We start from the raw sequence: 57671 nt of genomic DNA, 5'->3' as shown, positions 1-57671 counted from the left end.
CACACCGCCGGCGCCGTACTGCTGGTCCAAAAGCGTCACCAACGCCCGCACACCGGCCTTGCCGAGTGAGAGGCTGAGGTACTGCGGCTTCGGCTCCGGCATCCCGCCGGTGATGAGGAACGAACCGCTGCCGCGCTCCGCCATGGCCGGGACGGTGTGCGCGGCGGCGTTGACCGCACCGACCACGTTGACGGCCCAGGCGTCCAGGTGCGCGGACACGGACAGCTCACCGAGCGAGTCCGACTGGATGATGGCCGCGTTGTACACCACGACGTCCGGCAGCCCGAATTCCTCGATCGCGCTGTCCAGGGCGGTGCGCAGGGCGTGTTCGTCGGCGCTGTCGGCGGCCACGGAGCGTACCGGCACCCCGGTGGGGGAAAGGGCCTCAGCCGCGGCCGTCAGAGTCTTCTCGGACCGCGCCACGAGGGTGATCGGCAGATCCTCGCGTGCGAAGCGGCGGGCGACCGACTGGCCGATCCCCGGCCCCGCTCCGATGATCACTGCTCCCGGCATCATTGCTCCTTCGTCGTGGGAGATCCCCGGGAGATCCCGGCGGAGGAAGGCTAAAGCCTCGCATCAGTGTCAGGGTCAAGCGCTGAGCCCCGCCGGGGTGGACCAAGGGCCGAGCCGGGGTGATCCCTGATGGCGGCGCGGTGAATCGCCCGTAACGTCGCAAACATGACTCGCCAACACCTCCGACGACCCCGCACGCTCACCGGACTTGCCGTGGCAGCCGTCGTCGCGACGGCCCTTGCGCCCATGTCCACCGCAACCGCCCAGCAGCACCGGCCGCCGCGCCCCGCCGGCCTGGAGCGCCCGGCCACCCAGGCCGCGCTGGAGGACCTGGTCGCCAGCGGCACCCCCGGCGCCATCGCCGGAGTCGACCTCGGCCGGCGGTCCTGGCGCGGCACGGCCGGCACCGCCGATCTGGATCGGCCCCGTCCCCGCACGCCGGCGGATCACTTCCGTATCGGCAGCATCACCAAGACCTTCACCGCGGTCACGTTGTTGAAGCTCGAGGCAGAAGGGGCCCTGAGCCTGGACGACAGCGTCGAGAAGTGGCTTCCCGGAGTGTTCGTCCACAAGGACTACGACGGCCGGAGCATCACCCTTCGCCAACTCCTCAACCACACCAGCGGTGTCTCCGACATCCTCAAGGACCGGGACTTCGCCTCCCGCTACACCGGCGCGGCGTTCCTGGAGCACCGCTACGACAGCTGGACGCCGGACCGACTCGTCAAGATCGCGACCTCCCACCCGCCCGTGTTCAAGCCGGGGGAACAACAGCCGGGGGGACAACAGCCGGGGGAACAACAGTGGAGCTACTCCAGCACCAACTATCTCCTGGCGGGGATGGTCATCGAGGCCGCCACCGGGCAGAGCTACGCGGACGTGGTGGAGAGCCGGCTGCTCCGCCCGCTGCACCTCCACGAGACCGTCGTACCGGGGCACTCCCCGGCCCTGCCGGAGCCCCATGCGCGGGCTTACTCCCGTCTGTTCGTCGACTCGCCGGGGGCGAAGGTCTACGACGTCACCGAGTTCGACCCCTCCATGGCCGGGGCGGCCGGGGAGATCATCTCCACCACCCATGATCTGAACCGTTTCTTCGGCGCGCTCTTCCGCGGGCGCGTCCTCCCTCCGCGTCAGCAGGGCGAGTTGCTGACCGGCGTCGACACCGGGCGCGGATACGCGTACGGGCTGGGCGTACGGACCTACCCCCTGCCCTGCGGGACGGTGTGGGGGCAAGACGGGGACATCTTCGGATCGGTCACCTACGCCGTTTCGACGGAGGACGGCAGCCATGTGCTGTCGCTGAACACGAACGACAACTGGAACGACGACGAACCCGCCAGGAACGTGATCAAGGCGGAGTTCTGCCCCTCGTCAGCGAGTCAGGGGATGCTCTAGGGTCCTCGCCCGTGACCGAACTCTCCTCCCACCTCACCACGACAGCGCAGGCCTACGACGACATGGCCGTCCTCTACACCGAATTCGCCCGCAACTCGCTCGACTCTCGTCCGCTGGATCGCGCGCTGCTCACCGCGTTCGCCGAGATCGCGCGGACCACCGCCGCTGCCGGGCCCGTCGCCGAGCTGGGCTGCGGCCCCGGTTATCTGACCGCGCACCTGCGCGACCTGGGGCTGGATGTATTCGGCGTCGACCTGTCGCCGGTGATGATCGATATCGCCCGCGAGGCATATCCGGACCTGAGGTTCGAGGTCGGCTCCATGGACGCCCTGGACCTGGCCGACGGCGAGCTGAACGGCATCGTGTCCTGGTATTCGCTCATTCATACCCCGCCGCAGAACGTGCCCTCGTTCTTCGCCGAGTTCCGGCGGGTGCTCGCGCCCGAGGGCCACCTCCTGCTCGCGTTCTTCGAGTCGGAGGGGGACCCGGTCACGGAGTTCGACCACAAAGTGACTCCGGCCTACCGCTGGCCGGTCGACGAGCTGGCGGGGCTGGCCGGCGAGGCCGGGTTCGTCGAGGTCAGCCGGATGCTGCGGGAGCCGTGCGAGGGGGAGCGGTTCGGCCACGGGCGTCTGCTGATGCGCAAGGGCAAGTAACCGCCGGCCGTACGCGAGCCGGGCGGGCTACCAGTTGCCCGTCGCCAGATCCGCCACGACCGCCGCGTGATCGGAGGGCCAGACACCGTCGACGGGGCCGTCGCCCGCGCGGCGTACGGAGCGGACGTGGCCGAGGCCGTCGGGTCCCGGCGGGCCGACGTGGATGTAGTCGATGCGCGCGCTCGGCTCGAAGGTCCGGGCGACGTACGGGTTCGCGGCGTCCCAGGTGGCGCACGGCGCCGCCGGGTCGGCGTACTCCCAGACGTCCAGGAGGACCTGCCCGGGGACGGCCGGGGCGGTGCGGTATCCGCCGAGCAGCCGCATCTCGTCGGAGTCCGGCCAGGCGTTGTAGTCCCCGGTGACCACCGGGGGGAAGGGACCGGTGCCGCGGTGCTCGGCGATGAACCGGGCCAGGGCGGTGACCTGGGCGCAGCGGACCGCGGACTCGTGCGCGTCGGCTTTGAGGTGGGTGGTGAAGAACGGCGCGGGGTGGCCGGGGGCGTCCACCAGGGCGTACAGCGCCAGCCGCCCGTCGTCCGCGCCGCCCGCGGCCGGCAGCCGCGCCACGTCCCGCTCGACGATGGGCCAGCGGCTGAGCACCGCGTTTCCGAAGTCGATGGTCGGGTCGCCGATGCGGCGCTGCCACTTCTGGGGGGACTCGAAGGCGGCCCAGGTCCAGTGCATGCCGAGCTCCTGCGCGAGCAGGCCCGCGAGATTGACGTCGCCGTCCGCCCACACCTCCTGCAGCCCGAGCACATCGGGCCGCACCGAGCGCAGGACGGCGAGGATGGCCTCGCGGCGCCGCTCCCACGGGCCGAAACGCCACCACACGTTCCACGTCATCACGCGCATACCGCCGCTCCCGCCTTCCGGTCCCGCGTGTGATCACCTTCCCGGTGTGATCACCCCCATCTCGACCATATGCGTCGCGGGGCGTCGATCAAACGGCTGAGGGCCACGACCGGCAGCGGCGGCTGGGCCGCCCGGTCGGGGGTGAGCGTGAGCGCGTAGTAGATCTGCTCCAGGGAGGGCGGGCCGACGGCCAGATTGCGGCGCGCGGCCCCGGGGCCGGTCTCCTCGCCCGTACGGACCAGATACGCGGCGGCCATCGTGCCCGTACGGCCCACCCCCGCGCCGCAGTGGACGAACACCGGCCCCGGCGCGTGGCGGACGACGTCCAGGAAGCGGTCCACCTTGGCGGGCTCGGGCGTCTGGCCGTCCCGGACGGGGAGCCGGACCACCCGCAGCCCGGCCCGCTCCGGCAGGGCCAGCTGCCGGGCCGTCAGATCCTCGGCGCGCAGGTCGACGACGGTGGTGAAGCGCAGCCGCGCCAGCCGGCGGTAGCCCTCGGGGGAGGGGGCCGAGCCGCGCCATAATCGCCCGGCCCGGTCCACCGGCTGGAAGTGGTGGATACCGCGGACGGCGACGGTGCCCGGCGGCTCGGGGGTGCGGTCGCGTACGAGCTGGGACAGGAGCAGGATGCCGAGGGCGCCGGTGGCCCACAGCAGCAGATAGCCGGTGGCGCAGCCCGCGAGGATCCGCACGGCGGTGCGGCGCGGGCCGCGGCGGGGGGTGGTCTTGGCGGACGGGGGCGTGACCTGGGGGAGGGTCGGCGCTGCCATGGGCGGGCCCGGGGGAGGTCGGGGACGGGAGGGGGAGCGGCGGCGGAGGCCGGTGGCGGAAGCCGGTGGGCGTCGGACCGGAACCGCGACCGCGACGGGAAGCGGAGGCGGAGCCGGCGGCGATGACCGGACCGACGCGCATCGTAACCCGGGGCGGCCTCCTGGCTCAGCCATCGTCACTCGGTCATCTTCCGTCACTCGCTCAGTCGTCGTCCGGATCCGTCTGCCCGATGCCGACCACCGTGAAGTGGCTGCGCTCGATCACCACGTCCTCCAGACAGCCGCGCAGCCGCAGCTGGTCGTGGGGCGTGAGCGCGGGATGCACCATGCCCGCGTACAGATGCTCGCCGAGCTCGCCCAGCGTGGCGTGGCGCAGCGGCACCGAGGTCGAGTCCCGGCAGCGCTCCCACATCTGTCGCGCCGCCAGATCCGCGCGGGCGGCCGTCGACGCGTTGCGCACCTCCAGCCGGACCAGCACCGCCGTCGCCGAGGCGCGGCTCTCGGCACGCTCCTCGCGGGTCTGGGTGAGGTCCGCCAAGACGTGGATCAGTACGGCGAGCAGCGCCGTCCCGGCCACCACCACGCCGAGCACCAGCCACGGCCGGCGGGCGGAGCGGCGGTCCAGGACGGGCAGGTCCTCCAGGTCGGGGAGCGGCGCGCCGGTCTCGGTGGTGAGGGGCGGGGCGGTGAGCGGGGCCAGCCGGCCGGCCAACCGCCGCTCGGCGCCCGGCCGGACCGTGGCCTCGGCGATCCGCTGCACCACCCATGCGAGGCCGGACAGCACGACGCCGGTGACCATGAGGACGGGGACGAACACATGGGTGCGGCCGGTGCGCGGGTCCCCCGGCTCGTCCAGCCAGGGGAAGCGCGGGCGGCGGCCCCCGGTCGCGGGGCCGTACGCCGGTCCGTCCGGTTCCCCGTACGGCCCGGCGTCCGGTTTCCCGTACGGCCCGGCGTCAGGCCCCCTGTACGGCCCGGCGTCCGGGGAACCGGACGGCGGCCGGCCGTACCCGCCGGACTGCCGCACCCGGGCCAGCACCTCGGCCTCCCGCCCGCCCGTGCCGGCCGGGGCGCGGCCGACCCGCGACTCCAGCCGGGAGAGCCGGTCGAGCACGGCGACCCCGACCAGCAGCACCTCCACGACGAGCAGCAGGACGCCGCACAGGATCGCCCGCTGCCACTGCCAGCGGTACAGGTAGACCACCAGGTAGTAACCCGCGCCGAGGGCGGCCGCGCCGCCGAAGAGATACGCGAGACGCTTCACGGCGCCACCTCCGCGCATACCTCGCCCGTCGTGCCGTCGAGGACGAGCCGTGTGCCGGGCGGGAAGCGGCGCACGGCGTCGGCGGCCCCGACGACGGTGGGCAGCCCGAACTCCCGGGCCAGCACCGCCAGATGGGACAGCGGGCTGCCGGTCTGGGCGACGAGGCCGGTGAGGGGCGGCAGCAGCGGGGCGAGCGCGGGGTCGAGGGTCCGTACGACCAGCACGGCGTCCGGCGGCCGGGGCCCGTTCCCGTCCCACGCGGTGCCCGACGCCCGGCCCCCGGAGACGCCAAGGCCCGCGCCGTCCGCGCCTCGTCGCGCGCGGGGGCCCACCGCGCGCTCGGGGACGACCGTCCCGTCGGCCGCCAGCCGGAAGGCGTCGGGCAGCGGCCCGGCGGGCGGGCGCGGCAGCCGCTCGGCCAGGTCGACGGGGAGCGGCCCGCACACGGCGGCGGCCATGAACTCCGGCCAGCGCAGCAGCGCGACGCGCCCCGGCTCGGCGAGCGCCCCTCGGGCCGCCATCCGCACCGCCGCCTCCCGCACCAGCCGCACCTGTAACTCGTGCACCCACCGGATCCGCAGCCGCAGCCCCTCCCGCACGGGCAACGCGGCCACGCCCCGCGCGGGCGCGGGCTGTGCGGCGGCCGCTGCGGCGACGCCCTGCGCGGGGACGGCGGGCGCCGCGCTGAGCGCCGCCCGGGGCGGTGCGTTGTGCGGCGCGGTGTCCGTGCGGTGTGGTGCCGGGGCGGGCGGCGGCCCGAGCGCAGGCTCGTACGGCGCGGCCTCCGCTGCCAGGCGGGGCCCGGAGCCGAGCGCCGGTGTGGCACCTCGCGCCGGTGGCACCGCGGGGCCAGGCGGCGCGTCGGTGGTGTCGCGCGGGGGCGGCGCGCCGCCGCCGGAGTCGGCTTCCGCGCCGCCCAGGGGTGTCGGCGCGGGCAGCCGCAGCGGGCGGACGAGGCTCGGCGGGACGAGGGCGAGGACCACGGGGGCGGTGGCGACGATGCCGGGGTCGGACAGGCCGCGGGCGCGGCCGTCGGTCAGGGCGGCGAGGGCTTCGGACGCGGCGGTGCCGGGGCGGTCCGTGGGGAGCAGGGCGCCCGCGAGGGCTTCCTGGGCGTGGAGGGCGACCAGGGCGGCGCGGGCCCAGCGCAGCAGATCGGTCAGCTCGGCGCGGTCGAGTTCGTGGGGCGGCGGGGTTTCGGCGAGGCGGCGGTCGACGTCGGCGAGGAGGTCGAGGGCGAGGTGCGGCAGCGTGGCCCGTAGCCGTCCGACCCGCCAGGCCGCGGAGAGTCTGCGGGCGCCGGGCAGCGGATTGAGGACGGAGCGTAAGCGGCGGCGGGGCCGCGTCGGGGCGGCGCCGAGGAGTTCCAGGTCGGCGACGGCCCGGCCGCCGACCGTGGTGACCACCGGCGCGGCGCGCAGCCGGCGGCGGGGCGCGGCGGCGCCGATGTCGAGGGCGGCGGTCAGGCCGCGCGCCATCGGCACCACCCACAGGTCCTCCTCCAGCGGCTGCAGCGCCTCGGGCAGCGTCTCGGCGACCGGGCCGGGCCCGAGGAGGCGGGCGCCGGGCGCCGGGCGGGCGGCCAGCGCGGTGACGGGGCGGCTCTGGAACAGCCACAGGCCGCCGTCCTCGTCGAAGCCGAACTCGATGTCCTGCGGGCCGCCGATCGCCTGTTCCGCACGGTGCCCCAGGCGCGCCAGCCGGTGCAGCTCGGTTCTGGTGAGCGGCCGCGCCGCCGCGGGGCCGTCCGGGCTGTCCGGGCCGTCCGGCGGTTCCGTACGCAGCAGTCTGCCGCGCCGCGTGAGGTGGTAGTCGGTGCCGGACCGCGCGCCGCCGACCAGGGCGTCGGGCCCGCCTGGTACGGCGCTGACCAGCATCCGGTCCAGCCGCGCGGTCAGTGGGTCCGCGGTGAAGAGCACGCCGCCGGCGCGGACCGCGAGCATGGGCTGGACGAGCACCGCCATGGGCGCCGCCGGGCCGGAGCGGGTACGGCGCGCGGAGTCCAGGACGGTCCGTACGGCCGCGTGGAAGGCGTCCCAGCCGCGTACGGCGAGGACGGACGCGAACTGCCCGGCCATGGAGGACTCATGGGTGTCCTCCTGCGGCGAGGAGGACCGTACGACCAGGGGGCGGGCCCCGTCGGCGGACAGCTCGCGCCACGCCTGGCGGGTGGTCAGCCCGTCGTGAGCGGGGGGTTCGTGGGCCTCGGCCCCGGGGCCGTGAAGGATCACGAAACCGGGCAGGACGGGGAGTCCCGCACGGGCCGCGCGGGCCAGATGCGCGGCCTTGGAGCCCGCGGCGGCGGGCTGCCGGGCAAGGGGGTGATCCAGTGGAACAACAGGGCCAACATGGCTCGTGTGCGTGTCGATCGTCGTCATCGGACACCCTCCCGTTCCGGCCGCCAACAGGGGGGACGCGCGGGGTGGGCCCGTTGCCTGACAGCGGGACGAAGGGCGGGGCCGCGCCCGGCCCGGTTCGCGGCCCGGAACATAAATCCCCACCTGGTGAAATATTCGCATCGGGTTGTCCTGCGGGCCAGGTCATGGACGGTTTCCGGTCACTAGAGGGGGTCGTTCCGGTCAGTGTGTGGACCCCGGCCGCGCATCACGTGACTGACGAGACGTCACGGATTGATAACTCCAGAAAATCGTGCAACCCTTCCGGCCCCATGGGGGTCGTATGTGGCGTCAGGCTTCCTGGGGAGGGTTCCGGGGGGGAATCCGGGGAATAAGAGGAAGCCTTGCGGAGGGGGAAGCGAGGGGCCCGGTCCATGGACCGGGCCCCTCGAAACATGTCCGCCCGCGCGCACCGCGCCCGCCCCCGCGTCTGTCCGTCCGTCCGCCCGCCCGCGCGCGCCCGCCCGCCCGGGTGTCGGGCAGGCCGCCGATCAGAACGGCACGCCGCAGCGCAGCAGCACGTTCGCGTACGGCCGCGCCTCCCCCGTCCGCACCACCAGCCGCGCCGTCGCCGTCCGCGCCTTCAGTTCCTCGTGCTCCACCAGTTCCAGCACCGACCCGGGGAAGAGGCCGTCCAGCAGCGCGGTCGCCGACTGGTTGTGCTCCCGCACCTCCAGGGCCGCCGTGGCCCCCTCGATCACCAGCTCGTCGAGCAGCGCTCTCAACACCTGCTCGAAGGACGGCACCCCCGCCACGAGGGCGAGGTCGACCACGGCCGGGCCGCCCGGGCCGGCGGGGATGGGCAGTCCGGCGTCGCAGACCATCACCGTGTCGGTGTGGCCCAGCTCGGCTATCGCCCCGCTCAGCTGACGGTTGAAGATCCCGGATCGCTTCATCGCGCCGCGACCTCCTCGGCCGTGGGGAAGGACTCCTGCGCGCCGTCGCGGGTCACCGCGGCCGCGCCGACCCGTACGGCGAACCGCACCGCCGTCTCGAGGTCGTCGCCGACGCCCAGGCGCCAGGCCAGCGCGCCGGTGAAGGCGTCCCCGGCGCCGGTGGTGTCCACCGCCTTGACCGGGAGGCTCGGCACCAGGACCGTACGGTCGCGGTCGGCGACGAGCGCGCCCGCGGCGCCCAGGGTCACCACCACCGAGCGGGGGCCGCGCGCCAGCAGGGCGGCGGCCCAGGCCTCGGGGGCCTCCTCCCGGCCCGCCGGGTCGTCGCCCAGCAGGAAGCGCGCCTCGTGCTCGTTGACCACCAGCGGATCGCAGACGGCCAGCACCTCGGCGGGGAGGGCGGCGGGGGGCGAGGGGTTGAGGACGACACGCGGTGCGCCCTCGCCCGCCGTACGGACCACCTCGGCGACCGTCGCGACCGTCTCCAGCGGGATCTCCAGCTGCAGCGAGACCACGCGGGCCGAGGCCAGCAGCCCGGCCGCGGCCCGTACGTCCGCGGGTGCCAGCCGGGCGTTGGCGCCGGGGGAGACCACGATGCTGTTGTCGCCCGACGGGTCCACGGTGATCAGCGCCACGCCGGTGGGGGCGCCGCCGACCAGGACGCCCGCGGTGTCCACGCCCGCGTCCCGCTGGGACTCCAGCAGCAGGCGGCCGTGTCCGTCGTCGCCGACGCGGGCCAGCAGGGCCGTACGGGCGCCCAGCCGGGCGGCGGCGACGGCCTGGTTGGCGCCCTTGCCGCCCGGGTGGACGGCGAGGTCGGACCCGAGGACGGTCTCCCCGGCCGCCGGGCGGCGTTCGACTCCGATCACCAGGTCGGCGTTGGCCGACCCTACGACCAGCAGGTCGTAGTCGGGCATCCTGCACGTCCTTTCACTAGCTATGGGAATGAGGGGCCCAGGCCGGCCCGGCCGGACCCGGGGCGGATCCGGCCGGGCCGGGGGCTACTTCGCGGCGACGACCTTCACGGGCACCTTGACCATCTGGTCGACCTTCTGCCCCTTGGCCAGCTTGATCGCGTTCTGCACGGCCATCTTGCCCAGCTCCTTGGGCTGCTGGGCGACGGTCGCCGCGAGCGTGCCGTCCTGGACCGCCTTGAGGCCGTCCGGGGTGCCGTCGAAGCCGATGACCTTGACGGACTTGCCCGCCTTGGAACCGAGCGCCTTGACCGCGCCGAGCGCCATCTCGTCGTTCTCGGCGAAGATCCCGTCGATGCCCGAGTGGGCCTGCAGCAGGTTGGTGGTCACGTCCAGGCCCTTGGTGCGGTCGAAGTCCGCGGGCTGCTTGGCGACGACCTGGATGCCCGGGTAGGCCTTCAGCCCCTCCGTGAAGCCCTGGCCGCGTTCGCGTGAGGCGGAGGTGCCGGCCGTGCCCTGGAGGACCAGGATCCGGCCCTTGCCGCCGAGCTGTTCGGCCAGCGTCTTGGCGGCGAGCTTGCCGCCCGCGATGTTGTCGGAGGCGACGAGGGTGGCGACCTTCGCCTTGTTGACGGTGCGGTCGGCGGCGAGCACGGGGATGCCGGCCTTGTTGGCCGCCCGGACGGACGGTCCCGAGGCGTCGGAGTCCACCGGGTTGATGATGATCGTCTTCACGTTCTGGCTGGTGAAGTTCTGGATCTGGTTGGCCTGCTGGGAGGCGTCGTTCTGAGCGTCGGTGACGGAGAGGCTGATGCCCTGGGCCTTGGCCTCCGCCTGCGCGCCCTGCTTCAGCTGGACGAAGAAGGGGTTGTTGAGGGTGGAGACCGACAGGGCCACCTTGATCTTGCCGCCGCTCCCGGAGGAGTCGGAGCGCCACACCGAGGCGCCGACCACGACCGCCACCACGGCCACGGCCGCGACCGCGTACTTCCCGGCCTGCGCGGGCGTCATCTTCCCGCCGGGGCCTCCGGCGGGAGCCCCGCCGGGCGCGCCCGGACGGGAGCCGGCGCGGCGGCGCGCGGTGTCGAGCAGCACGGCCAGCGCGATGACGGCGCCGATGACGACCTGCTGCCAGAAGGCGGAGACCTCCAGCAGGTTGAGCCCGTTGCGCAGGACGGCGAGGATCAGCGCGCCGATGAGCGTGCCGGACGCCTTGCCGACGCCGCCGGAGAGGCTGGCGCCGCCGATGACGACCGCGGCGATGGCGTCGAGTTCGTAGCCGACCGCCGCCTGGGGCTGCGCGGAGGACAGGCGGGAGGCGAGCACGATGCCCGCGACGGCCGCGAAGGCGCCGGACAGGGCGTAGATGGCCAGCTTCTGGCGGTTGACGCGGATGCCGGAGAGCCGGGCGGCCTCCTCGTTGCCGCCGATCGCGTACATGGCGCGGCCGACGTACGTACGGGCCAGCACGCCCGCGGTGATCAGGCCCATCACGACCATGACGATCACCGGGACCGGCAGCCAGCCGCCGATGGTGTCGCCGAGGTGCGAGACCGAGTCGGGGAAGGGGATCGGGCTGCCCTGGGAGATGACCAGGGAGAGGCCGCGGCCGACCGACAGCATGGCGAGGGTGGCGATGAACGGCGGCAGCTTGCCGAAGGAGATCAGCGCGCCGCTGACCAGGCCGCAGGCCAGGCCGGTGGCGAGCGCGAGGATCACCGCGAGCCACACCGGCAGGCCCTGGGAGGTCGCGGACCAGGCGAGCACGGTGGCGGACAGGGCGGCCACCGAGCCGACCGACAGGTCGATGCCGGCCGAGACGATGACGAAGGTGACGCCGAAGGCGAGGATCGCGGTGACCGCCGCCTGGACGCCGACGTTGAGCAGGTTGTCGGTGGTCAGGAAGTCGCCGGACAGCAGCGACATGGCTGCGAGGAGCAGCACCAGGGCGCTCAGCGCGCCGTTGTCGAGCAGCACCCGGCGCAGCACCGCCGGGCCCCCGGAGCCCGGCGGTACCGAGCCGGACTTGATCGTGTCAGTGGCCACGGGAGCCCTCTCCTTCCTTGGCGTCGTCGAGCGTTTCGACGGCCTTGACGTCTTTCACGGCCAGGGCCATCACGGCATCCTGGGTCGCTTCCTGGCGGCCCAGTTCGCCGGTGATCCGGCCCTGTGCCATGACCAGCACCCGGTCGCTCATGCCCAGCACCTCGGGGAGGTCGCTGGAGATCATCAGCACCGCGTGCCCGGAGGCGGTGAGTTCGTTGATGAGCTGGTAGATCTCGACCTTGGCGCCCACGTCGATGCCCCGGGTGGGCTCGTCGAGGATGAGCACCTTGCTGTCGGCCAGCAGCCACTTGCCGATGACGACCTTCTGCTGGTTGCCGCCGGACAGGGTCCGTACGCGCTGGTCGAGACCGGCCATGCGGACCGCCAGCTGCTCGGAGATCCGGGCCGCCGCGCGGCGCTGCCCGGCCCGGTCGACGAGCCCGGCGCGGGTGGCGGAGCGCAGGGTGACCAGGCCCAGGTTCTCCTGGACGGAGGCGTCAAGCACCAGGCCCTGGCCCTTGCGGTCCTCGGGGACGAGCCCGATGCCGGCGGCCATGGCGGCGCCGACGTCATGGCGGGGCAGCCGCTCGCCGAGGACCTCGACGGTGCCGGCGTCGTACGGATCGGCGCCGAAGACGGCCCGGACGACCTCGGTGCGGCCCGCGCCGACGAGTCCGGCGAGCCCCACCACCTCCCCGGCCCGCACCTCGAAGGCGACGTCGTGGAAGACGCCGTCGCGGGTCAGGCCCCGGACGCTGAGCAGGGGCGCCCCGGCCTCGGCGGGCCGCCGCGGGTACTGCTGCTCGATGGAGCGGCCGACCATCAGCCGGACCAGCTCGTCCTCTTCGGTGGTGGCCGGGACCTGGGTGACGCTGCGGCCGTCGCGCAGGACGGTGACGCGGTCGCCCAGGGCGGCTATCTCCTCCAGGTGGTGGGTGATGAAGACAACACCGACACCATCCGCGCGCAGGGTGCGCACGATCCGGAAGAGCTTGTCGACCTCCTCGGTGGTGAGCACCGCGGTCGGCTCGTCCATGATCAGGACGCGGGCGTCCAGGGACAGCGCCTTGGCGATCTCGACCATCTGCAGCCGGGCGATGCCCAGGTCGCGTACGCGGTCGGTGGGGGAGACGTCGACCCCGACGCGGGCCAGCAGCTCGGCGGCCTGCTCGTGCATGGTCCTGCGGTCGATCAGCCCCAGGCGGCGCGGCTGGCGGCCCAGGAAGATGTTCTCCGCGACGCTGAGGTCGGGGACGAGGTTGAACTCCTGGTAGATGGTGGCGATCCCGAGCCGTTCGGCGTCCTGGGCGCCGTGGATGCGCACCGGGGAGCCGTCGACGAGGATGCGGCCGCCGTCGGGGCGGTGGGCGCCGGAGAGCATCTTGATCAGCGTGCTCTTGCCCGCGCCGTTCTCGCCGAGGAGGACGTGCACCTCGCCGCGGCGCAGGTCGAAGTCGACGCCGTCGAGCGCGACCACGCCGGGGAAGGTCTTGCGGACGCCCTCCATGCGCAGCAGCTCGGCCGCGCCCTCCGCGCTCGGCGGCACGCCCTGCGGCGGCCGTGTGGCGCTCGGCGTGCTCATGGCTTGCTCCCTTCGGGCTCGCCGCACGAGCGGCGGATGATCAGGCGGGCGGAAAGGATCACCGAGTCGGTGGTCCGCCCCTCGACGCGGTCGACCAGCGCGCGCACGGCGGCGCGGCCGAGTTCGCCCGTCGGCTGGGCGATGGCGGTGATGGGGGGATCGGTGTGGACGAACCACGGGATGTCGTCGAACGCGGCGAGCGCCACGTCGTCGGGCACCCGCAGGCCGCGCGCCCGGATCTCGTCCATCGCGCCGAGCGCCATGAGGTTGTCCGCGGCGAAGATGACGTCGGGGGGCTCGGGCAGGTCGAGGAAGCGGGCGGTCACCCGCCGTCCGCTGTCCGCCTGGAAGTCGCCCTGACCTATGAAGCCGGCCGGCAGGCCGAGGCCGAACTCGCCCAGCGCGGACCGGAAGACCTTCACGCGCTCGCGTCCGGTGGTGGTGGCGGCCGGTCCGGCGATGATGGCGAGCCGGCGGTGGCCGAGCGCGTGCAGATGGGCCACCAGATCGCGTACGGCGCGCCGGCCGTCGGTGCGGACCACCGGCACGTCCACGCCGTTGATCCAGCGGTCGACGAAGACCATGGGGGTGCCCGAGTGGGCGGCGTCCAGCATCAGCGGGGAGCCGCCGTCGGTGGGGCTGACCAGCAGACCGTCGATGCGGCGGTCCATGAGGGTGCGTACATGGTGGTCCTGAAGGTCGGGGCGCTCGTCGGCATTCCCGATCACCACGCTGTAGCCCAGCGCGCGGGCCTCGTCCTCGACCGAGCGGGCGAGCTCGGTGAAGAACGGGTTGAGTACGTCGCTGATCACCAGCCCGAGGGTGCGGGTCTGGTCGGTGCGCAGTGAGCGGGCCACGGCGTTGGGGCGGTAGCCGAGCTCGGCGACGGCGGTGAGCACCCGGTCACGGGTGTCCGCGCGGACGGACGGATGGTCGTTGAGCACGCGGGAGACCGTTGCCACGGACACTCCCGCGTGGTGCGCCACGTCCTTGATGCTCGCCATTCCACCTCCTCGTGGAATCGATTACACGGAGGATTGGAATCGATTACACGAGCCGGGACAAGAGCCCTGGAGCGGCTGAGACCGGATCGTAATATTCCGGTCACTGGCTGCCCACCGGAGTTGTGCACAGGGTTGTGCACAGGGCCCGCGGGCGTGTCGGCGTCCGGCGGTACCGTCGGGACATGCTCAAACTCGCGGTGGTCGAAGGGGTCCTGGAGCGGATCACCTACGCCAATGAGGAGAACGGCTACACGGTCGCCCGGGTCGACACCGGCCGCGGCTCCGGCGATCTGCTCACCGTCGTCGGCTCGCTGCTGGGCGCGCAGCCCGGGGAGTCGCTGCGGATGGAGGGCCGCTGGGGCTCCCACCCGCAGTACGGCAAGCAGTTCACCGTCGAGAACTACACCACCGTGCTGCCCGCCACCGTCCAGGGCATCCGGCGCTATCTGGGCTCCGGCCTGATCAAGGGCATCGGCCCGCGCATCGCCGACCGGATCACCGAGCACTTCGGCGTCGACACCCTGGATGTCATCGAGCGTCAGCCCGAGCGGCTGATCGAGGTCCCCGGCCTCGGCCCCAAGCGCACCAAGATGATCGGCGCGGCCTGGGAGGAGCAGAAGGCCATCAAGGAGGTCATGGTCTTCCTGCAGGGCGTAGGGGTCTCCACCTCGATCGCGGTGCGGATCTACAAGAAGTACGGCGACGCCTCGATCTCGGTCGTGAAGAACGAGCCGTACCGCCTGGCCGCCGACGTGTGGGGCATCGGCTTTCTGACCGCCGACAAGATCGCCCAGTCCGTCGGCATCCCGCACGACAGCCCCGAGCGGGTCAAGGCCGGCCTGCAGTACGCGCTGTCCCAGTCGACGGACAACGGCCACTGCTTCCTCCCCGAGGAGCAACTGATCGCGGACTCGGTCAAGTTGCTCCAGGTCGACACCGGCCTGGTCATCGAGTGCCTGGCCGAGCTGGCCGACGAGGAGGGCGTGGTGCGCGAGAGCGTGCCGGGCCCGGACGGCGGCGAGCCGGTCACGGCCGTGTATCTGGTGCCCTTCCACCGCGCCGAGATCTCGCTCGCCGGCCAGGTGCTGCGGCTGCTGCGCGGCGCGGAGGACCGTATGCCCGCCTTCCAGGACGTGGACTGGGACAAGGCGCTGGCCTGGCTCGCCCGGCGCACCGGGGCCGATCTGGCCCCCGAGCAGAGCGAGGCCGTCCGGCTGGCGCTGACCGAGAAGGTCGCGGTGCTGACCGGCGGGCCGGGCTGCGGCAAGTCCTTCACGGTCCGGTCCGTGGTGGAGCTGGCGCGCGCCAAGAAGGCCAAGGTGGTGCTCGCGGCCCCCACCGGCCGGGCCGCCAAGCGGCTGGCCGAGCTGACCGGCGCCGAGGCGTCCACGGTCCACCGGCTGCTGGAGCTCAAGCCCGGCGGCGACGCGGCGTACGACCGCGACCGGCCGCTGGACGCCGACCTGGTGGTCGTGGACGAGGCGTCCATGCTCGATCTGCTGCTGGCCAACAAGCTGGTCAAGGCCGTTCCGCCGGGCGCCCATCTGCTCTTCGTCGGGGATGTGGACCAGCTGCCGAGCGTGGGCGCGGGCGAGGTGCTGCGCGATCTGCTGGCCGAGGGAAGTCCCGTCCCGGCGGTGCGGCTGACCCGGATCTTCCGTCAGGCCCAGCAGTCCGGCGTGGTGACCAACGCCCACCGGATCAACTCCGGCGTGCCGCCGATCACCCACGGCATGCCCGACTTCTTCCTGTTCGCCGAGGAGGACACCGAGGCCGCCGGGAAGCTCACGGTGGATGTGGCGGCCCGTCGGATCCCCGCCAAGTTCGGCCTCGACCCGCGCCGTGACGTGCAGGTCCTGGCCCCCATGCACCGCGGCCCGGCGGGCGCCGGGACGCTCAACGGCCTGCTCCAGCAGTCCATCACCCCCGCCCGGCCGGATCTTCCCGAGCGGCGCTTCGGCGGCCGGATCTTCCGCGTCGGCGACAAGGTGACCCAGATCCGCAACAATTATGAGAAAGGGGCCAATGGGGTCTTCAATGGCACGGTGGGCGTCGTCACCTCCCTCGACAGCGATGAGCAGCGCCTGACCGTGCTGACCGACGAGGACGAGGAGGTGGCGTACGACTTCGACGAGCTGGACGAGCTGGCCCACGCCTATGCGGTGACCATTCACCGCTCACAGGGCAGCGAGTACCCGGCCGTGGTCATCCCGGTGACCACCAGCGCCTGGATGATGCTGCAGCGCAATCTGCTCTACACGGCGGTGACCCGCGCCAAGCGCCTGGTGGTGCTCGTCGGCTCGCGCCGCGCCCTGGGGCAGGCGGTGCGCACGGTCTCGGCGGGCCAAAGGTGCACCGCGTTGGACCACCGGCTCGGCGCGTTCGGCCCATGAGCTCCCAGTCATACGTGTCAGGAGGGTTTCCGGACCGTCACGAACGGGGCAGGATGGGCGTGGGCGCGGCACTCAGTGCCGCCAAAAGGCCCTTCGGCCGACCCCGAGTGCACGTTCATCGTCCGAATGGGGGAAGGTGGGGGGAGTCAGGGCACCTCGAAGAAGAAGCAGATGTCGGTGAGGGATGACGTGAGTGACAACTCTGTAGTACTGCGGTACGGGGACGGCGAATACACCTACCCGGTGGTCGACAGCACTGTCGGCGACAAGGGCTTCGATATCGGCAAGCTTCGCGCCCAGACCGGTCTGGTGACCCTGGATTCCGGTTACGGCAACACCGCCGCCTACAAATCCGCGATCACCTACCTTGACGGTGAGCAGGGGATCCTGCGCTACCGCGGCTACCCCATCGAGCAGCTGGCGGAGCGCGCCACGTTCCTCGAGACGGCCTTCCTGCTGATCAACGGGGAGCTGCCGACCGTCGACGAGCTGGCCGAATTCCGTGACCAGATCACCACGCACACGCTGCTGCACGAGGACGTCAAGCGGTTCTACGACGGCTTCCCGCGCGACGCCCACCCGATGGCGATGCTGTCCTCCGTGGTCAGCGCGCTGTCGACGTTCTACCAGGACAGCCACAACCCGTTCGACGAGAAGCAGCGCTACCTCTCCACGATCCGGCTGCTGGCCAAGCTGCCCACCATCGCGGCGTACGCGTACAAGAAGTCCGTCGGCCACCCGTTCGTCTACCCGCGTAACGACCTGGGCTACGTCGAGAACTTCCTGCGGATGACCTTCTCGGTCCCGGCGCAGGAGTACCAGCTCGACCCGATCGTGGTCAGCGCCCTGGACAAGCTGCTGATCCTGCACGCCGACCACGAGCAGAACTGTTCGACCTCCACGGTCCGCCTCGTCGGCTCCTCGCAGGCCAATATGTTCGCCTCCATCTCGGCGGGCATCAACGCGCTGTGGGGTCCGCTGCACGGTGGTGCCAACCAGTCCGTGCTGGAGATGCTGGAGGGCATCCAGGCCTCCGGCGGCGATGTCGACACCTTCATCCGCAAGGTGAAGAACAAGGAAGACGGCGTGAAGCTCATGGGCTTCGGGCACCGCGTCTACAAGAACTTCGACCCCCGGGCGAAGATCATCAAGTCGGCGGCGCACGACGTCCTCTCGGCCCTCGGCAAGTCCGACGAGCTGCTCGACATCGCGCTCAAGCTGGAAGAGCACGCCCTCGCCGACGACTACTTCGTCGAGCGCAAGCTCTACCCGAACGTCGACTTCTACACCGGTCTGATCTACCGGGCGATGGGCTTCCCGACCGAGATGTTCACGGTGCTGTTCGCGCTCGGCCGGCTGCCGGGCTGGATCGCCCAGTGGCACGAGATGATCAAGGAGCCGGGCTCGCGCATCGGCCGTCCGCGCCAGATCTACACGGGCGTCGTCGAGCGCGACTTCGTCCCGGTCGAGCAGCGCTGACACCGCGTGCCACCGCTGGCGCCCGGCGAGTGAGCTCCCAGCGGTAGCTGGGGAGAACCGAGCCCTCAAGAAGGCAGAAAGCGCCCCGCTGCCGATCCCCCCACGGGTCGGAGCGGGGCGCTTCCATTCCCGGTTACGGATTCCCCCCACGGGATCCGGCCGGGGGTCTGTTGGCCGCGCAAGCCCACAGAAGCCCACAGTGTCGTCACGCGATCTGCCGGGACGCGTACGTCACGGGAGGGCCGCTCAAAGCTCCCCGGGTACGTCGCCCCGGCCACGCGTAGTGGGATCCGTCCCCCAAGACGAACCCTCACCGCCCCATTAGACTCCCCACCCCCCGCGATGGTTACGTTCGGTCGTCTGTGATCTGCGTCTCCTGCCATATGGGGGCGTAAAAGGGCAAGAGCCTCGATCTGAAGATCGAGGCCCTGGTGTATGGGTGTTGTGCGGCTTATGGGGACTTGGTGAATCTATGGAGATTCAGTGAAGGTCCGCAGTCGCAGGCTGTTCGTCACCACGAAAACCGAGGAGAACGCCATCGCGGCGCCCGCGATCATCGGGTTGAGCATCCCGGCCGCGGCGAGCGGCAGCGCGGCGACGTTGTAGCCGAAGGCCCAGAAGAGATTGCCCTTGATGACGGCCAGGGTCCGGCGCGCCAGCCTGATCGCGTCCGCGGCCACCCGCAGATCGCCCCGCACCAGCGTCAGATCCCCCGCCTCGATGGCCGCGTCCGTTCCCGTGCCCATCGCCAGGCCCAGGTCGGCGGTGGCCAGGGCCGCCGCGTCGTTGACGCCGTCGCCCACCATCGCGACCGTACGGCCCTCCTCGCGCAGCCGCCGGACCACGTCCACCTTGTCCTGCGGCAGCACCTCGGCGATGACCTTCTCGATGCCCACCTCCCGGGCCACCGACTCGGCCACCAGCCGGTTGTCGCCCGTCAGGAGCACCGGGGTCAGCCCCAGCCCGCGCAGCCGGGCCACGGCCTCGGCGCTGGTCTCCTTGATGGCGTCGGCGACCACCAGCACGCCCCGCGCCCGGCCGTCCCAGGCCACGGCGGCGGCGGTACGCCCCTGCGACTCGGCCGCCGCCTTCGCGGCCGCCAGCTCCTCGGTCAGCCCGGCCCCATGGGCCGCCAGCAGCTTCTCCCGGCCGACCAGGACGGTGTGCCCGTCCACGACGCCCTGGACGCCGAGACCGGGGACGGACTCGAAGCCGTGGGCCGCCGGCAGGGCACCGGTGCGGGCGGCGGCCCCCTCGGCGACGGCGCGGGCCACGGGATGCTCGGAGGCGTGCTCCAGGGCCCCGGCCAGCCGCAGGAGCTCGTCCTCGGTCACGCCGGGGGCGGTGTGCACGCCGTACAGCCGCATCCGGCCCGTCGTCACCGTGCCGGTCTTGTCGAGGACGACCGTGTCCACGCGGCGGGTCGACTCCAGGACCTCGGGGCCCTTGATCAGGATGCCGAGCTGGGCGCCGCGCCCGGTGCCGACCATGAGGGCGGTCGGGGTGGCCAGGCCCAGGGCGCACGGGCAGGCGATGATCAGTACGGCCACGGCGGCGGTGAACGCGGCGGTCGCGTCGCCGGTCAGCAGCAGCCAGGCCAGCAGGGTGGAGACGGCGATGAGGACGACGACCGGCACGAAGACCCCGGAGACGCGGTCCGCGAGGCGCTGCACCTCCGCCTTGCCGTTCTGCGCGTCCTCCACCAGCGCGGCCATCCGGGACAGCTGGGTGTCGGCGCCGACGCGGGTGGCCTCGACGACCAGGCGGCCCGCGGCGTTCACGGTCGCGCCCGCGACGCTGTCGCCCACCGCCACGTCCACCGGCACCGACTCGCCGGTCAGCATGGAGGCGTCCACGGCCGAGGCGCCCTCGACCACCCTGCCGTCCGTGGCGATCTTCTCGCCGGGGCGCACCACGAAGCGGTCGCCGACGGCCAGCCGGGAGACCGGGACACGGATCTCCTGTCCCGCCCGTCTCCCGCCACCGCCCTCAGCTGAGAACGCTTCGCGTTCGCTGTCTGGATAGCGGAGCACGGTCACGTCCTTGGCGCCCAGCTCCATCAGCGCCCGCAGCGCGGTGCCGGCCCGGCGCTTGGCCTTCGCCTCCAGGTAGCGGCCGAGGAGGATGAAGACCGTCACTCCCGAGGCGGCCTCCAGATAGATCGAGGAGGACCCGTCCGTACGCGCGACGGTGAGGTCGAAGCCGTGGCGCATGCCCGGCATGCCCGCGTCGCCGAAGAACAGGGCCCACAGCGACCAGCCGAAGGCGGCGAGGGTGCCGAGCGAGACCAGGGTGTCCATGGTGGCCGCGCCGTGCCGGGCGTTCGTCCACGCGGCCTTGTGGAAGGGCAGGCCGCCCCAGACCACGACGGGCGTGGCGAGGGCGAGGGACAGCCACTGCCAGTACGTGAACTGCAGCGACGGCACCATCGCCAGGAGGACGACGGGGGCGGACAGGGCGAACGAGACCAGGAGGCGGCGGCGCGGCGCGTCGGTGCGCGCGTCCGTCTTCGCCTCGGTCTGCGCGCTGGTCTGTGTGCCGGTCTGTGCGCCGGCCGTCGCGCCGGTCCCGGCGGCGGCCGGGGCGGCTGCTCCGTCCCCCGCGGCCTCCGCCGTGGCGCGGTCCGGCGCGGCTTCGGGCCTGGATTCCCGGTCGGGCTCCGGCTCCGGCTCGGGCTCGGCGGGCTTCGGCGGCTCGGCGGTGTAGCCGGTCCTGACGACGGTGGCGATCAGATCGGCGACCTCGATCCCGCCGCCGTAGGTCACCCTGGCCTTCTCGGTGGCGTAGTTGACCGTGGCGGTGACGCCGTCCATGCGGTTCAGCTTCTTCTCGACCCGAGCCGCGCAGGAGGCGCAGGTCATACCGCCGATGGCGAGCTCCACCCGGGAGGTCGCGGCCGCCGCCGGCGGGGCCTGCTCCGCCGTCGGCGTCCGGTCCCTCGCGGTTTCCGGGGCCGTGCTGGTCATACTCGGTCTCCTGGGAGGAGGGCCGGGCCGTGCGGGGCGCGGCCCGGCCGGGGTGTCCTCGGGCGCTCAGGCCCGGCCGGTGAGTTCGTATCCGGCCTCGTCGACGGCGGCGCGCACGGCCTCGTCGTCCAGCGGGGCGGCGGAGACGACGGTGACCTGGCCGGTGGCGGCGACGGCCTTGACGGAGCTGACGCCGTCGATGGCGGAGATCTCCTCGGTGACGGCGCCCTCGCAGTGGCCGCAGGTCATGCCGGTCACCTGGTAGACGGTGGTGATGCCGGACGCGGTGGTGGCCTCGGTGCTCATGGCTTCTCCTGTGCGGTGAGCGGGTGGGCTGCGGCTGTGTTCATCGGTGTCCAGGGGGCGCGGGATCCTCCTGTGTCCCCTGACGATGACAGCATAATACCCCTAGGGGGTATGAAGGGAGGGGTATCGCCCAGCGCGCTGGTCGAGGTGCCGGTCAACAGGCCTGTCCAGGCCTGTCAAGGTGTCCGTCAAGGCGCCGGTCAAGGGGTGCGGGACGGGGTCTCGGTGCCGATGATCGGGGCGAGGTAGCCGTGGAGGGAGGCCTTCAACTCCTCGGTGTACGCGGCCCGCTCCTCGCCCTCATGCGCGAGTACCAGCTCAAGACCCGCCTTGAACAGGGAGAACACCATCGTCGCGGTGCGGGCCCGGCGCTCGGCGGACAGCTCGGGCTGGATGAACCCGATCAGCTCCTCGAGGCGGGTCTGCAGGGCCATGTGCAGTGCGTCGTGGTCCTCGGCCATGACGCCGGGGACATCGCCCGAATGGATGAGTGTCAGGAAGACGGGGTTCTGGCAGTTGAACTCGACCAGCGGGTCGATGACCGCGTCCAGCATCTGGTCGAGGGGGAGCGAGGCGTACTCGGGGGTGAAGAGCGCGCCGTGGGCCTCGCGCATCTGGTGGGTCAGGCGCTCGCCGAGCTCGACGGCGATGGCCTCCTTGTTCGGGAAGAACTGGTACAGCGTGCCGGGGGAGACGCCGGCCTCGCGGGCGATGGCGTTGGTGCTGGCCGAGGTGTAGCCCGTCCTGCAGAACACGCTGGCCGCGGCGTCGAGCAGCTGCTGGATGCGGCGCTCGCCGCGCGCCTGCCGCCGACGCGGCTTCGCCTGGCCGGCGGGCTGTTCTGGCCTGGTCTCGGTCACGGGTCAATCCCCAGCTCTCGGTGTTCGATTGACAAACGCGAGCGCCCGCTCGCATTCTGGAGAAACGCGAGCGGTCGCTCGTGTTTGCCGCTCTTTGGCAATCGTCGACCCATGCTGCCTTCCTGCCGCCGCACCGGTGAGGCCGCATGGACACAGGTGAAGGGGACACCGCGCTATGACCGTTGTCAACCGGCCGCACGGGGGCCGGACGCGAGGCTGGACGGGAGTGGTGACCGCCCGCCCGCGGCTGACCCTGCTGCTCGTTCTGCTGTTCACGGCGCTGGCCGTCGTGGCCGGCAGCGGGGTGGCCGACCGGCTGGGGAGCGGGGGATGGCAGGACCCCGCCGCCGAGTCGGCATACGCCACCAAGGCGCTCGAGAAGCACTTCCCCGCCTCGCAGCCGAATCTGCTCCTGCTGGTCGACAGCGGCAAGGCGACGGTCGACGCCCCGGCGGTCGCCGCCGAGGGCCGCGCGCTCGCCAGGAAGCTCGCGGGCGAGGAGTCGGTCACCGGCGTCACCTCCTACTGGGACGGGGTCGCCGCCCTGCGGGACCGGGACGGGCGCGAGGCGCTGATCGCCGCGCGGATCGTGGGCGACGAGAGCGCCGCCGCGAAGGTGCTGGACCGCATCGCCCCCGCTTACCGGGGCGACCACGGGCCGGTGAAGGTCACGATCGGCGGGCCGGTCGCGGTCCGCCATGAGCTGCAGACCACGATCCAGGAGGATCTGCTGCGGGCCGAGATGATCGCCCTGCCCATCACCCTCCTGCTGCTCGTCATGGTCTTCGGCAGCGCCATCGCCGCCCTGCTCCCGCTGGGCGTCGGCATCATCGCGATCCTGGGGACCGACGCCGTGCTGCGCGGCCTCACCGAGTTCACCGACGTCTCGGTGTTCGCGCAGAACCTGACCACCGCGCTCGGCCTCGGGCTCGCCATCGACTATGCCCTGTTCATCGTGCGGCGCTTCCGGGAGGAGCTGGGCCACGGCGCCGAGACGCTGCCCGCCATCGCCACCACGCTGCGCACCGCGGGGCGCACGGTGCTGTTCTCCGCGCTGACCGTCGCCGTCTCGCTCGCCGCCATGCTGGTCTTCCCGCAGTACTTCCTGCGCTCGTTCGCCTACGCGGGCATCGCGGTGGTGGTGATCGCCGCGGCGGCCGCGCTGGTGGTGCTGCCCGCCGCGCTCGCCCTGCTCGGCGAGCGGGTGAACGCGCTGGACCTGACCCGGCTGTTCCGGCGCCGCCGCCCGGACCGGGGCGAGCCGGGAGCGGGCTGGGCCCGGCTGGCCCGGCTGGTGATGCGCCGGGCGCCGCTGTTCGCGCTGGCCACCGCCGCCGGTCTGGTGGTCCTCGGGCTGCCCTTCCTGCGGGTGGAGTTCGGCACCGCCGACGACCGCCAGCTGCCCGCGAGCGCCGAGTCCCATGTGGTCCAGCAGCACATCAGGGAGAACTTCCCCGGCAGCCCCGGCGGGGCGATCGACATCCTGATCGAATCCCGGCCCGGCGCCCGGCCCGAACAGGCAGACCTCGCCGACTACAGCGGCAGGATCTCCGCCCTGCCCGGAGTGGAGCGCGTGGACAGCCCGGCCGGCCAGTTCGCGGGCGGACGGCGGGTGGCGGAGCCAGGGCCGGTGGAGGCGGCGCGCGCCGCCGACGGGGCGGCGTATGTCACCGTGCTGTCCAAGGGCGAGATCGTGGACCGGACGAGCCAGCGGCTGGTGCGCGACATCCGCGCCCAGCACCCACCGTTCACCGCCTCGGTCACCGGCATCGCCGCGGTGCTGGTGGACAGCAAGGACTCCATAGCCGACCGGCTGCCCTGGGCCCTGGCCATCATCGTCGTCGTCACCCTGCTGCTGGTCTTCCTGCTCACCGGAAGCGTGCTGATCCCCCTTCAGGCGGTGCTGCTCAACGCGCTGAGCCTCACCGCGATGTTCGGGGCGGTGGTCTGGGTCTTCCAGGAGGGGCACCTCTCCGGCCCGCTGTCCTTCACCAGCACCGGGGACATCGAGACCACGCTGCCGGTGCTGATGTTCTGTGTGGCCTTCGGGCTGTCCATGGACTACGGCGTCTTCCTGCTCTCCCGGATCAAGGAGGAGTACGACCGCACCGGTGACCACCGCGCGGCCGTCGAGTTCGGCGTGCGGCGCACGGGCGGGTTGATCACTGCCGCCGCGGTGATCCTCGCCGTCGTCATGGTCGCCATCGGCACCTCGCGGGTCACCAACACCAAGATGCTCGGCCTCGGCATCGCCCTGGCCGTGCTGATGGACGCCATGGTGGTGCGCAGCCTGCTGGTGCCCGCGGTGATGCGGCTGACCGGCCGGGCCACCTGGTGGGCCCCGGGCCCGCTGCGTCGGCTGCACGCCCGTATCGGCCTCAGCGAGGGGGAATCGGCCGGTCCGGCGACCGGCGCCGCCCCCGTCGAGGAGGTCGGCGGCGCCGAGCCCCGCGCCGAGCGAGTCACTATCCCTTGACCGCGCCCGAGAGCATCCCGGAGATGAAGTGACGCTGCAGGAAGACGTACAGGAGCACCACGGGCAGGGCGACGATCACCGAGGCGGCGGCCAGCAGCGAGAACTGGGTCGTGTGCTGGCCCTGGAAGAAGGCCAGCCCCAGCGGCACGGTCCGCTTGGCCTCATCGGTGATCATGACCAGTGGAAGCAGGAATTCGTTCCAGGTCCACATGAACACCAGCATCGCCATGGTCAGCAGGGCCGGCCGGCCGGCGGGCACCAGGATCCCCCACAGCACCCGCCAGTCCGAGGCACCGTCGAGCCGGGCCGCCTCGATCACACTGCGTGGCACCGAGCGGAAGAAGTTCCGCATCCAGAAGACGCCGAAGGCGAGCGACTGGGCGGTCTGCGGCAGGATCAGCGACCAGTAGGTGTCGCTCAACCCCATGTCGCGCAGATCGAAGTAGAGCGGGATGACGAATGCCTCGGGCGGGACCATCAGCCCGACCAGGGTGAGGTAGAACAGCGCCGACCGGCCCCGGTACTGGAAATGGGCGAAGGAGTAGCCCGCGAGGATCGCCAGCACGCTCGTCAGCAGCACCACGCTGACCGCGACCAGCACACTGGAGCCCAGATAGCCGCCGAAGTGGCCCTGCGTCCAGGCGCTGGCGAAGTTGCCCCAGTCCAGCCTGGACGGCCAGGTGAAGGAGGACGTGGACTCCTCGGCCGGGGCGAGGGCCGAGGCCACCACCCCGACCAGCGGCAGCAGCGCGAGGCCGGCGAAGACCGTGAGGATGGCGTAGTTCAGCGCGCGTTCACGCCGGGTGATCATCGGCTCAGGACCCCTCTTCGGTCTCGTCGGGCTGGAGCCTGGTGATCAGGAGGGTGAGGACCAGGATCAGCAGGGTCAGCGCGACCGCGATGGCGCAGGCGGAACCGACCTGGCCGGTGTTGAAGGCCCGGTTGTAGATTTCGAACGCGGGCAGGCTGGTGGAGTTGCCTGGGCCGCCGTGGGTGGAGACGTACACCAGGTCGAAGGTGCGCAGCGCGGCGATCACGGTGAGGGTGAGGGCCACCGTGATCTGCCCGCGCAGCCCGGGAAGGGTGACGGCGAAGAACTCCCGGACGGCCCCGGCGCCGTCGACCTTCGCGGCCTCGTACAGCTCGCGGGGTATCTGTCCGATCCCGGCGGTGAACAGCACCAGGCACAGGCCGACCTCCAGCCACGTCCCGATCAGGCCGACCGCGGGCAGGGCGGTGGAGAAGTCGCCGAGCCAGGCGCGGGTGACCGACTTCAGGCCCACGGCCGAAAGCAGCTGGTTGAGCACTCCGTCGGGCGCGTAGATGGCCGTCCACGCGGTCGCGGTGACCACTTGGGCGATCACCTGCGGCAGGAAGAGGAGCGCGCGGAAGACCGATACGCCGCGCATCCGGGCGGCGCGGGTGGTGGCCGCCGCGAGCACCAGCGCGAGGGTGACCGGGATGGCCGCGTAGAACAGGAGGAGGACCAGGGAGTGGACAAAGCCGTCGCGCAGCAGCGGGTCGCTGACGATCTCGGCGTAGTTGGCCGCGCCGGCCCAGGCCGAGGCGGACAGCCCGTCCCAGTGGTACAGGGAGATCTGCACCACCTGGCCCAGCGGTATCAGGATGAACAGGGTCAGAACGGTGAGGGCGGGCAGCGCGTACAGATAGCCCTTCCAGGACCGTGGGCCGCGGCGCCCGGCCGGGCGCCCGGTGGGGGCGTCGGCCGGGCGCTGCTTGCGCGCGGTGGTACGGGAAACGGTGATCGACATGGTCGGGTGGGACCTATCGGCTCTTGAGGAAGGAGTCGTGGTCGGCCTGGAGCGTCTGGCCGAACTTCTCCGGGGTGATCTGCCCGGCCATCAGCTCCTGCACGGCGGCGGTCAGGGTGTCGTAGAAGGTGGGCGTGGTGTAGTCGAGGTAGGGCAGCAGCCCGTCCTTCTCGCTGACCGACTTCCAGGCGGCGAGCACATCGGCGTGGACGGTGCCGGACCGGGGGGCGTAGGAGGCGGGCGGCAGGGCGGGGAGGTTGCCGTCGTCGGCGCTGACCTTCATGCCGTTCTCGTCGACCAGGAAGTTGATGTAGGCCGCGGCCACGTCCGGGTGCTTGGACTTGGCGGTGACCGCCCAGGCCAGGCCCTCGCCGCCCTGGGTCACCGGGGTCTGCCCGGCCTTGGGGGCCAGGGCGGTGAAGCCGAGCTTGTCCGCGCCGCCCATCTGGGTGGCGAGACCGGCGGCCTGCCAGGTCCCGTCGACCAGGAAGAGGGACTTGCCCTTGGCGAACGCGGTGGCGGCCTGGTCCTTGCTCTGGCCGTTGAAGCCCTTGGTCAGATAGCCCTTCTTGGCCCAGTCCCGCAGGACGGTGGCGGCCTTGACGGTGCCGGAGCCGGTCCACTTGGCGCCTTCGGAGAACACCAGCTTGCGGACCTCGGACTTGCCGGCGGTCAGGGCCTGCACGACTCCGAGCAAATGGATGCCCGGGCTTTTGTCGGCGTCGCCGTAGGACAGGGGCAGCAGCCCGGACGCCTTGGACTTGGCGAGGGCGGCCTGGAAGTCCGCCAGGGTCTGCGGGGGCTTGAGGCCCAGCGCCTTGAGCTTGGCCTTGTTGTAGTAGACGCCGATGATCTCACCGGTCTGGGAGACGCCGTAGAGGTTGCCGGTCTTCCAGGTCCTGCCGTCGGCGGAGAACCTGTTGAGGTCGAGCAGCTGGGCCGGGTAGGCGGTGTCCCAGTGGTACGCCTTGGCGTAGCGGTCGACCGGCTGGAGCAGATGGGCCTTCACGAAGGTGCCCATGTCGGGGTAGCCCTGGTTGGCCTGGACGACGTCGGGCGGGTTGGCGGAGGACAGGGCCAGCTTCAGGGTGGTCTTCAGGTCGGCGAAGGACCGGGAGACGCGCTTGATGGTGACGTTCGGGTACTTCTTCATGAACGCGTTGTTGAGCGCCTTGGTCGAGGCGTCGGTGCCGGGGTCGGTGTTCTGGTCCCATACGGTGAGGGTGACCTTGCCGGCCTTGGCCGGATCGGTGGAGACCGGACCGGCGCTCTTGTCCGCGCCGTCGCCCGAACCGCTGGTGGATCCGGGAGCGCAGGCCGCGGCGGCGGTGAGACAGGCGGCGGCGAGCGCGACGGCCACGTATCGGCGGCGGCGAGTGCCACGGGGGCGTGAGGACGGCGTTCTGTCGTTCATCGGTGGTTCTCCTGGTCCTCGAGGGCGGCCTGGAAGAGGGCGCGGTCCTGGGCGGGAAGGTCACTCCCGGGCATCCGGTCGACGAAGGCGCGGATGGCGGCGGGGGTGGGCGCGCTCGCGGCGCCGCCGAGCGTCCGTACGGACATCGAGGCGCAGATCGCGGCGTATCGGAGGCGGGTGGTGAGCGGCCAGTCGTCGTGGAGCAGAGCGGTCACCAAGGAGGCGGTGAAGACGTCGCCGGCCCCGGTGGGGTCGGCGGCGGTGACCGGCGGGGCGGGGATGCGGAGCGGGCCGCCGGTGGCCGGGTCGACGCCGACGGCCCCGTGGGGGCCGTCGGTGACGACGACCAGCGGGACGTGGTCGGCGAGCACCTTGACGGCCTTCTCGACGGTGTCGGTCCGGGTGTAGTTCATCGCCTCGGTGGCGTTGGGGACGAACACATCGACGTCGTCGAGCCGGGTGAGCAGGTCCGGGGACCACGCCCCGGTGGAGTCCCAGCCGACGCCGCCGACCACGAGCGTGCCGCGGGCGCGCAGTTCGGTGGCCCAGCCGGGCAGCGGGTCGGCGATGCCCAGGTGCAGGACGCGCACCCGCGGCAGTTCGCCGTCCCAGGTTTCCGGGCGGCGGGCGCCGGTCTCCTCGTAGGTGATGAAGGCCCGGTCGTGCTCATTGGCGACGGCCACCGTGATCGGGGTGTGCACGGCGGGGTCACGCCGCAGCCAGCGCAGGTCAAGGCCCGGTTCGGCACCGAGGACGGCGGCGAGGTGGTCGCCGAACAGGTCCGTGCCGATCACGCCGAACAGCCCGGTCCGAAGGCCCTGCCGGGCGGCGGCGACACAGCGGGTGGCGGTCCCGCCCGCGGCCACCGCGAACCGGTCGGCGTAGACCTCGCCGCCGGGCGAGGGGAGGTGCGGAGTACCGCCGAAGACGAGGTCGCAGAAGACCCCGCCCGCGAAGAGAGCATCAAGCAAGGGAGCACCTTTCCATGCGCCGTCCAGCCGCCGGCCATGAGCAGCCGTCCATCCGCCGGCCATGCGTCGCCATCACGGCGGCTGTGGCCGGTGGGTGCTCAACTATGAGCAATGAGATCCGCTGATGACAAGATTCGGTCAGTAAAGGGATTGTTTCCCGCCGCGATGACCGAAGTCAGTCATCGGTGCTACCGTCGCTGCGTGACTTCGAGAAATCGGCATGCGAGAATCGTGGAGTCGCTGCGGGCGACCGGCGTCGCGTCAGTGCGCGACCTGGCCGAGAGCCTCCAGGTGAGCGAATCCACCATCCGGCGTGATCTCAAGCAGCTGGACCAGGATGGTGAACTGGTACGCACCTACGGCGGCGCGGCCCTGACCGTGCGCCAGCCCGAGGCGCCGTTCGATGTCTCGGCGTCGAAGGACCGGGCGATGAAGGAGCGCATGGCGGAGCAGGCCGCCGCGCTGATCCCCGACGACAGCGTCGTGGTGCTGGACATCGGCACCACCACCCCGCTGGTCGCCCGCCGGCTGCGTGGCCGACCGGTCACCGTCATCACCAGCAATCTGGCGGTGCTGGACGAGCTGCGCGACGACGACACCGTGCGGCTGGTGCTGCTGGGCGGTGTGCTGCGGCGCAACTACCAGTCCCTGGTGGGCTCGCTCACCGAGACCGCGATGCGCCAGGTCAGCGCCGACCTGGTGTTCCTCAGCTGCACAGGGGTGCGCTCAAACGGCCATGTGGTGGACAACATGGCGGTCGAGGCGCCGATCAAGCAGGCCCTGATCGAGGCCGCCGACCAGGTGGTGCTGCTCGCTTCCGAGGCGAAGTTCCCCGGTTCGGGCTCCTTGCGCCTGTGCTCCCTCTCCGATGTCGACGTCCTGATCACCACACAGGGCGCCGATCCTCAGACCGTCCAGCTCTGCCGCGAGGCGGGCGGAAAGGTGATCTCCGCATGAAACTGTCCATCCTCGGCGGTGGCGGCTTCCGTGTGCCGTACGTCTACCAGGCCCTGCTGCGTGACCAGGGTTCCCCGCGCATCGACGACGTCTGGCTGTACGACACCGACGCCGAACGCCTGAAGGCCATGACCGATGTGCTGGCCCACTTCGCCGACGACTTCCCCGACGCCCCGAAGGTCACCGCCACCACCTCGCTCGACTCTGCCCTGGAAGGCAGCGACTTCGTCTTCGCCGCCATCCGGGTGGGCGGTCTCGCGGGCCGGATGTGTGACGAGCGGGTGGCGCTCGATCTGAACGTGCTCGGCCAGGAGACCACCGGACCCGGCGGCCTCGCCTACGGGCTGCGGACCATCCCCGTGATGATGGACATCGCCCGGCGGGTGCGGGAGTTGGCTCCCCAGGCGTATGTCATCAACTTCACCAACCCCGCCGGGATGATCACCGAGGCGATGCAGAGCGTGCTCGGCGACCGGGTGCTCGGCATCTGCGACACGCCGTCCGGCCTGGGGCGCAGGGTCTCCACCGCGCTCGGATTGGACGCCTCACGGGCGCAGTTCGACTACGTCGGCCTCAACCACCTGGGCTGGATGCGCCGGGTGCTGGTGGACGGCGAGGACGTACTGCCCCGGCTGCTCGCCGACGACGACCTGCTCGGCGACTTCGAGGAGGGCGTGGTCTTCGGCCGCGAATGGCTGCGCGACCTGGGGCTGATCCCCAACGAGTATCTGTACTACTACTACTTCAACCGGGACGCGGTGCGGGCCATCCTCGACGCCCCGCGCACCCGCGGGGAGTTCCTGTCCCGGCAGCAGGGCGAGTTCTACCAGCGGGTGGCGCAGGCGGCGGGCGCCTCGCCGGTGGAGCTGTGGCGCGAGACGGTCGCCAACCGCAGCGCCAACTACATGGCCGAGGCCAAGGGCACGGTGCAGGGGGAGACACAGCCCGATGAGGCGTTCAGCCCCGACCCCGCCCACCAGGGGTACGCGGGGGTGGCGCTGTCCGTCATGGCGGCGGTCAGCCGCAATGAGCGCGCCACGATGATCCTCAACGTGCGCAACGGCACCACGATCGCCGCGCTGCCCGCCGACGCGGTGGTCGAGGTGCCGGTGACGGTGGATGCCAATGGGGTGCACCCGCTGGCCACCACACCGCCCGACCTGTCCCAGGCGGGGCTGATGCAGCAGGTCAAGGCGGTGGAGCGGCTGACCATCAGCGCCGCGCTGACGGGCTCCCGGGCGGACGCGGTCAAGGCGTTCTCGCTGCACCCGCTGGTCGACTCGGTCACGGTCGGCCGCAAGCTGCTGGACGGCTACATCGACCGCATCCCCGAGGTCGCGGCGGTGTTCAACCGCTCCGCCTGACGGCGTCCGCCGGGTCCGCCCGGTTGGGCCCCTAGTCTCTGGGCTCCCGCCGGGAGCGGTTGCCGGGTCTGAGGGTCACCCAGGCCCGGATGGTGTCCGCGTACCAATACGGCTTGCCGCCCTCCACGAGATCGGGGGGCGGCAGCAGGCCGTGCTTGCGGTAGGAACGTACGGTGTCCGTCCGCACCCCGATGTGCGCGGCGATCTCCTTGTACGACCACAGCCTCCGGTCGGTCATCTCTCGCGCCCTTCCTGCGGGCGCCGCAGTCACGGTCCGCCAGGGGCCGTTGGGGGGAGCTGCGGCGCGACCGCTTGTGATCACTCAGCCTGTGCCCGGTCAACGACGGTGAGTGACGCCCGGATAGGCGTTGTTGAACGTCTGTGACGGAAGGATCGCGGAGATGTGACGGCCGTGACAGCCGGGTGACCCGGCGGGGTAACACCGGCTGCCCCGGCGGGGGGACGCCCGGTCACCCGGCGGGGTAACACCGGCTGCCCCGGCGGCGGTACGCGAGGTGGCTCAGGCGTAGAACGCGGGGCGCTCGATCATCTCCACGACCGTGCGCTCACCCGTGGCCTGGGCCCGGACCCCCGCCGCGCTGACGGCGGCCGCGGCATAGCCGTCCCAGGCGCTGGGGCCCTCCACCTCGCCGCGCCGGGTGGCGTTCACCCAGGCCTGCACCTCGCGGTCGTACGCCTCCTCGAAGCGGGCCACGAAGTCCGGGGCGATCTCGCCGCCCCAGCCGCCCGCGCGGTTGATCAGCATGCCGTGGGCGTCGCCCACGCGCGCGGTGCCGCGCTCACAGACCGCCTCGGCCTGCACCTGGTAGCCGAAGCCGCAGGTCGCGAAGATCTCGACATTGACGATCGCGCCGCCGTCGGTTTCGAGGAGCACCAACTGCGGGTCGCTGAGCCCGGAGGGGGCGTGTGCGCTGGGGGCCGGGCGCAGCACGGTGACCGCGGTGATCTCCTGCTCCAGCAGCCAGCGGGACTGGTCCATCTCGTGCACCACCGAGTCGGTGATGAGCATGTCGCTGGTGAAGTAGGAGTGCACGGAGGCGTTGCGGTGGCGGCAGTGCAGCAGCAGGGGGCGCCCGAGCTCACCACCCGCGAGGAGCGACTTGAGCTTCATGAACTCGCTGTCGTAGCGGCGCATGAAGCCGACCTGCACCCGGCGGTGGCCCAGCCGCTGCTCGGCCTCCAGCACCCGCAGCGCGGAGGCCGGGTCCGGGGTGAGCGGCTTCTCGCACAGCACCGGAAGGTCGTGCTCGAAGGCGGTCAGCAGCGCGGCCTCGTGGGCCGGGCCGGGCGAGGCGATCAGCACGGCGTCCACGTCCGGCGCGGCCATGGCGGCGGCCGGGTCGGTGTAGGCCTGTGCTCCCTCGATGCCGTCGGCGGCCTGCTTGGCGCGCGCCTCGTCGATGTCGACGACGGCGGCCACCCGCGCCCCGCTGATCACGTCGTTGATCCGACGGACGTGATCGGCGCCCATCATGCCGGTCCCGATGACAGCGACCCCGAGCGTCCCCTGCTGCGTCATGGTGTTTCTTCTCTTTCTGTCGGCGGGTGTGCGTCAGGCGCCGCAGGAGCGCAGGAAGCGGCGGGTGCGCTGGGCGATCGGGAACGGCTTGTCGGGCGGGCAGGGGTACATGTCCTGTTCGACGATGGCGAACAGGTCCACGTCCAGCTTCTGGGCCGCGGCCAGTACGGGCTCGAGGGCGGGGACACCGTTCGGCGGCTCGCACATGACCCCGCGCTGGACGGCGGGCCCGAAGGGCACCTCGTTCTTGACGACGTCGGCCAGGATCTCGGGGTCGACCTGCTTGAGGTGGAGGTAGCCGATGCGCTCGCCGTAGGTCTCGATGAGCTTGACGCTGTCGCCGCCGCAGTAGGCGTAGTGGCCGGTGTCCAGACAGAGGTTGACCACGTCGGAGTCGGTGGAGTCGAGGAAGCGGGCGACGTTCTCCTCGCCGTCGATGTGGGTGTCGGCGTGCGGGTGGACCACGATGTCCAGCCCGAAGCGCTCGCGCACCTGACGGCCCAGCCGCTCCATGCCGGTGGACAGGTCGCGCCACTGCTCGGCGGTCAGCTGCGGGGGCTCGATCAGCTCGGCGGTCTTGTCGTCCCGCCAGAAGGCCGGGATCACGACCAGGTGGCGGGCGCCCATGGCCTGGGTGAGACCGGCCACCTGGGCGACATGCTCCCAGGTGGCGTCCCAGACGGCGGGGCCGCGGTGCAGGGCGGTGAAGACCGTGCCGGCCGAGACCTTCAGATTCCGCCGGCCGACCTCCTCGGTGAGCCGCGCCGGGTCGCTCGGCAGATAGCCGTAGGGGCCCAGTTCGATCCACTCGTAGCCCGCCTCGGCGACCTCGTCGAGAAAGCGCTGCCAGGGGACCTGCTGCGGATCGTCGGGGAACCACACCCCCCAGGAGTCGGGGGCCGAGCCGACCCGGATGCGGCCCGGGGCGGGAACGGAGGAGGCGGCAGTCATGAGGGGAACTCCTCTCACCGGTCGTCGGTGACCGGGGAAGGGGGCGTGCGGTGCGGATGGGAGCTGTGGTGCCCAGGTCATGCTGTTTTGGGCAGCTTCACGGCCCGGACGGCCTTCCGTCAAGCTTTCGTCAGGACATTCGGACGTAAGGTCAGGATCTCAGACGGAGAAGTCGGGTCCTCAGGCGGAGAAGGTCGGGTTCGCGGGCGGAGAAGGTCGGGTTCTCAGGTGGAGGGGGTCTGCACCGTTTCGGGGAGCTCCTCCACATCGACCCCGCGGACCTGCGCGAGTTCATGCTTGAGCGCGGCCAGTTCGGCCCCGCCCGCCATGTGGTTGGTGAGCTCTTCCAGGGTGACGTCGGCGCGGGCGGCGTTCAGCTCCAGCGCGCCGAGCCTGAGCACCGAGAAGTGGTCGCCCACCATATAGGCGTGGTGGGGGTTGTGGGTGATGAAGATGACGCCGAGCCCGCGCTCGCGCGCGGCGGCGATGTACTTGAGCACCACCCCGGACTGCTTGACGCCGAGCGCGGCCGTGGGCTCGTCCAGGATCAGTACCCGGGCGCCGAAGTACACGGCCCGGGCGATGGCCACCGACTGGCGCTGGCCGCCGGAGAGGGTGCCGATGGGCTGGTCCAGGTCGTCGAGGTGGATGCCCATGGCGGACAGCTCCTCGTCGGTGATCCGCTTCATCCGCTCGATGTCCAGCCGGCGCACGGGCCAGGGGCCGCGGGTCAGCTCGGAGCCGAGGAAGAAGTTCCGCCACACCGGCATCAGCGGCACGGTGGCCAGGTCCTGGTACACGGTGGCGATGCCGAGGTCGAGGGCGTCGCGCGGGTTGGACAGGCGCACCGGCTCGCCGTCGACGAGGAACTCCCCCTCGTCGTGCTGGTGCAGCCCGGAGACGATCTTGATGAGGGTGGACTTGCCGGCGCCGTTGTCGCCCAGCACGCAGGTCACCCGGCCCGGCCGGACGGCCAGGTCGATTCCGCGCAGCGCGCGGACGTTGCCGTAGAGCTTGCCAACGCCCTTGAGCTCGACCACCGGCTCCTGGCCCTGCCCCTCGGCGGCTTCCTCGGTCACGTTCGTGGCCATTGCCATCACCTCCTGGTCGCCTGGCGGCGCACCCACAGATTGACCAGCGTCGCGAGCAGCAGCATCACGCCGACGAAGAACTTGAACCAGTCGGGGTTCCAGTTGGCGTAGACGATGCCCTGGTTGACCATGCCGAAGATGAAGGCGCCGAGGACCGCGCCGATCGCCGAGCCATAGCCGCCGGTGAGCAGACAGCCGCCGATCACCGCCGCGATGATGTAGTAGAACTCGTTGCCCACGCCCTCGCCGGCCTGCACGGTGTTGTACTCGAACAGCAGGTGCATCCCGACGAACCAGGCCGCGAAGCCCACGGTCATGAACAGCGCGATCTTGGTGAAGGTCACCGGGACACCCACGGCCCGGGCGCTCTCCTTGGAGCCGCCCACCGCGAAGATCCAGTTGCCGAACTTGGTGCGCAGCAGCACCCAGGTGGCGATGGCCGCGAAGAACAGCCACCACAGCACGGTGATCTTCACATCGACGCCGCCGATCGAGATCTCGGAGGCGAAGACCGACTTGGCCTGGTCGAAGCCGTCCATGTCATTGATCGTGTCGGTGGCGACATTGTCGGTCAGCAGCTTGGTGACGGCCAGGTTGGCGCCCTGCAGCATCAGGAAGCTGGCGAGGGTGACCAGGAAGCTGGGCAGTCCGGTCTTGATCAGCAGTACGCCGTTGATCAGGCCCACGGCGAGTGAGACGCCCAGGGCGACCACGACCCCCACCCACACATTGGTGGTGAGCTGGAAGCTGAGCATGCTCGCGGTCAGCGCCGAGGATGTGACGGCGACACCGGCCGACAGGTCGAACTCGCCGCCGATCATCAGCAGGGAGACGGCCAGAGCCATGATGCCGATGGTGGACCCCTGGTAGAGGACCGTGGCGAAGGAGTCGGCCTGGCGGAAGGTCGGGGCGGCGGCGAAGAAGAAGAGGTACACGCCGACGGCCGCGACCAGCGCGCCGACCTCGGGGCGGGCCAGCGTCCGGCGGATCAGCGAGCGCTCGGTGGTGCGGGCCTTGTGGACGGTGGGGGAGGCCGGCGGCGTCGCCGCCGCCGGCGTCGTGGTCTGGGTCATCGGGGGATCACCGGGTGCCCTTCTGGGCGAACTTGGCGATGGTCTCCACGTTGTCCTTGGTGACGAAGGCGGGCCCGGTCAGCACGGGCTTCTCGCCGCCGCCGCTGAAGTTGCCGTTGACCTTGTAGAGCCACAGTGAGTCGATCGCCAGATAGCCCTGCAGATACGGCTGCTGGTCGACGGCGAACTGCACATCACCGCTCTTGACCGCGTTCACGAGGTCCTTGTTGAGGTCGAAGGTGGCGACCTTGGCCTTGCCCCCGGCCTCCTTGGCCGACTGGACGGCGGTGAGGGCGAAGGGGGCGCCGAGGGTGACGACGTAGTCGATGCCGGAGTCCTGCTTGAGCTTCGCGGTGATCGTCGACTTGACCGACGGCATGTCGGTCCCGTTGACGTAGAGGTTCTCCGTCTTGCCCTTGAAGGTCTTCTTCACACCGGCGCAGCGGGCCTCGAGGGCGACATGGCCCTGCTCCTGGATCACACAGATGTTGTGCTTGGCGCCGAGTTCGTTCAGGTGCTTGCCGAAGGCCTGGCCGGCGATGTTCTCGTCCTGGCCGAAGTACTCCAGCAGGCCCATGTCCTTCCAGTTGTCGAGCCCGGCGTTGAAGCCGACGACGGGGATACCGGCCTTCTCGGCCTTCGCTATGACGCCCTTCATGGCGTCGGGCTTGGCGAGGGTGACCGCGATGCCGTCGACATGCTGGTCGATGGCGTTCTGGATGAGGTTCGCCTGGTCGGCCGCGTTGGGGTTGCTGGAGTAGACCAGGTCCACGTTGTCCTTGGCCGCCGCGGCCTTGGCGCCCTTGCGGATGGTGTCCCAGAAGGTGTCGCCCGGTGCCGCGTGCGTGATCATCGCGATCTTCAGCCGGGGGGTGTTCGCCTTGCCGGCGGAGATGTCGTCCGAGGCCTCCTGGGCCTTCTTGCCGCCCTGGCTGCTGCAGCCGGTGGCGATGAGGACGCTTGCCGTGACCAGGGCGGCCAGGGCCGAGGCTCTGCGGGTTCGGTTGAGTCCGAGGTTCATGTGTTCCAGCACCTCTCAAGCCGGGACCGTGGGTGAGACGGCCGTTGCGAAGGGGAGCAAACTCCCCGGGGCAGTGGGCTGTCAAGGCTTTGTCATGACAACATTTCATCTGGACGTAACGAGGCGATAACGCCACCCATTGGCGGACTTGATAGGTCCGAATGTAAGGACAAATTCTTGACAGGGGATGGGCGACACCCTTAGACCTGAAGGGCCACGGCCGCCCGGACGATTCAACGGACCGTGATCCCGAGCTGCGTCTTTCCTGAAGGGGTACGCATGAGTGAGCCGTACGACCTGATCACGATGGGCCGGATCGGGGTGGACATCTATCCCCTGCAGATCGGCGTCCCCCTGCCGCAGGTCGAGACGTTCGGCAAGTTCCTCGGCGGCTCCGCGACCAATGTCGCGGTGGCCGCCGCCCGGCTCGGCCGCCGTACGGCGGTGATCAGCCGCACCGGGGCCGACCCCTTCGGCGAGTACATCCACCAGGCGCTGCGCGAGTTCGGCGTGGACGACCGCTGGGTCACCCCGGTCGACGCCCACCCCACCCCCGTCACCTTCTGCGAGATCTTCCCGCCCGACGACTTCCCGCTCTACTTCTACCGTCGGCCCAAGGCCCCCGACCTGGAGATCCACCCCGCCGAGCTGGACCTCGACGCCGTGCGCGCCGCCCGGATCTTCTGGATGACCGGCACCGGCCTCAGCGAAGAGCCCAGCCGCGCCGCCACCCTCGCCGCCCTGGAGGCGCGCGCCAAGGCCGGCCCGACCGTCTTCGACCTGGACTGGCGGCCGATGTTCTGGCCGGACCCGGCCGAGGCCCGCCCGTACTACGCCCAGGCGCTGCGCCACGCCACCGTCGCCGTCGGCAACCTCGACGAATGCGAGGTCGCCACCGGGGTGCGGGAGCCCGCGGCCTGCGCCGAGAGCCTGCTGGCGGCGGGGGTGGAGCTGGCCGTCGTCAAACAGGGCCCCAAGGGCGTACTCGCCGTACACCGCGACGGCACCACGGCCGAGGTGCCGCCGGTCCCCGTCGAGGTCGTCAACGGCCTGGGCGCGGGCGACTCGTTCGGCGGATCCCTGTGCCACGGCCTGCTGGCCGGCTGGGACTTGGAGCGCATCATGCGGTACGCCAACGCCGCGGGCGCCATCGTGGCCTCCCGCCTCGCCTGCTCCTCCGCGATGCCCACCGAAGCCGAGGTCGAGGCCGTGCTCGCCGGGGAGTGAGTGACCAGCCACCCCTTCTCCTGATCACCCGCCCCCTGACCCCGGCTGCCCCAGGCCGCGCGACCCGGGGGAACGGCGTGATCTCATGAACGCGACTCGAGGAGCACCCGTTGAGTATCAGCATTTCCGACCTGGTCACGGTGCGGAGCCGGCACCCGGAGGCGATCGCCGAGGCGGCCGCCCGCCGTGTCCGGCGCCCCCTCATCGGCGACAGCGGCCGTCTGATGATCGTGGCCGCCGACCACCCCGCCCGCGGCGCCCTCGCCGTCGGGGGCCGCAAGCTGGCCATGGCCAACCGGGCCGACCTGCTGGAGCGGCTGTGCGTGGCGCTGTCCCGCCCCGGCGTCGACGGAGTGCTCGCCACCGCCGACATCCTCGAGGACCTGCTGCTGCTCGGCGCCCTCGACAACAAGGTCGTCATGGGCTCGATGAACCGCGGCGGCCTGCTCGGCGCCTCCTTCGAACTCGACGACCGCTTCACCGGCCACCGTCCCCAGGACATCGCCCGGCTCGGCTTCGACTGCGGCAAGCTGCTGCTGCGCATCGACTACTCCGACGAGGGCTCGCTGACCACCATGCTCTCCACGGCCAGAGCCATCGACGAGATGGCCGAGCGCCGGCTGCCCGTCTTCGTCGAGCCCTTCATCTCCCGCCGGATCGACGGCAAGGTCACCAACGACCTGAGCGCCGAGGCCGTCACCAAGTCCATCGCCATCGCCTCCGGGCTCGCCGGGACCTCCGCGTACACCTGGCTGAAGGTGCCGGTCACCGACGACGCCGACGAGATGGCCGCCGTCATGGAGACCTCCACACTGCCCGCGGTGCTGCTCGGCGGGGACGTCGGCAAGAGCCCGCGGGACCAGGAGGGCGCGTACGAGAAGTGGCGCAAGGCACTGCGCCTGCCCACCGTCCAGGGCCTGGTGGTCGGCCGCGCGCTGCTCTATCCGGCGGAGGGCGGCGTCGAGCAGGCCGTCGACACCGCCGTCGGCCTGCTGTGAGGGCGGTGTCGACGGCCTGTGAGCAAGCAGGAAACACGGCGCTGACAAGGCGGAGACTGACGACATGACCACTACTGACCCTTACACCGGTTCCACCGGCTTCCATCTGCAGGCCGGCAAGGCGGCCGCCGGGCCCTACGCCGTGGACATCGACCCCGCGCGGGCCGGGTGGGGCCACTCCTCGCTGCGCGTCCTCAATCTGCCGCCCGGCGGCTCGCACCAGCTGGCCACCGGCGACAGCGAGTGGATCGTGCTGCCGCTGAGCGGCGGCTGCACCGTGGAGACGGAGGGACAGACCTTCGAACTGCACGGCCGGGACAGCGTGTTCAGCGGCGTCAGCGACTTCGCGTATCTGCCGCGCGACGCGCACGCGCGGATCACCAGCGCGGCGGGCGGGCGGTTCGCGCTCACCGGCGCCCGCTGCGAGCGCCGGCTGCCCGCCCGCTACGGACCGGCCTCCGCCGTCCCCGTCGAGCTGCGCGGCACCGGCAACTGCTCGCGCCAGGTCAACAACTTCGCCGCCGCGGGTGTCTTCGAGTGCGACAAGCTGATCGCCGTCGAGGTGCTGACCCCCGGCGGCAACTGGTCCTCCTACCCGCCGCACAAGCACGACGAGTGCCGCCCGGGCGAGGAGTCCGAGCTGGAGGAGATCTACTACTTCGAGATCGCCGAGGCGCACGGCAACGAGGGCGTCGGCTACCAGCGGGTCTCCCCCTCCGGGCACGGCCGCGGCACGGACGTGCTCGCCGAGGTCCGCTCCGGCGACCTGGTCCTGATCCCCGACGGCTGGCACGGCCCGTCCATCGCCGCCCCCGGCCACGACATGTACTACCTCAACGTCATGGCGGGCCCCGGCCAGGAGCGCGACTGGCTGATCTGCGACCACCCCGACCACGCCTGGATCCGCGCCACCTGGCCCGACCAGCCCGTCGACCCCCGCCTGCCCCTCTACGACGCCCCCGACGCCCCCACGGGAGAGACACGATGAGCGGAGCCACCCGCCGGCTCACCACGGCCCAGGCCCTGATCGAGTTCCTGGCCCACCAGTACACCGAGCGTGACGGGAAGCGACGGCGCCTCATCAACGCCTGCTGGGGCATCTTCGGCCACGGCAATGTGGCGGGCCTCGGCCAGGCGCTGCTGGAGACCGGCCAGGACACCATGCCCTACCTCCAGGGCCGCAACGAGCAGGCCATGGTGCACGCGGCCGTCGGCTACGCCCGCCAGTCCAACCGGCTCGCCGCCCAGGCCGTCACCACCTCCATCGGCCCGGGCGCCACCAACCTGGTCACCGGCGCCGCCCTGGCCACCGTCAACAGGCTCCCCGTACTCCTGCTGCCCGGCGACACCTTCGCCACCCGCCCCGCCGACCCGGTGCTGCAGCAGCTCGAGGTCCCCTTCGCGGGCGATGTGTCGGTCAACGACTGCCTGCGGCCGGTCTCCCGCTACTTCGACCGGATCGTCCGCCCCGAGTCGCTGATCCCGGCCGCGCTGCAGGCCATGCGGGTGCTCGCCGACCCGGTCGACACCGGCGCCGTCACCCTCGCCTTCCCGCAGGACGTCCAAGCCGAGGCGTTCGACTGGCCCGAGGAGTTCTTCGCCGACCGCGTCTGGCACGTGCGCCGCCCCGCACCGGAGGCGGCCGAGCTCGCCGCGGCCGCGCAGGCCGTGCGCGCCGCCCGGCGGCCGCTGATCGTCGCGGGCGGCGGCATCCACCACAGCGAGGCCGAGGACGCCTTGCACGCGCTCGTCGACGCCACCGGCATCCCCGTCGCCTCCACCCAGGCGGGCAAGGGCTCGCTGCGCCATGACCACCCCGCCGACATCGGCGGCATCGGACACACCGGCACCGCCGTCGCGGACGACCTCGCCCGCACCGCCGACCTGGTCATCGGCGTGGGCACCCGCTACAGCGACTTCACCACCGCCTCGGCGACCCTTTTCGCCGATCCCGGCGTCCGCTTCCTGAACCTCAACATCGCGCCGTTCGACGCCCACAAGCTGAGCGCGACGACCCTGGTCGCCGACGCCCGCGCCGGGCTCGACGCGCTGACCGAGGCGCTGGCCGGGCACCGCGTCGAGAAGGAGTACGAGGCCGAGTACACCGCCGGGAAGGCCCGTTGGGAACAGCGGGTCGACGCCGCGTACGCCGCGGGGGACGAGTCCGCCCGGCCCTCCCAGACCCAGGTCCTGGGCGCCCTGGACGCGGCCGTCGGCGACGAGGACGTCGTCATCAACGCCGCCGGCTCGCTCCCCGGCGATCTGCACAAGCTGTGGCGGGCCCGCTCGCCGCGCCAGTACCACCTCGAGTACGGCTACTCCTGCATGGGCTACGAGATCCCGGCCGCCATCGGCGTCCGGCTCGCGGCGCCCGACCGCCCGGTGTGGGCGCTGGTCGGGGACGGTACGTATCTGATGATGCCGACCGAGATCGTCACCGCGGTCCAGGAAGGAATCAACATCAACATCGTGCTGATCCAGAACCACGGCTACGCCTCCATCGGCGGCCTGTCGGAGGAGACTGGTGGTGAGCGCTTCGGGACCGCCTACCGCTTCCGCGCCGCCGACGGCACGTACACCGGCGATCCGCTCCCGGTCGACCTGGCCGCCAACGCCGCCTCGCTCGGCATGGAGGTGATCCGCGCCGGGAGCGTGGCCGAGCTGCGCGAGGCACTGGCCGCCGCGCGCGCCTCGGACCGCCCCACCTGCGTCTATGTGGAGACCGACACCGCCGACACGGTGCCGGGCGCGCCCGCTGCCCAGGCTTGGTGGGACGTGCCCGTCGCCCAGGCCGCCACCCGTCCGGCGGCCGTCAAGGCCCGCGAGACCTACGACCGGCAGGCCGCGGCGCGCCGCCGCCACCTCTGATCGCCTCCCTGACCAGTGACCGACTGGTGAACGAAGAGAAAGGCTCCGCACCCATGAAGACCGTCAACCACTGGATCGGTGGCAAGCCCGTCGAGGGCGCCTCGGGCGCGTTCGGCCCGGTTTACAACCCGGCGACCGGCGCCCAGGGCACACAGGTGGCGTTCGCCTCCGTGGCCGAGGTGGACGCGGCCGTCGCCGCCGCCAAGGAGGCCTTCGCGTCCTGGAAGACCGTCTCGCTGACCAAGCGCACCGCGGTCCTCTACAAGTACCGCGAACTGCTGGACGCCCACCGCGACGAGATCGCCGCCCTGATCACCGCCGAGCACGGCAAGGTGCACTCCGACGCCCTGGGCGAGGTGGCCCGCGGCCTGGAGATCGTCGAGCTCGCGTGCGGGATCGCGGAGAAGCTGAAGGGCGAGCTGTCCACCCAGGTCTCCACCGGGGTCGACGTCGCCTCGATCCGCCAGCCGCTCGGCGTGGTCGCCGGCATCACGCCGTTCAACTTCCCGGCCATGGTGCCGATGTGGATGTTCCCGGTGGCCATCGCCTGCGGCAACACCTTCGTGCTCAAGCCCAGCGAGAAGGACCCTTCGGCCTCCTTCCGGCTGGCCGAGCTGGCCGCCGAGGCGGGACTGCCGGACGGCGTGCTCAACGTCGTCAACGGCGACAAGGTGGCCGTCGACCGGCTCCTGGAGCACCCGGACATCGCCGCGGTCAGCTTCGTCGGCTCCACGCCGATCGCCAGGTACATCCAGGCCAAGGCCGTCGAGCACGGCAAGCGGGTGCAGGCGCTCGGCGGCGCCAAGAACCACATGCTGGTGCTGCCCGACGCCGACCTGGACTTCGCCGCGGACAACGCCATCAACGCGGCGTACGGCTCGGCCGGCGAGCGCTGCATGGCCGTGTCCGTCGTGGTCGCGGTGGGCGACACCGGCGACGAGCTGGTCAAGAAGATCGCCGACCGCGCCGCCAGGCTCCGCATCGGCCCCGGCGACGACCCGGCCTCCGAGATGGGCCCGCTCATCACCAAGGAGCACCGCGACAAGGTCGCCTCGTATGTGCACGGAGCGGCCGCGCAGGGCGCCGAGGTCGTGGTCGACGGGACGGGTTACACGGTCGAGGGCCACGAGAACGGCTTCTTCATCGGCGTCTCGCTGCTGGACAAGGTGCCCACCACCGCCGACGCCTACCGAGACGAGATCTTCGGCCCGGTGCTGTGCGTGGTCCGCGCCGAGACCTACGACGAGGCCATCGAGCTGATCAACAGCTCGAAGTGGGGCAACGGCACGGCCATCTTCACCCGCGACGGCGGCGCCGCCCGCCGCTTCCAGCTGGAGGTGGAGGCGGGCATGGTCGGCGTCAACGTGCCGATCCCGGTCCCCGTCGGCTACCACTCCTTCGGCGGCTGGAAGGACTCGCTCTTCGGCGACCAGCACATCTACGGCAACGACGGCGTGCGGTTCTACACCCGCGGCAAGGTCGTCACCACCCGCTGGCCGGAGCCGTCGGAGGAGGTCGGCATCAACCTCGGTTTCCCCAAGAACCACTGAGGTTCCGTCAGAGGCGGCCCCACCGGTAGCGCATCCGGTGGGGTCCTGGGAATGGTGGCCTCGTAGCGGATGGCGAGCTTGTCGAATCTGGTTGCGACGGCGCGGTGGCGCCTGAGCCGTCCGGTCGTTCGCGCCGTGTGGCTCACATCACGCTGACGGAGGGCCGTCGGCCGTCGTTACGTTCGGCGCGTGATTCCTTTCAACGTCAAGCACGCCGGCCGCGCCCTCCGCGGCATCCTCCACCTCCCCGGCCCTCAGCGCGAACCGGTTCCGGCCGTCGTCATGTGCCACGGGTTCGGCGGCAACCGGACCGAGTTCGGCAACACGTTCGTGCGGCTCGCCGAACGCCTCGCGCGGCATGGCGTGGCCGCCTACCGATTCGACTTCGCCGCCTGCGGCGAGTCCGATGGCGACTTCGCCGACATCACCGTCACCGACCAGGTCGCGCAGGTCAGCGCCGTCCTCGACGAGCTGGCACGGCACCATGTGATCGACCCCGCCCGGCTCTGCCTCCTGGGCATGAGTCTCGGTGGGCTGACCGCCTCGCTCGCCGCCGCGAAAAGCGAGGTCAAGGCGCTGGCGCTGTGGGCGCCTGCCGCGACTGCGATCGCGGCGACCGACCCCGCCGATACCGCGTACTGGCCCGAGATCCTCGACAAGGGCTACTGGGACTTCTTCGGGCTGCCGGTCTACCGGAAGTTCTTCGAGGACGGCTCCTCCATCGACCCGTGGAGCGACGCCGCCGCCTACGCCGGACCGGTCCTGTTCGCCTTCGGTGACGGCGACGAGGTCGTGCCACGCGAGGTGGTGGACCGGTACCGCGCCATCTACGGCGACCGGTTGGAAGAGCACCGCTTCCCAGGCGTCGGCCACGTTTTCGAGAACGTCCCGGCCCGCGAATGGCTCCTGGACCTCACCGAGGACTTTCTCCTGCAGAACGCCCGGCCTCCGAAGCCCGGCCGCATGTAAGCATTCGGGGGGCGATCGAGGAGCATCGCCGACTTCGACGGGCCGATCCTGGCTGTTCAGCCCTCGGCGTTGATGAGCTGGAAGCTGTATCCGGTGACACGGACGGGCTTGCCGGAGGGCGGTACGACAGCCATGGTGAGCAGCGAATCGGTGCGGGTCAGGAAGGTGGAGGTGTCCCTGCCGTCCAGGTAGACGTCCGTGACCGTGGGCATGTTGCCGATCTGCATGACGGATGTGCAGTTCATGCCGTCGGCCTTCGGCCAGTTCATGTAGTCGACCCCGAAGTCGTACAGGGTCACGGCACCACCGTCGGATGTCTTGAGCCCGTACACGGTCCCGCCGGCGGTGCGGGCGGCCTTGTACTTGCCGTTGACGCAGCCGTCGGGGAACGTGGCGCGGTCGGCGTAGTCCTTCTTCCAGTCCTTCACGGCCGCGTTGTCCGTGAACCTGCTGCCCGCGCTCTTGCCGCCGGTCAGATAGAAGTCCTGGGACAGCCCGCGCAGCTCGGCCAGCTTGACGCCGCCCACCTGGTCCGACGGCTTGAGCACGGAGGCGAATCCGTCACCGTCCCGCTGGATCTTCGGCAATTCGGTCTTGCTGCCGATCTCACCGACGGCCACCGCCTTCCAGGCGGCACCCTCGTTGCCCTTTGTGTGCCGGAAGGCGATCAGCCGCCGGCGGCCCTCGTCGATGTTCTTGCCGGTGACCCGGGTGTCGACGAAGAAGACGTCCTCGGAACCCTTGCGGGGGATATAGAAGTGGGCACCCTCGACCGGATAGTAAAAGGGGACTTTGTAGGACTCCTGTTCCTTCTTGGGCAGGGTCCTGAATTGGGTGAATGTCGCTTGGCTCTGCTGCCGCAGCGCGCCGTCTTCCACCTCGGCTATCTTCTTCGGATCCTGTGCGGAGTTGGCCTCGTTGTTGACCTTCGCATAGTTGAGCAGGACTTTCTGTGCCGACTTGAGGGAGATGAGACCGGCCGGGGCGGACGACGACTCGCCCTTGCCGTCTTTGTCGACTTTATTGGAAGAATCCGCTCCACCGCTGGAGCCGGAGCTGGAGCAGGCGGTGAGTACGACGGCGAGCGCGATGGAAGAGACAATCGCTCGCCCGGGTCCGGATATGTGGTGGCGCATGCTTGCGGGTCCCCCGAGGTGGTTCCGGGTCGGTGACCGCCACAGGCTAACGGACCGGTTTTCCGCCATTGAACGGGAGGCCATTCGGCGGGCGCGCCCAACCACCCGGATCTGCCGTCGATCGGGACCAACGCCCCGCTGTTACACGCCTGTTGCGGAGCGGTGGGGCAACCATCCGATCTGCGCGCGGGTCTTTCTTGATGCTCGACCGATCAATGGTCACAAGACCGGACACCGACTGATACAGCACAGCACAGGGGGACTTCTCATGCTTCGCTCTCTTCGCCGCTCCGCGGCCCTCGCCGGAGGCTGCGCGGCCGCGCTCGGCCTCGGCCTCGTTCTCGCCGCCGGTTCGCCCGCGGCCGCCTCCGCGCAGACCTCCGTACGGACCGACCCCAACGGCCGCTACTCCGCCGAGGAGATCCACCACTTCCTGGAGGGCTTCTACGGCAACCACGGGCCGCGCCCCTGGGAGCGGGAGCACCTGGTCTCGGACCAGCTCAAGGAGAAGGCCGCCGAGAACCCCGGCTTCGATGTGCTGCTGTGCGCGCAGAACACGCCGCGGGACATCGAGGTCGGGGAGGTCACCACGGCCCAGTCGGCGCGGGTGGGCTGGGCGACGATCACCACCACCTGGGACGGCTCGCCGCGGACCGCGTCCTTCACCGCGTATGTGGACCTCGACGGCAGCAAGCCGATGAAGCTGCTGGACGTCGACTGCGGTGTGGAGGGCTGAGTGGCGCGCGGACGCGACACCGACGAGGTGATGCCGCGGATCTGGCGCGGCGGACGCGATGCCGACGAGGCGATGCCGCGGATGTGAAGCGGGGATGTGAACGGGGGATGTGACGCGGGGGATGTGACACCGGGGTTGTGGTGAGGCGGGTGTGACGCGGCGGGTGTGACGAACCAGCGCGGAACGGCTGGTTCAGTTTCCCTGGGCCAGGGCCGTAGTCTCACCGTATGACCTGGTCACACGCGCTGAAGGCGACCGCACGCGCCGGGCTTGCGATCGAGCGCACCAGGCTGGAGCCGCTGGTCGCGCTGCGCGGCGCGTGCGGGGTCGCGCTGGTCATCGGTGTGACCATGTGGCTCGGCTCGCCGACGCTCGCCGTCTCCTCGGCGTTCGGCGCCTTCTCCTCGGGGATCGCGACCTTCCAGCGCAGCTGGCGGCCACGCCCCGCGCTGGCGCTGGCCGCCGCGGGCGGGCTCGCGGTGTCCACGTTCCTCGGCTATCTGGCCGCCGCCCACACCGCGACCTTCCTGGTCATGGTTGCCGTCTGGACGCTGCTGACCGGGATGGCGTGGGCGGTCGGCCCGGTCTCCGGGCTGGTCGCCACCCAGATGGTCGCGGTGATGCTGGTCACCGTCACCCTTCCGACCTCGGTACTGGGCGCCCTGCAGCACACCGCCCTGATCGGGCTGGGCGGGGTGGTGCAGGCCGCGCTCATCGTGCTGTTCCCGGTCCGGCCGTGGGGGGTGCAGCGCGACGCCCTCGCGGACGCGCTGGCCGCGGTGGCCGACTACGCGCGCCGGCTGCGCCACGACCCGGTGGCGCCGTTCGACCCGCAGCCGCTGATGGAGGCCCGGAGCGCCGCCGCCGTGACACCCCGCCAGGCCCGGCGGCGCCCGCGCCAGCTGCGCGGCTACCGGCTGCTCGCCGAGCGCATCCGGCCCGTGCTGGCCTCGCTCGCCGACCCGGTGGTCGGCGCCGCGCCCGAGGGGCCCGAGCGCGACCGGGCGCGCGATCTGCTGGGCGCGACGGCGACCGTGCTGGACGCCGTGGCGCACGCGATCCGCTGGGGCAAGCCGGTGCGGCTGCCGCCGGACGCCATGGCGGTGCTGGAGGTGCCCCCGACCGGGCCGATGCTCAGCGGCGCGGCCCGCCGGGCCGCGCTGCGGCTGATGGCGCTGGTGGCCGATGTGGTGGAGTCCTCGGACGAGCCGGTGGAGGCCGTGACGGCCGAAGGGGCCAAGGACCGCCGCTATCTGCCCCGGCCCACCGTCCCCGGCATGGTCCCGGTGGCGCTGCGCGCCCTGCGGCGCGAGGCGCGCTGGTCCTCGCCCGTGCTGCGGCACGCGGTGCGGGTGTCCGCGGTCGCTTCCTGCGGCTATCTGCTGGGGACCGCGCTGCCGTGGGGCCACGGCTACTGGGCGCCGCTCACCTCGGTGATGGTGATGCGGCCGGACTTCCGTCAGACCTTCTCGCGGGGCGTGGCGCGCTTCACGGGCACCCTGGGGGGCGTGGTGCTCGGCGGCGCGGTGATGGCGCTGGCCCACCCCGGCCCGTATGTGAGCGCGGCGCTGGCCGTGGTCTGTGCCGCGGCGCTGTACCTCCTGCTGCGCACCGGCTTCATCGTCGCCTCCGCCTGTGTGACCGGGTATGTCGTCTTCCTGCTGGGCATCGCGGGGGAGGGCTGGTCGCAGACGGTCGCGGCGCGGGTGGCGCTGACCCTGCTGGGCGGGCTGCTGGCGATGGCCGCCTATGTCGTCTTCCCCGCCTGGGAGACACCGCTCCTGCGGGACCGGCTGGCCGACTGGCTGGAGACCAACGGCCGTTACGCCGTCGCCGTCTTCGATGTGCACGCCCGCCCGGCCGACCGCCGCCCCCGCCAGGTGCGGGAGGCGCTGCTGGACGCGCGCGCGGCGCGGGCGGCCTGGGAGCAGAGCGAGGCGCGGGCCCACCATGAGCCGGTGCGCCACCGCGGGCTGTCCCGCGGCGCGGCCCGCGCGGCGCAGACGGCGCTGTCCACCATGGGGCGGGTCACCATGCTGCTCGAGGCGCATCTGCCCGCCCCGGACACGCCCGCGTCCAAGGAGGCCGAGGAGTTCGCGGCGGCGCTGCGGGAGGCGCTGCCCGGGGCGGTCACGGCCGTACGGGAGCGCCGGGCGCCCGAGTGGGGCCCGGTGCACGAGGCCCTGGAGCGGTGGCAGGACCAGGAGGGGGAGCGGCCGGGGGTGGCGGTACGCGGCGCCGAACTGCTGGTGGAGGCGCTGGACGACCTGCCGCAGGCGCTCGCCATCAAGCCGGGCCGGGGCCGCTGAAGAGGCGCGCCACATGCTGGTCGAGCAGGGCCAGGGCCCCCTGCGGGCTGTCGTACTCCATCAGAACGGCGGCCGAGAGCCCGTCCGTCAGCGCGATCAGCAGGGCTGCCTCGCGGTCGGGGTCCCGGTCCGCGGACACCTCCCCCTGGCCGATGGCCGCCTTCAACAGGTCGGCGAAGAAGGCCCGTAGGGCCGCGATGCCCTCCTTGGCGTGGGTGCGCAGCCGCTCGTCGTTGACGGCGCGTACGAAGTAGGAGACCTGCACCAGATAGCCCGTGCGGCTCGCCTCGTCCAGCGGCAGCATCTCGGCAAGCGTCTCGCGGAGGACGACCCTGGGGGTGGGGGCGCCCGGCAGCGCCTCGATACGGGCCCGGATGCGCTGCTGTGCCAGCTGCTCGATATGGCCGAGCGCGAAGACGATCATGTCGTCCTTGCTGGTGAAGTAGTGCTGCAGCTGTCCGAGCGAGATGCCCGCCGCCGCGGCTACGTCGCGCAGGCTCGCGCCGTCGAGGCCGCGTGTGGCGGCGATCCGCCACAGCGCCTCGGCGATCTGTCTGCGCCGCTCCTCGTGGTCCACCCGTTTGGGCATGCCGCGCTCCCTTCCCACTTTTGCAAGTCAATCGTATTGCTATACCGTGGCGGACGCGTGCCAATACAGTTGACTTGAAAAACCTCGGGGGGAATCTCCCATGTCCATGCCCGTGCCCAGGCCCCAGCTCAGGGCGCCGCTCCACGGCGTCGACCCGCGCGCCCGCCGCTGGTGGACCGTGCAGGCGCTGCTCGCCGTGAGCGGGCCGATGCTGCTGACCGCCGTCACCCTGCTCGTCCTCTCGCTGCTCTTCTTCCCCGGCGCGCTGCCCTGGCTCGGCCCGCTGCTGCTGGTCACGCTGGTGCTTCCCGCCCTCGGCTACCTATGGGCCATGCCGCGGTGGCGGTACCGCACACACGCCTGGGAGCTGGGGGAGCGCGCGGTCTACGCGGCGAGCGGCTGGCTCTGGCGCAAGCGGCGCATCGCCCCGCTGTCGCGGGTGCAGACCGTCGACACCGCGCGCGGCCCCCTCCAACAGGCCTTCGGGCTGGCCACCGTCACCATCACCACCGCCTCCACGGCGGGCGACGTCCGCATCGCCGGGCTCTCCGACGCCGAGGCGGAGGAGCTGGCGCGGCGCATCGGCGACGCGGCGCAGCTGGTGCCGGGTGATGCCGCGTGACCGCTCAGCCCATGGGCGCCGACCACCCGGTCGCCGACGCGCTGGGCGCCCGGTGGCGCTCGCTCGACCCCCGCACCATCGCCGTCCACTGCAGCTGGATGGCGGCCCCGCTCGGCTCGCTCGCGCTCACCGCGCTGGCCACCGGCGGCCGGCTGGGCAAACGGGCCTGGATCACCCTCGCCATCGTCGCGGCCTCCTTCGCCGTCGTCACCGTCGCCGGGCTGATCGGCTGGTCCCGCACCCGCTACCGCGTCACCGCCGACTCCTTCGAGCTGCGCTCCGGCCTGTTCATCCGCCGGACGCGCACCATCCCGCTGCACCGCGTGCGCAACGTCGACCTGACCGCGGGCCCCGTACAGCGGATCTTCGGCCTCGTCGTGCTGCGCGCGGGCACCACCGGCGCGAACGGCAGCCACGACGGGCTCACCCTGGAAGCCCTCACCCGCCCCGCCGCCGAGCGGCTGCGCGCCGAACTGCTGGCCCGCGCGGGCTCCGGCGACGCCACCGCCGAGCCGGTCCTGTCCACCGGGGACCCGCGCTGGCTGCGCTACGCCCCGTTCACGTTCTGGGTCTTCGGAGGGGTGTTCGCGGTCGTGGGCGCGGTGTGGCGGGTACTGGACGGCCTCGGGGTGCAGCCGTGGCACATCGGCCCCGTCCGCCGCGCCTTCGAGGACTTCGGCAACAGCGTGCTGTGGGTGACCATCCCGCTCGCCCTGCTGGCCGTGGCCGCCATGGGCACCGTCGGCGCGGTCGCCGTCTACGCCGAGAATTGGTGGCGGTACCGCCTGGAGTGGGCGGACGCGGGCACCCTGCGGGTGCGGCGCGGGCTGCTCACCACCCGCTCGGTCTCCATCGAACGGGCCCGGCTGCGCGGTGCGGTGCTGCGCGAGCCGATGCTGCTGCGCGCGGCCGGCGGCGCGGCCGTACGGGCCGTGGCGAGCGGCCTCGGCAACCGCGAGGAGAACCGTACGCGCAGCACGGTGCTCCCGCCCGCCCCGCGCGCGGAGGCCCTGCGGGTGCTGACCGGCATACTCACGCGCCCCGGCGCACCGCGCGGCCGAGGAGCCCGGCCCGCTCACGCCGCCCTCGGCGAAGCGCTCTTCGACCGGCCGGAGCTGACCCGGCACCCGCGCGCCGCGCTCCGCCGTCGCATCGTGCGCGGCATGGTGTGGGCCGTGGCGCCGGTGACGGCCGCACTCGCCGTGCTCGGGGCGCTGCTGACGCCCGTACTGCTGTACTGCGCCGGGGGCTTCCTCCTCGTCGCGACCCCTGTCGTGTACGCCCTGGCGCGCGACGCGTACCGCGCGCTGGGCCACGGGCTGACCGGCGGTCAGGACGGCCATCTGCTGATCCGGTCCGGCACTTTCAGCCGCGACACGGTCGCCCTGGACCGCCGGGCCGTGCTGGCCTGGACGTTCACCGACAGCCCGATGTCGCGCCGGGCCGGGGTCACGACCGTGACCGCGGCCGTCGCCGCGGGCGAGGACGGCTATCGCATCCCCGACATGGCGGCCGGGGAGGCGGCGGCGTTCGCGCACGCGGCGGCTCCGGGCATCCTCGACGAGTTCCTGGTGCGGTGACCGGTGGGGCCGCGCGGCGGCGGCCCCACCGCTGAAGCGGCCCCCGGCAAACCCGTGGCAGAGATGTGGACGGGGCTGCTACGGTGCGAGATCATGAGCAGCCCGGAGTCCGACAGACCCTAGCCACCGGCCGCGTCCGGTGGCAGTACCGCCGATGAGCCGCGCACACCGGCCCTCTTGAGGCCGTGCGGCAGCCTTGGCGCCGCCCCGGCGGCCGGATCTCCGCATCTCGGGCAGCGGACGACTCCGACCGGATGTCGATTCTTAACTCTTCTCCCTCGCGCTCCTGCCAGTCGCCCACGCCTTTCCCGCGTGCGGTGACGCGTCCTGGCGCGCACCTCGGTGAACCCTCCCTCGGCGAACGCTGCCCGCTCGCAGATTCCGTCACTTTCACTCGGGGAGTTCCCGTATGCCCTTTGCCGTCTACATGCTCGGGCTGGCCGTGTTCGCCCAGGCCACGTCCGAGTTCATGCTGTCCGGACTGGTGCCGGACATCGCCGCCGACCTCGGGGTCTCCATCCCCCAAGCCGGCTTCCTGACCTCGGCGTTCGCCATCGGCATGGTCGTCGGCGGGCCGCTGCTCGCGATGCTCACGCTGCGCTGGCCACGGCGGACCGCGCTGGTGGCGTTCCTGGTGGCGTTCGCCGCCGCCCATGTCGTCGGGGCGGTCACGGACGACTACGGCGTACTGCTGGCGAGCCGGATCGTCGGCGCGCTCGCCAACGCCGGTTTCTGGGCGGTGGCCGCCGGGGCCGCGGTCAGCATGGTCGAGCCGGACAAAAAGGCCCGCGCGATGTCCGTGGTCGTGGGCGGGGTCACGGTGGCCTGTGTGGCGGGTGTGCCCGGCGGCGCCGTGCTGGGCCAGCTGTGGGGCTGGCGGTCGGCGTTCTGGGCGGTGGCCGTGCTGTCCGCGGCCGGCGTCGCCGCCGTCCTGGCCTCGATCCCGGCCGGTCGCCCCGACGCGCCCTCGGCCGGGCTGCGCGCCGAGCTGCGCTCGCTGGTCGGCGCGCAGCTGCTGACCGCCTACGCCATGAACGCCCTGGTCCAGGGCGCGACCTTCTGCACCTTCACCTATCTCGCGCCGCTGCTGACCGACGTCAGCGGCTACAGCGCCACATGGGTGCCCGCGATGCTGGTGCTGTTCGGCGTGGGCGCGTTCATCGGCATCACCGTCGGGGGCCGGATCGCCGACTCCCGGCCGCAACTGGTCCTGCTGGCCGGCATGAGCGCGCTGACGCTCGGCTGGGCCGTGCTGGCCCTGACGGCCGGGGCCGCGGTGGCCGTGTTCGTGCTGGTCTTCGTCCAGGGCCTGCTCGCGTTCGGCATCGCGCCGGTGCTGACCTCGCGCACCTTCTACCTGGCCGACGGCGCGCCCACCCTCGCGGGCGGGTTCACCACGGCGGCGTTCAACGTCGGCAACACGGCGGGCCCGTGGTTCGGCGGGCTCGCCATCGACGCGGGCCTCGGTTTCCGCTCGCCGGTGTGGACCAGCGCGCTGATGATGCTCATCGCGCTGGCCACGCTCGGCCTGGGGACGGTCCTGCGCCGGCGCGAGACGCGACGGGGGACCCCGGTGACGGCGGCGGTCTGAGCGACCGGCCGCCGCTTGCCCCGCTGACGGTACGAGGAGTCTCGTACCGTCAGCCGCGGCCGTGTTTGAGGCTCGCCCGCAGGAACTCCCGGTTCATCGTGGAGATGCTCTGCAGCGGAATCCCCTTGGGGCAGGCCACCGCGCACTCCCCGGTGTTGGTGCAGCCGCCGAAGCCCTCCTCGTCCATCGCGCCGACCATGTCGAGCACCCGCGACTCGCGCTCCGGCTGCCCCTGCGGCAGCACGTTCAGATGGACGACCTTGGCCGAGGTGAAGAGCATCGCCGAGCCGTTGGGGCAGGCCGCCACGCAGGCCCCGCAGCCGATGCACTCGGCGTGCTCGAAGGCCGTGTCGGCGACCGGCTTGGGCACGGGCGTGGCGTGCGCGTCCGGGGCGCTGCCGGTCGGCGCGGAGATGTAGCCTCCGGAGCCGATGATCCGGTCGAAGGCCGAGCGGTCCACGACCAGGTCCTTGACCACGGGGAAGGCGGCGGCGCGCCACGGCTCGACGTCGATCGTGTCACCGTCGGAGAAGTGCCGCATGTGCAGCTGGCAGGTGGTGGTGCGCTCGGGGCCGTGCGCCTGGCCGTTGATGACCATGCCGCACGCGCCGCAGATGCCCTCGCGGCAGTCGTGGTCGAAGGCCACGGGCTCCTCGCCGCGCAGGATCAGCTCCTCGTTGAGCGTGTCCAGCATCTCCAGGAAGGACATCTCGGGCGAGATGCCGTCGACTTCGTACGCGGTCATGGCGCCCGGCTCCTTCGGGCCGCGCTGGCGCCAGATCCGCAGGGTGAGCCTCATGCGTAACTCCGCTGCGTGGGGTGGACGTACTCGAAGACCAGGTCTTCGCGGTGCAGGACGGGCGCGCTGCCGGTGCCCCGGAACTCCCAGGCCGCCGCGTACGAGAATGACTCGTCGTCGCGGGCCGCCTCGCCGTCGGGCGTCTGGCTCTCCTCGCGGAAGTGGCCGCCGCACGACTCGGCGCGGTGCAGCGCGTCCAGGCACATCAGCTCGGCGAGCTCCAGGTAGTCGACGATGCGGTTGGCCTTCTCCAGCGACTGGTTGAGCTCCTCACCGGTGCCCGGCACCTTGATCCGCCGCCAGAACTCCTCGCGGAGCGCCGGGATGCGGTCGAGCGCCTTGCGCAGCCCGGTGTCGGTGCGGGCCATGCCGCACTCGTCCCACAGCAGTTCGCCGAGCTCGCGGTGGAAGGAGTCGGGGGTGCGGTCGCCGTCGTTGGCCAGCAGCCGCGCCAGGCGGTCCGTCACCTCCGCCACCGCCTCGGTGACCGCCGGGTGGCCGGGGTCGACCTCGCCGTGCGGGTGCCGGGCCAGGTAGTCGTTGATGGTGGAGGGGAGGACGAAGTAGCCGTCGGCCAGGCCCTGCATCAGGGCGGAGGCGCCGAGCCGGTTGGCGCCGTGGTCGGAGAAGTTGGCCTCGCCGACCGCGAACAGGCCGGGCACGGTGGTCTGCAGGTCGTAGTCGACCCACAGGCCGCCCATCGTGTAGTGGATGGCGGGGTAGATCCGCATCGGCACCTGGTACGGGTCCTCGGCGGTGATCCGCTCGTACATCTCGAAGAGGTTGCCGTACTTCTCGGACACCGCCTTGCGGCCCATCCGGGCGATCGCGTCGGCGAAGTCCAGATAGACGCCCTGGCCGCCCGGGCCCACCCCGCGCCCCTCGTCGCACACGTTCTTCGCGGCGCGGGAGGCGATGTCGCGGGGCACCAGATTGCCGAACGACGGGTAGATCCGCTCCAGGTAGTAGTCGCGCTCGTCCTCGGGGATCTCGGCCGACGGGCGGGTGTCGCCCTTGGCCTTGGGCACCCAGATGCGGCCGTCGTTGCGCAGCGACTCGCTCATCAGGGTCAGCTTGGACTGGTGGTCGCCCGAGCGCGGGATGCAGGTGGGGTGGATCTGGGTGAAGCAGGGGTTGGCGAAGTACGCGCCGCGCCGGTGCGCCCGCCAGATGGCCGTGGCGTTGCTGTTCTTGGCGTTCGTCGACAGGTAGAAGACGTTGCCGTAGCCGCCGGAGGCCAGCACGACGGCGTCCGCGAAGTACGTGGAGACCTCGCCGCTGATCAGATCGCGGGCCACGATGCCGCGGGCCCGGCCGTCGATGACGATCAGGTCGAGCATTTCGGTGCGGGGGTGCATCTCGACGTTGCCCGCGGCGATCTGCCGGGTCAGCGCCTGGTACGCGCCGAGCAGCAGCTGCTGCCCGGTCTGGCCGCGGGCGTAGAAGGTGCGGGAGACCTGGACGCCGCCGAAGGAGCGGGTGTCCAGCAGACCGCCGTACTCGCGGGCGAACGGCACGCCCTGGGCCACGCACTGGTCGATGATCTCCACCGAGACCTCGGCGAGGCGGTGCACATTGGACTCGCGGGCGCGGAAGTCGCCGCCCTTGACGGTGTCGTAGAACAGCCGGCGGATGGAGTCGCCGTCGTTGCGGTAGTTCTTGGCCGCGTTGATGCCGCCCTGGGCCGCGATCGAGTGGGCCCGCCGGGGCGAGTCCTGGTAGCAGAACTGCACCACGTGGTAGCCCTGCTCGGCCAGCGTCGCCCCGGCCGCGCCGCCCGCCAGGCCCGTGCCGACCACGATCACGGTGTACTTGCGGCGGTTGGCGGGGTTGACCAGCTTCGCCTCGAAGCGGCGGCGGTTCCAGCGCTCCTCGATGGGGCCGTCCGGGGCCTTGGTATCGGTGATCGGCTCGCCGGTCGTGTACTCCGCGTAAGTGCTCATATCAGCTCACTGCTCCGGTCATGACCCCGATGGGCACGGCGATGAACCCGCCGGCCAGGACGGCCGCGACGGCGGTCGAGGTGATCTTGAGGGCGCGGTCGCGGTGCGGGCGGCCCGCGCCGAGGGTCTGGGCGGCGCTCCACAGGCCGTGCCGGATGTGCAGGCCGAGGGCCAGCATCGCCACGATGTAGATGGTGTTGCCGTACCAGGTGGAGAAGGTCGCCACCACGTTCTGGTACGGATGGCCGGGCTCGGCGCGCTCGTTCACGGTGAGCGTGGTCAGGTCCAGGATGTGCCAGACGATGAACAGGCCGAGGATCACCCCGCCCCAGCGCATCGTCCGCGTGGCGTAGCTCGCCTGCTGCCTGCGGCGCGCGTACTTCTGCGGCCGCGCGGCCAGATCGCGGCGGCTGAGCTGGTACGCGGCCACGGCGTGCAGCACCACGGAGGCCACCAGCGCCACCCGGACGATCCACAGGAACCACTCGTAGTGCAGCGCGGGCTCGCCGATGGTGCGCAGCCAGTGCCCGTAGTGGTTGAACTCGCCGGGGCCGAAGAAGATCTTCAGATTGCCGAACATATGGGCCGCCAGATAGGCCAGCATGACCAGCCCGGTGACGGCCATCACCGCTTTCTTGCCGACGGTCGAGCGCCACACGGAGCCGATGAGGGACGGTCTCCGCGCGGGCTTCCGCGGCGGTTCCGGCCGCTGTCGCGGCCCCTTCTGGGCGGGCCGCTCAGGGCCCGTCCGCGTCGCCAGTGCCATGTGACAAGACGCTAGGGAAAGCCTTGCGATTCGTCCAAGACATGGTATGGCTCGTTTCCATAGCCCACAGCTATCATGCCTGGGTGAGACTGCAGCAGCTGCGCTATTTCGCCACCGTGGCCGATACTCGCCATTTCACGCGCGCGGCGGAGATCCTGCATGTCGCCCAGCCCTCGCTGTCCCAGCAGATCCGCACCCTGGAGCGGGAGCTGGGCGCCGAGCTGTTCCACCGCGCCCGCGGCAACATCGCCCTCACGGACGCGGGGGAGGCCCTGCTCCCGCTGGCCCGCCAGATCCTCGCCGACACCGAGACCGCGCGCCGCGAGGTGCAGGAGGTCGCCCAGCTGCGGCGCGGCCGGGTCCGGCTCGGCGCCCCGCCGAGCCTGTGCGCCAGCCTCGTCCCGGATGTGCTGCGCCGCTTCCACGACGAGTTCCCCGGCATCGAACTGATCGTGGACGAGGGCGGCTCGCAGGACCTGGTGCGCACCCTGGCCGCGGGCGAGCTGGACCTCGCGCTGATCATCACCCCGCTGGCCGGGCAGGCCCCGGCGCTGGCCACCACCGAACTGCTGCGCGAGGAGCTGGTCGTGGCCTCCTCGCCCGCCGCGCCGCCGCCCGTCAGACGTCGGCACATCCGCGTCGAAGATCTCCGGGACCAGCCGCTCGTGATGTTCCGGCGCGGCTATGACCTGCGGGAGTTCACCACCTCGGCCTGCCGGGCCGCCGGCTTCGAGCCCTCGTTCTCGGTCGAGGGCGGGGAGATGGACGCGGTGCTCGGCTTCGTCCGGGCGGGGCTGGGGATCGCCGTGATCCCGGGGATGGTGGCCGCCAGGTCCGGGCTGCGGGCCACGCCCTTCGCGGGCCACGGCATGCAGCGCACCATCTCTCTCGCGCACCGCAAGGACGTCGCGCCGCCGCGGGCGGCGCGGGAGCTGAGCCGGGTGCTGCGCGAGCATCTGCGGTCGGCGAGGGCGGGGGAGGAGCTGACGCCGGGCACCAGGCTGCTGCCGCCCGTTCCCGACGCGGCGCCCGGCTCCGGACGGGGCTGAGCGGCGGGTCCCCGGTG

The 57671-nt window shown here is 71.8% G+C and carries 47 protein-coding genes (1 of these 47 only partly in view); 19 read left to right on the top strand and 28 right to left on the bottom strand.

Going from position 1 to position 57671, the window contains the following annotated elements; all coding sequences use genetic code 11:
• Positions 1-513: the 5' portion of an SDR family NAD(P)-dependent oxidoreductase gene (locus ACFZDL_RS21665; RefSeq protein ID WP_353594060.1), read on the bottom strand. Its footprint begins 147 nt before the window's first position; 513 of the gene's 660 nt are visible here — the first part of the coding sequence; it begins with the start codon at positions 511-513; the stop codon falls past the left edge of the window.
• Positions 514-759: 246 nt separating this feature from the next.
• Between ACFZDL_RS21665 and ACFZDL_RS21660 the strand changes: the two genes are divergently transcribed.
• Together ACFZDL_RS21660 and ACFZDL_RS21655 are read left to right on the top strand one after the other, a co-directional pair.
• On the top strand, positions 760-1908 hold the full coding sequence (locus ACFZDL_RS21660; RefSeq protein WP_353594061.1) for a serine hydrolase domain-containing protein: 1149 nt from the start codon (positions 760-762) through the stop codon (positions 1906-1908).
• 11 nt (positions 1909-1919) lie between these two features.
• A complete protein-coding gene (locus ACFZDL_RS21655; RefSeq protein WP_353594062.1) occupies positions 1920-2564 on the top strand; it encodes a class I SAM-dependent methyltransferase in 645 nt (214 codons plus the stop codon).
• A gap of 27 nt (positions 2565-2591) precedes the next feature.
• On the opposite strand, the gene ACFZDL_RS21650 is transcribed toward ACFZDL_RS21655, so the two are convergent.
• The 9 genes from ACFZDL_RS21650 to ACFZDL_RS21610 all read right to left on the bottom strand — a co-directional run bounded on the left by ACFZDL_RS21650 (position 2592) and on the right by ACFZDL_RS21610 (position 14288).
• Entirely contained in the window at positions 2592-3416 is an 825-nt protein-coding gene (locus ACFZDL_RS21650; RefSeq protein ID WP_353594063.1) for an endonuclease/exonuclease/phosphatase family protein, read from the bottom strand.
• 50 nt (positions 3417-3466) lie between these two features.
• Positions 3467-4186, bottom strand: coding sequence for a dual specificity protein phosphatase family protein (locus ACFZDL_RS21645; protein ID WP_353594064.1), 720 nt, complete (start codon positions 4184-4186; stop codon positions 3467-3469).
• Between the two features lie 202 nt (positions 4187-4388).
• Entirely contained in the window at positions 4389-5450 is a 1062-nt protein-coding gene (locus ACFZDL_RS21640) for a hypothetical protein (protein WP_353594065.1), read from the bottom strand.
• A complete protein-coding gene (locus tag ACFZDL_RS21635) occupies positions 5447-7828 on the bottom strand; it encodes a PEP/pyruvate-binding domain-containing protein (protein WP_353594066.1) in 2382 nt (793 codons plus the stop codon). Before ACFZDL_RS21635 ends, ACFZDL_RS21640 begins: the two co-directional genes overlap by 4 nt.
• A gap of 509 nt (positions 7829-8337) precedes the next feature.
• Positions 8338-8742 carry a D-ribose pyranase gene (rbsD, locus tag ACFZDL_RS21630; protein WP_353594067.1) on the bottom strand — a complete coding sequence of 135 codons (405 nt, stop codon included), beginning with the start codon at positions 8740-8742 and terminating at the stop codon, positions 8338-8340.
• On the bottom strand, positions 8739-9659 hold the full coding sequence (rbsK, locus tag ACFZDL_RS21625; protein ID WP_353594068.1) for a ribokinase: 921 nt from the start codon (positions 9657-9659) through the stop codon (positions 8739-8741). Before rbsK ends, rbsD begins: the two co-directional genes overlap by 4 nt.
• Before the next feature lie 84 nt (positions 9660-9743).
• Complete coding sequence (locus ACFZDL_RS21620) at positions 9744-11702, bottom strand: substrate-binding domain-containing protein (RefSeq protein ID WP_353594069.1); 1959 nt, start codon at positions 11700-11702, stop codon at positions 9744-9746.
• Entirely contained in the window at positions 11692-13284 is a 1593-nt protein-coding gene (locus ACFZDL_RS21615) for an ATP-binding cassette domain-containing protein (RefSeq protein WP_391191911.1), read from the bottom strand. Before ACFZDL_RS21615 ends, ACFZDL_RS21620 begins: the two co-directional genes overlap by 11 nt.
• Complete coding sequence (locus ACFZDL_RS21610) at positions 13281-14288, bottom strand: LacI family DNA-binding transcriptional regulator (protein WP_353594070.1); 1008 nt, start codon at positions 14286-14288, stop codon at positions 13281-13283. Before ACFZDL_RS21610 ends, ACFZDL_RS21615 begins: the two co-directional genes overlap by 4 nt.
• A gap of 182 nt (positions 14289-14470) precedes the next feature.
• Here ACFZDL_RS21610 and ACFZDL_RS21605 point away from each other — a divergent pair, with 182 nt between their 5' ends.
• Together ACFZDL_RS21605 and ACFZDL_RS21600 are read left to right on the top strand one after the other, a co-directional pair.
• Complete coding sequence (locus ACFZDL_RS21605) at positions 14471-16681, top strand: ATP-dependent RecD-like DNA helicase (RefSeq protein ID WP_353594071.1); 2211 nt, start codon at positions 14471-14473, stop codon at positions 16679-16681.
• Between the two features lie 189 nt (positions 16682-16870).
• Positions 16871-18160, top strand: a complete 1290-nt coding sequence (locus ACFZDL_RS21600; protein ID WP_353594072.1) for a citrate synthase — start codon at positions 16871-16873, stop codon at positions 18158-18160.
• A 470-nt stretch (positions 18161-18630) separates the two neighbouring features.
• On the opposite strand, the gene ACFZDL_RS21595 is transcribed toward ACFZDL_RS21600, so the two are convergent.
• From ACFZDL_RS21595 to ACFZDL_RS21585, 3 genes are all read right to left on the bottom strand, one after another.
• Complete coding sequence (locus ACFZDL_RS21595; protein ID WP_353594073.1) at positions 18631-21126, bottom strand: heavy metal translocating P-type ATPase; 2496 nt, start codon at positions 21124-21126, stop codon at positions 18631-18633.
• A gap of 66 nt (positions 21127-21192) precedes the next feature.
• Positions 21193-21432 (bottom strand): heavy-metal-associated domain-containing protein, encoded by a 240-nt coding sequence (locus ACFZDL_RS21590; RefSeq protein WP_353594074.1) that lies wholly within the window; start codon positions 21430-21432, stop codon positions 21193-21195.
• A gap of 200 nt (positions 21433-21632) precedes the next feature.
• Positions 21633-22292, bottom strand: a complete 660-nt coding sequence (locus ACFZDL_RS21585) for a TetR/AcrR family transcriptional regulator (protein ID WP_353594075.1) — start codon at positions 22290-22292, stop codon at positions 21633-21635.
• Positions 22293-22467: 175 nt separating this feature from the next.
• Here ACFZDL_RS21585 and ACFZDL_RS21580 point away from each other — a divergent pair, with 175 nt between their 5' ends.
• A complete protein-coding gene (locus tag ACFZDL_RS21580) occupies positions 22468-24768 on the top strand; it encodes an MMPL family transporter (protein ID WP_353594076.1) in 2301 nt (766 codons plus the stop codon).
• Here ACFZDL_RS21580 and ACFZDL_RS21575 read toward each other — a convergent pair.
• Genes ACFZDL_RS21575 through ACFZDL_RS21560 form a run of 4 tightly spaced genes read right to left on the bottom strand, consistent with a single transcriptional unit; the run spans position 24758 to position 28925 of the window.
• Positions 24758-25579 carry a carbohydrate ABC transporter permease gene (locus ACFZDL_RS21575; protein ID WP_353594077.1) on the bottom strand — a complete coding sequence of 274 codons (822 nt, stop codon included), beginning with the start codon at positions 25577-25579 and terminating at the stop codon, positions 24758-24760. The two genes, ACFZDL_RS21580 and ACFZDL_RS21575, sit on opposite strands and share 11 nt — an antisense overlap.
• Before the next feature lie 4 nt (positions 25580-25583).
• The gene (locus tag ACFZDL_RS21570; protein WP_353594078.1) at positions 25584-26540 is read right to left on the bottom strand and encodes a sugar ABC transporter permease; all 957 of its coding nucleotides are present in this window, start codon (positions 26538-26540) and stop codon (positions 25584-25586) included.
• Positions 26541-26553: 13 nt separating this feature from the next.
• Positions 26554-27954: an extracellular solute-binding protein gene (locus tag ACFZDL_RS21565; protein WP_353594079.1), complete on the bottom strand. Its 1401-nt coding sequence runs from the start codon at positions 27952-27954 to the stop codon at positions 26554-26556.
• Positions 27951-28925 carry a PfkB family carbohydrate kinase gene (locus ACFZDL_RS21560; RefSeq protein ID WP_353594080.1) on the bottom strand — a complete coding sequence of 325 codons (975 nt, stop codon included), beginning with the start codon at positions 28923-28925 and terminating at the stop codon, positions 27951-27953. Before ACFZDL_RS21560 ends, ACFZDL_RS21565 begins: the two co-directional genes overlap by 4 nt.
• A gap of 201 nt (positions 28926-29126) precedes the next feature.
• On the opposite strand from ACFZDL_RS21560, the gene ACFZDL_RS21555 reads away from it, so the two are divergent.
• Both ACFZDL_RS21555 and ACFZDL_RS21550 read left to right on the top strand, forming a co-directional pair.
• A complete protein-coding gene (locus ACFZDL_RS21555) occupies positions 29127-29882 on the top strand; it encodes a DeoR/GlpR family DNA-binding transcription regulator (RefSeq protein WP_353594081.1) in 756 nt (251 codons plus the stop codon).
• A complete protein-coding gene (locus ACFZDL_RS21550; protein ID WP_353594082.1) occupies positions 29879-31246 on the top strand; it encodes a 6-phospho-beta-glucosidase in 1368 nt (455 codons plus the stop codon). The genes ACFZDL_RS21555 and ACFZDL_RS21550 overlap by 4 nt, the downstream gene beginning before the upstream one ends.
• A gap of 31 nt (positions 31247-31277) precedes the next feature.
• On the opposite strand, the gene ACFZDL_RS21545 is transcribed toward ACFZDL_RS21550, so the two are convergent.
• From ACFZDL_RS21545 to ACFZDL_RS21520, 6 genes are all read right to left on the bottom strand, one after another.
• Complete coding sequence (locus ACFZDL_RS21545) at positions 31278-31484, bottom strand: MerR family transcriptional regulator (protein WP_353594083.1); 207 nt, start codon at positions 31482-31484, stop codon at positions 31278-31280.
• A 282-nt stretch (positions 31485-31766) separates the two neighbouring features.
• Positions 31767-32786, bottom strand: a complete 1020-nt coding sequence (locus tag ACFZDL_RS21540) for a Gfo/Idh/MocA family oxidoreductase (RefSeq protein WP_353594084.1) — start codon at positions 32784-32786, stop codon at positions 31767-31769.
• Between the two features lie 33 nt (positions 32787-32819).
• Positions 32820-33737 carry a sugar phosphate isomerase/epimerase gene (locus ACFZDL_RS21535; RefSeq protein ID WP_353594085.1) on the bottom strand — a complete coding sequence of 306 codons (918 nt, stop codon included), beginning with the start codon at positions 33735-33737 and terminating at the stop codon, positions 32820-32822.
• Between the two features lie 224 nt (positions 33738-33961).
• Positions 33962-34828, bottom strand: coding sequence for an ATP-binding cassette domain-containing protein (locus ACFZDL_RS21530; RefSeq protein ID WP_353594086.1), 867 nt, complete (start codon positions 34826-34828; stop codon positions 33962-33964).
• 5 nt (positions 34829-34833) lie between these two features.
• Entirely contained in the window at positions 34834-35901 is a 1068-nt protein-coding gene (locus tag ACFZDL_RS21525) for an ABC transporter permease (protein ID WP_353594087.1), read from the bottom strand.
• A gap of 7 nt (positions 35902-35908) precedes the next feature.
• On the bottom strand, positions 35909-36922 hold the full coding sequence (locus ACFZDL_RS21520; RefSeq protein WP_353594088.1) for a sugar ABC transporter substrate-binding protein: 1014 nt from the start codon (positions 36920-36922) through the stop codon (positions 35909-35911).
• A gap of 279 nt (positions 36923-37201) precedes the next feature.
• Here ACFZDL_RS21520 and iolC point away from each other — a divergent pair, with 279 nt between their 5' ends.
• The 6 genes from iolC to ACFZDL_RS21490 all read left to right on the top strand — a co-directional run bounded on the left by iolC (position 37202) and on the right by ACFZDL_RS21490 (position 44534).
• Positions 37202-38149, top strand: a complete 948-nt coding sequence (gene iolC, locus ACFZDL_RS21515; protein WP_353594089.1) for a 5-dehydro-2-deoxygluconokinase — start codon at positions 37202-37204, stop codon at positions 38147-38149.
• A gap of 110 nt (positions 38150-38259) precedes the next feature.
• Complete coding sequence (locus ACFZDL_RS21510; RefSeq protein WP_353594090.1) at positions 38260-39147, top strand: deoxyribose-phosphate aldolase; 888 nt, start codon at positions 38260-38262, stop codon at positions 39145-39147.
• A 64-nt stretch (positions 39148-39211) separates the two neighbouring features.
• Positions 39212-40135, top strand: coding sequence for a 5-deoxy-glucuronate isomerase (iolB, locus tag ACFZDL_RS21505; protein WP_353594091.1), 924 nt, complete (start codon positions 39212-39214; stop codon positions 40133-40135).
• On the top strand, positions 40132-42015 hold the full coding sequence (gene iolD / locus ACFZDL_RS21500; protein ID WP_353594092.1) for a 3D-(3,5/4)-trihydroxycyclohexane-1,2-dione acylhydrolase (decyclizing): 1884 nt from the start codon (positions 40132-40134) through the stop codon (positions 42013-42015). The genes iolB and iolD overlap by 4 nt, the downstream gene beginning before the upstream one ends.
• A gap of 53 nt (positions 42016-42068) precedes the next feature.
• Positions 42069-43565, top strand: coding sequence for a CoA-acylating methylmalonate-semialdehyde dehydrogenase (locus ACFZDL_RS21495; protein WP_353594093.1), 1497 nt, complete (start codon positions 42069-42071; stop codon positions 43563-43565).
• A gap of 189 nt (positions 43566-43754) precedes the next feature.
• Positions 43755-44534 (top strand): alpha/beta hydrolase, encoded by a 780-nt coding sequence (locus tag ACFZDL_RS21490; protein ID WP_353594094.1) that lies wholly within the window; start codon positions 43755-43757, stop codon positions 44532-44534.
• Positions 44535-44590: 56 nt separating this feature from the next.
• On the opposite strand, the gene ACFZDL_RS21485 is transcribed toward ACFZDL_RS21490, so the two are convergent.
• The gene (locus tag ACFZDL_RS21485; protein WP_353594095.1) at positions 44591-45670 is read right to left on the bottom strand and encodes a hypothetical protein; all 1080 of its coding nucleotides are present in this window, start codon (positions 45668-45670) and stop codon (positions 44591-44593) included.
• A 268-nt stretch (positions 45671-45938) separates the two neighbouring features.
• Here ACFZDL_RS21485 and ACFZDL_RS21480 point away from each other — a divergent pair, with 268 nt between their 5' ends.
• Both ACFZDL_RS21480 and ACFZDL_RS21475 read left to right on the top strand, forming a co-directional pair.
• Positions 45939-46406, top strand: a complete 468-nt coding sequence (locus tag ACFZDL_RS21480) for a hypothetical protein (RefSeq protein ID WP_353594096.1) — start codon at positions 45939-45941, stop codon at positions 46404-46406.
• Between the two features lie 227 nt (positions 46407-46633).
• On the top strand, positions 46634-48715 hold the full coding sequence (locus tag ACFZDL_RS21475; RefSeq protein WP_353594097.1) for an FUSC family protein: 2082 nt from the start codon (positions 46634-46636) through the stop codon (positions 48713-48715).
• Here ACFZDL_RS21475 and ACFZDL_RS21470 read toward each other — a convergent pair.
• Positions 48693-49304: a TetR family transcriptional regulator C-terminal domain-containing protein gene (locus tag ACFZDL_RS21470; RefSeq protein ID WP_353594098.1), complete on the bottom strand. Its 612-nt coding sequence runs from the start codon at positions 49302-49304 to the stop codon at positions 48693-48695. The genes ACFZDL_RS21475 and ACFZDL_RS21470 overlap by 23 nt on opposite strands.
• Before the next feature lie 100 nt (positions 49305-49404).
• Between ACFZDL_RS21470 and ACFZDL_RS21465 the strand changes: the two genes are divergently transcribed.
• The 3 genes from ACFZDL_RS21465 to ACFZDL_RS21455 all read left to right on the top strand — a co-directional run bounded on the left by ACFZDL_RS21465 (position 49405) and on the right by ACFZDL_RS21455 (position 53097).
• A complete protein-coding gene (locus ACFZDL_RS21465; RefSeq protein WP_353594099.1) occupies positions 49405-49926 on the top strand; it encodes a PH domain-containing protein in 522 nt (173 codons plus the stop codon).
• Positions 49923-51506, top strand: a complete 1584-nt coding sequence (locus ACFZDL_RS21460) for a PH domain-containing protein (RefSeq protein WP_391191892.1) — start codon at positions 49923-49925, stop codon at positions 51504-51506. Before ACFZDL_RS21465 ends, ACFZDL_RS21460 begins: the two co-directional genes overlap by 4 nt.
• A gap of 409 nt (positions 51507-51915) precedes the next feature.
• Complete coding sequence (locus ACFZDL_RS21455) at positions 51916-53097, top strand: Cmx/CmrA family chloramphenicol efflux MFS transporter (RefSeq protein ID WP_353594100.1); 1182 nt, start codon at positions 51916-51918, stop codon at positions 53095-53097.
• A gap of 49 nt (positions 53098-53146) precedes the next feature.
• Here the strand turns inward: ACFZDL_RS21455 and ACFZDL_RS21450 are convergent, their stop codons facing one another.
• The 3 genes from ACFZDL_RS21450 to ACFZDL_RS21440 are packed head-to-tail and all read right to left on the bottom strand — an operon-like array spanning position 53147 to position 56605.
• Positions 53147-53896, bottom strand: a complete 750-nt coding sequence (locus tag ACFZDL_RS21450) for a succinate dehydrogenase/fumarate reductase iron-sulfur subunit (protein WP_353594101.1) — start codon at positions 53894-53896, stop codon at positions 53147-53149.
• The gene (locus ACFZDL_RS21445) at positions 53893-55839 is read right to left on the bottom strand and encodes a fumarate reductase/succinate dehydrogenase flavoprotein subunit (protein WP_353594102.1); all 1947 of its coding nucleotides are present in this window, start codon (positions 55837-55839) and stop codon (positions 53893-53895) included. The genes ACFZDL_RS21450 and ACFZDL_RS21445 overlap by 4 nt, the downstream gene beginning before the upstream one ends.
• A gap of 1 nt (position 55840) precedes the next feature.
• On the bottom strand, positions 55841-56605 hold the full coding sequence (locus ACFZDL_RS21440) for a succinate dehydrogenase (protein WP_353594103.1): 765 nt from the start codon (positions 56603-56605) through the stop codon (positions 55841-55843).
• 83 nt (positions 56606-56688) lie between these two features.
• Here ACFZDL_RS21440 and ACFZDL_RS21435 point away from each other — a divergent pair, with 83 nt between their 5' ends.
• The gene (locus ACFZDL_RS21435; protein WP_353594104.1) at positions 56689-57654 is read left to right on the top strand and encodes a LysR substrate-binding domain-containing protein; all 966 of its coding nucleotides are present in this window, start codon (positions 56689-56691) and stop codon (positions 57652-57654) included.
• Positions 57655-57671 lie beyond the last annotated feature (17 nt).

It is taken from the genome of Streptomyces sp. NPDC007917 (assembly GCF_042959105.1).
Taxonomy (GTDB): Bacteria; Actinomycetota; Actinomycetes; order Streptomycetales; family Streptomycetaceae; genus Streptomyces.
This window is presented reverse-complemented; position numbering and strand designations above follow the sequence as displayed.

Coding starts and splice junctions, on each gene's coding strand:
- ACFZDL_RS21660 (WP_353594061.1), top strand. CDS start 760: ATGTCCACCGCAACCGCCCAGCAGCACCGGCCGCCGCGCCCCGCCGGC.
- ACFZDL_RS21650 (WP_353594063.1), bottom strand. CDS start 3,416: ATGCGCGTGATGACGTGGAACGTGTGGTGGCGTTTCGGCCCGTGGGAG.
- ACFZDL_RS21645 (WP_353594064.1), bottom strand. CDS start 4,186: ATGGCAGCGCCGACCCTCCCCCAGGTCACGCCCCCGTCCGCCAAGACC.
- ACFZDL_RS21635 (WP_353594066.1), bottom strand. CDS start 7,828: ATGACGACGATCGACACGCACACGAGCCATGTTGGCCCTGTTGTTCCA.
- rbsD (WP_353594067.1), bottom strand. CDS start 8,742: ATGAAGCGATCCGGGATCTTCAACCGTCAGCTGAGCGGGGCGATAGCC.
- rbsK (WP_353594068.1), bottom strand. CDS start 9,659: ATGCCCGACTACGACCTGCTGGTCGTAGGGTCGGCCAACGCCGACCTG.
- ACFZDL_RS21615 (WP_391191911.1), bottom strand. CDS start 13,284: ATGAGCACGCCGAGCGCCACACGGCCGCCGCAGGGCGTGCCGCCGAGC.
- ACFZDL_RS21610 (WP_353594070.1), bottom strand. CDS start 14,288: ATGGCGAGCATCAAGGACGTGGCGCACCACGCGGGAGTGTCCGTGGCA.
- ACFZDL_RS21605 (WP_353594071.1), top strand. CDS start 14,471: ATGCTCAAACTCGCGGTGGTCGAAGGGGTCCTGGAGCGGATCACCTAC.
- ACFZDL_RS21595 (WP_353594073.1), bottom strand. CDS start 21,126: ATGACCAGCACGGCCCCGGAAACCGCGAGGGACCGGACGCCGACGGCG.
- ACFZDL_RS21590 (WP_353594074.1), bottom strand. CDS start 21,432: ATGAGCACCGAGGCCACCACCGCGTCCGGCATCACCACCGTCTACCAG.
- ACFZDL_RS21580 (WP_353594076.1), top strand. CDS start 22,468: ATGACCGTTGTCAACCGGCCGCACGGGGGCCGGACGCGAGGCTGGACG.
- ACFZDL_RS21575 (WP_353594077.1), bottom strand. CDS start 25,579: ATGATCACCCGGCGTGAACGCGCGCTGAACTACGCCATCCTCACGGTC.
- ACFZDL_RS21570 (WP_353594078.1), bottom strand. CDS start 26,540: ATGTCGATCACCGTTTCCCGTACCACCGCGCGCAAGCAGCGCCCGGCC.
- ACFZDL_RS21565 (WP_353594079.1), bottom strand. CDS start 27,954: ATGAACGACAGAACGCCGTCCTCACGCCCCCGTGGCACTCGCCGCCGC.
- ACFZDL_RS21550 (WP_353594082.1), top strand. CDS start 29,879: ATGAAACTGTCCATCCTCGGCGGTGGCGGCTTCCGTGTGCCGTACGTC.
- ACFZDL_RS21545 (WP_353594083.1), bottom strand. CDS start 31,484: ATGACCGACCGGAGGCTGTGGTCGTACAAGGAGATCGCCGCGCACATC.
- ACFZDL_RS21540 (WP_353594084.1), bottom strand. CDS start 32,786: ATGACGCAGCAGGGGACGCTCGGGGTCGCTGTCATCGGGACCGGCATG.
- ACFZDL_RS21535 (WP_353594085.1), bottom strand. CDS start 33,737: ATGACTGCCGCCTCCTCCGTTCCCGCCCCGGGCCGCATCCGGGTCGGC.
- ACFZDL_RS21530 (WP_353594086.1), bottom strand. CDS start 34,828: ATGGCCACGAACGTGACCGAGGAAGCCGCCGAGGGGCAGGGCCAGGAG.
- ACFZDL_RS21525 (WP_353594087.1), bottom strand. CDS start 35,901: ATGACCCAGACCACGACGCCGGCGGCGGCGACGCCGCCGGCCTCCCCC.
- ACFZDL_RS21520 (WP_353594088.1), bottom strand. CDS start 36,922: ATGAACCTCGGACTCAACCGAACCCGCAGAGCCTCGGCCCTGGCCGCC.
- iolC (WP_353594089.1), top strand. CDS start 37,202: ATGAGTGAGCCGTACGACCTGATCACGATGGGCCGGATCGGGGTGGAC.
- iolB (WP_353594091.1), top strand. CDS start 39,212: ATGACCACTACTGACCCTTACACCGGTTCCACCGGCTTCCATCTGCAG.
- iolD (WP_353594092.1), top strand. CDS start 40,132: ATGAGCGGAGCCACCCGCCGGCTCACCACGGCCCAGGCCCTGATCGAG.
- ACFZDL_RS21495 (WP_353594093.1), top strand. CDS start 42,069: ATGAAGACCGTCAACCACTGGATCGGTGGCAAGCCCGTCGAGGGCGCC.
- ACFZDL_RS21485 (WP_353594095.1), bottom strand. CDS start 45,670: ATGCGCCACCACATATCCGGACCCGGGCGAGCGATTGTCTCTTCCATC.
- ACFZDL_RS21480 (WP_353594096.1), top strand. CDS start 45,939: ATGCTTCGCTCTCTTCGCCGCTCCGCGGCCCTCGCCGGAGGCTGCGCG.
- ACFZDL_RS21475 (WP_353594097.1), top strand. CDS start 46,634: ATGACCTGGTCACACGCGCTGAAGGCGACCGCACGCGCCGGGCTTGCG.
- ACFZDL_RS21470 (WP_353594098.1), bottom strand. CDS start 49,304: ATGCCCAAACGGGTGGACCACGAGGAGCGGCGCAGACAGATCGCCGAG.
- ACFZDL_RS21465 (WP_353594099.1), top strand. CDS start 49,405: ATGTCCATGCCCGTGCCCAGGCCCCAGCTCAGGGCGCCGCTCCACGGC.
- ACFZDL_RS21455 (WP_353594100.1), top strand. CDS start 51,916: ATGCCCTTTGCCGTCTACATGCTCGGGCTGGCCGTGTTCGCCCAGGCC.
- ACFZDL_RS21450 (WP_353594101.1), bottom strand. CDS start 53,896: ATGAGGCTCACCCTGCGGATCTGGCGCCAGCGCGGCCCGAAGGAGCCG.
- ACFZDL_RS21445 (WP_353594102.1), bottom strand. CDS start 55,839: ATGAGCACTTACGCGGAGTACACGACCGGCGAGCCGATCACCGATACC.
- ACFZDL_RS21440 (WP_353594103.1), bottom strand. CDS start 56,605: ATGGCACTGGCGACGCGGACGGGCCCTGAGCGGCCCGCCCAGAAGGGG.